This is a genomic window from Streptomyces poonensis (genome assembly GCF_014650915.1).
Lineage (GTDB): Bacteria > Actinomycetota > Actinomycetes > Streptomycetales > Streptomycetaceae > Streptomyces > Streptomyces poonensis.
The window spans coordinates 1-57671 of sequence record NZ_BMVW01000023.1 but is presented as its reverse complement, the minus strand read 5'-3'; the positions used below and the strand labels follow the sequence as shown (position 1 = coordinate 57671).

The window sequence follows — 57671 nt, the reverse complement described above, 5'->3', positions numbered from 1 at the left end:
GACGCCTGCGAGCAGACCGAGCGCTGGGCGATTGGGCCGGCTTGGTCGCCTCCGGACCGGATGACAGGTCAAGGAGCCGCCACCGGCCCATGTGGGCGGTCAGGACGGTGACGGCGCCGGCTTCCCGGCCGACCTCGATCGGGACGCGCCCCGTCGGCAGTCCGACGCGCTGTCACCGGAGTGTGGCTGCCTCGCGCACCGGTGCTTGTGCGCACGCAGCGCCGGCTCCGATCGGCCTCCGCAACCGCATGGTCCCTCCCGCTCCGCGGGAGCGGGCACAGACAACAATGTCGGGCGCCCGGCGTGGAATCGCATCGACCTGTCGGGAACTCGTCGGGAACACGAAGGAAAACGCGAGTACGGAGACTGCGCGACTACGCGTCTCCCATCTGCCTGCGCAAGCTGAGCGGACGCATGTCCGTCCAGACCTCCTGAATGTACGCCATGCACTCGTCCTTCGTCCCGGTCTTGCCCGCGCCCCTCCAGCCGAGCGGATCTTCCCTGTCCGCAGGCCAGATGCTGTACTGCTCCTCGCCATTGACCATGACTTTGTAGATGGTGCTGTCGCCGTTGCTCACGTGGGCCCCTCCTTCACGAAGTCTTCCGACACAACGTCAATCGAACCGACATCGAGATGTTCGAAGCGAGCACAGTAAGTGTGCATTGCCTTCGAGGTCGGCATCCAGGTGGCGAAGGCACATCCGGTCATGCGTCGACCGATCACTCTCTCCTCTTCCTATGCAGGCCAGCGCCTCAGAAGCGAGGGCGGTCGAGAACGGTTACATGCGCGGAAGCGTCCGACCATCGGTCCGTGAAATGCGGGAGCGTGCGCGGATATCACGCGCTATTGGCGACCGCGGCTGATTGACCGGAAGCCGCAGCCACCCGCACCGCGCCCCCGTCACGGTCCAGACCATGTCGATCCCGAACCGGGAGCCCTGCACCGCGCACAGAGCGCGGCCTCGATCTCGGCGGCCCGGCGACACAGCGTCCCGGACATCCGGGGGCCTGCCGCTCAGGAAGCGGCGACGGGGAGCCGCTTCCCGCGTATCCAGCCCGTGCACTCCCTGAAGTATGCAGCCGGGCGCGGCACTCTCATCCGCCCCGGCGCAGGCGGGGCAGGTGAGACATCGGGAGCGGAGGAACTGCTCAGTGCCGTATGGCCGGTTGCCATGGTGGACAGTTCCGGGGCCTCTGTTCATCCCGGTCTTCCGGAGCCGGCCCTTCGTACCGAGCCGCTGCGGTCCAGCAATACCAGGTCTTGCGGTGAAAGCCACTATGCCGACGAAGACCGGTCCGGGCTCCTCCGGCGGGCATCTGCAGGAATAGGTACCTCCATTTCCGGGGTGCGGGGAACTCAATACCATCGGTGTACAGAGCCGCCTCCAGCCGGAAACGAAGATTGCAATGCATTCCGATACGGTGGCCGAATCCACGGCCGCAGGAAGCGAAACCCTTTCCCCGCCTCCGGCCCTTTGCTAGTGTCCCGGCCTGCGCTATCCACATGCTTCAGCCAAGAAGGAGGTGCAGCATGCCGGTAACCAACGCGTCGTATGACGAACTGCGACTGCAGTTCTTGTTCCGGGAGTTCTGGGGTTTCGACAAACCACCGACGCCGTCGAATTTCGAGGTTTATGCCAAGGCCCTGCTGGTCATGGCGAACGCCGACGGAGAGCTGGCGGACGAGGAGCGCAACTACGTGCTCAGCCTGATCGCCGGCATGGGCGGCCAGCCTGCCCTGATCGAGGAACTGCGCAACTACCCGGCGACGGAGGACATCCAGAACCTGCTCAGCCGGGACAAGGACGTGCACGCGTCCGCCCGCGCGCTGGTCTTCGACGCGATCCGCGCCTGCTCCGCGGACGGCATTCTGCACCCGCGCGAGCTCGCCAAGATCTACGAGGTCGCACGCGATCTCTCCATCCCTCCCGAGGTCGTGGACGAACTCCAGGACCTCTACACCCGGATGCGGCGGAACGTGGGCCAGCTGTTCCAGCTCACCTACCCGGACCCCAAGAACCGTCCGTTCTGACCCGGAAGGGCCGCGGAGTGCTGCGGGGAGGAGGTGACAACTCCATGACTGCTGAGGACTTCCTCGCCTCTCGTGAGGCCGGCGAAGCGGCGACCAAGTGGTGACATCCGCGCCGCATGCCGCGAACGGTGTGCTCCGGGCTCTGCCTAAGAGCCCGGAGCACACCCTCGCGACGCCGGCGCGGGACGGACGACGGCAGACGGAGCGGGAAAGGCGGGACGGCGACGTGCTGGACGAGCTGGCCGATGAGAAAGTGCTGCAGGAACTGGACGACGGGGCGTACGCCGAGCGTCTGCGCCTGCTGGAGCGGGAGCTCGGGGCCCTGCCCGCCACGGACGCCACGGTCGCCCGGCTGTGCGCCTGGTCCGCCGGCCACGGCGACTGGAATGTCCGGCGGCTGAGCGTCACGGCCCTGGCCGATCGCTTCACCGGCGATCCGGCGGCCAGGGCGGCGCTGTGCGCGGCGACGCACGACGATGTCGACTGGGTGGCGTTCACGGCGATCCGGGCGGTAGGCGCCCATCGCATCCCGGAAGCCGCTCGCGACCTCATCCGGATCTCCGGCTGGCCGAGCAACTTCAGCCGCCCCGACCGGGCACGCAAGCCGGTCGGCTGCGGAGCCGCGTTCACCAAGAGGGCCCTGTGGGAGATCTTCGGCTCCCGGGACCCCGACGAGCTGCGACGGCTGGAGGACGAGCTGTTCGAGCCGCTGCGCGAGGAGGTCGAGGCCCGGCGGCGCCCGCCCGACCTCTCCGACGCGGTGCTGGTGCCGGGCGGGCCGTTCATCGCCGGAGCCGAGGCGACGGGCGACGGCCCCTTCCGGATGGACGACACCGACAACCCGCCCCGGGTGGTCACCCTGCCCGCCTTCCACATCGACCGCACGGCGGTGACCAACGAGCGCTACGCACGTTTCCTCGCGGACGTGGGCGACTCCGCGGAGTTCGGCCACCCCGACGAGCCGGAGGGCAAGGACCGCACTCCGGCCCACTCGCGCGATCCGCGCTTCAACGACCCCGCGCTCCCCGTCACCGGCATCGACTGGTACGACGCCTGGGCCTTCGCACGCTGGGCCGGAGGACGGCTGCCCTCGGAGGACGAATGGGAGAAGGCGGCCCGGGGCACGGACGGACGCCGCTACCCGTGGGGCGACGAGTGGGACGGCGACAGGGCCCACTGTGTGCTGTCCGCCTACGGCGCCGAAGAACCGGGAGATCTCGCCGAGCTGGAGGAGCTGCTGGTGCGGACCTCCCTCACCTGGCCCCCCGCACCCGTCCTGCCCGCCGACTCGATGCCGCGGGGCGCGAGCCCCTGCGGGGCCCTGCACATGGCGGGCAACGTCTGGGAGATGACCCGGACCAACTTCTTCACCCGGCAGGACCTCGACCCCTTCTTCAAGGGCCGCCGCCCGGCGGAGTTCATGAACCGTCCCGAGGCCTTCCATGTGCTGCGCGGCGGTACCTGGACCTCGCCGCCGGTCTGTCTCACCACGTACTACCGCGGCAAGGACCTGCTCACCGACCGGCACAACGAAGTCGGTTTCCGCTGCGTCTACGACGCCCGCTGACGACAGGAGTACGACGATGAGTGCCGACGAGGCCCGGGCCACCCGCCGACAGCAGCTGGTGGACGCGGTCCATCTGCTCGGCGCCCTCGGCTACGGCCAGGGCCTCGCCGGGTATGTGAGCGCCCGCGACCCGCACCGGGACGGCTGCTACTGGGTCAACCCGCTGGGCGTGGACTTCCGCCGGCTGCGCGGGGACGACCTGCTGCTGGTCGGCCCCGCGGGCACGGTGGTCGAGGGGCACGGCGAGCTCAACCCCTCCGTCGACCCGCTCCACGGTGAGCTGCACCGGGCCCGGCCCGATCTGGTGGCCTTCGCCCACACCCACTCGCCGCTGGGCAAGGCGTGGTCGGCCCTCGGCAGGCCGCTCGACCCCATCACCCAGGACTCCTGCGTGCTGTTCGAACGACACGCCGTCTACGAGGAGTTCGGCGGGCCGGTCACCGACCGGCAGGAGGGCAAGCGGATCGCCGCGGTGCTCGGTGACCGCATGGCCGTCATCCTCCGCAGCCACGGTTTCCTCACCGGGGGCCGCACCGTCGCCGAGGCCGCCTGGCTGCACGTGGTGATGGAGCGGGCCGCGGAGGTGCAGCTGCGCGCGGAGGCCGCGGGCGAGCCGCACGTGATTCCCGACCGCGTCGCCCGCGCGACCGCACGGATGCTGTCCGAGGTCGCCTACGCGGACACGCAGTTCTGGAACCTGTACACGAATGTCTGTACACGTCCCTGAGGCCTGCGGCGGCTGCGTGAGCACCCCGGACACGGAAAGGAGCGCGCCCCGATGAGGATCGGGCTGAACATCCTGCCCACCGTGGCCCCCGGCGAGCAGCCGGCCGACCGCTTCTACAGCGAGTGCCTGCGGCTGTGCGAGGCGGCGGAGGTCGTGGGCCTGTCGCACATCAAGGTGGTCGAGCACTATCTGCACGCCTGGGGCGGCTACAGCCCCGACCCGATCGCCCTGCTCTGCGCGGTGGCGGCCCGCACCAGCCGGGTGCGGCTGGTGACGGGCGCGGTCGTGCCCGCCTTCACCCATCCGGTGAAGCTGGCCGCGTCCCTGTCCGTACTGGACAACCTCTCCCGCGGGCGCCTGGACGCCGGCTTCGGACGGGCCTTCCTGCCCACCGAGTTCGCGGCGTTCGGCATCGACATGGCGGAGAGCCGGCCGCGGCTCAGCGAGGGCGTCACGGCGGTGCGGCGGCTGTGGACCGAGGAGCGGTTCCGCTGGGAGGGCACCTTCCACCGGTTCGGACCGCTGCCCGCGCTGCTGCCCCGGCCCGCCCAGCAGCCCCACCCCCCGGTGTTCATCGCCGCCACCGCGTCGCCCGAGACCTTCGCCTGGGCCGGGGAGAACGGCTACCACCTGATGGTCATCCCGGGCGTCGCCGGGCACGACCGGGTCACCGAGCTGCTGGAGGGCTACCGCGAAGCCCGCGCCGCCGCCGGGCACACCGGCCCGGGGAGGCTGCACATCAGTCTGCACGCCACGTTCGCGGAGGACCGGATCCGGGCGCGGGAGACGGCCGAGCGCGCCTTCGCGGACTACCGCCGCAAGCAGCTGGAGGCGTACGCCACCTGGCGCGGCGTCGACTCGGCCGCCTATCCGGGCTACGAGAAGATGGAGGCGGCCGCCCGCGACACCCGGCTCTCCGATCTGCTCGAGGCCGGTACCGCCGTCGTCGGGGACGCCACCGACGCCATCGAGGGCCTGCGCCGCATCGCCGCCCGGTACCCCGGCGCCGAGCCGAGCCTGCACCTGCGCTTCGGGGACGCCACCCACGAGGAGGCGATGCGCTCCCTGCTGCTGCTCGGCAGTGACGTACTGCCCAAGCTCACGGATCTGCGGTGAACAGCGCCGGGGCCGCCGGGTCCCTACGCGCGCGGCTGGCCGCCCGCACCCGCGGCCTCGGCCCCTCCCCCATCGGCGAGGCCTTCCGCACGGCCGGCGACCCGGGCGTCATCCCACTGGCCGCCGGGAGCCCGGCCCCCGAGGCGCTGCCCACGGCGGCCGTCACCCGTATCGCCGCCGAGCTCGCCCGGACGCACCCGCATGCCCTGCAGTACGGCGACACCTCCGGCCTGCCCGAGCTGCGCGAGCTGCTGGCGGCCCGGCACCGGCACGGCACCGGGCGGCCCACGGCGACCGGGCAGGTGGTCATCACGCACGGCGCCCAGCAGGGCCTCGACCTGATCTGCCAAGCCCTCGTCGACCCGGGTGACACGGTGGTGGTGGACCGCCCCGCCTACACCGGAGCGCTCCAGGTGCTGCGGCTGTACCGGGCCGACGTGGCCGCCGTACCGATCGCCGGGGACCCCGGGCTGGAACGGCTCACCGTCCTCGTACGGCGGCGGCCGGTCAAGGCCGTCCATCTGGTGCCCGACTTCGCCAACCCGAGCGGCCGCACCCTCACCTCCGGCCAGCGGGCCGCACTCGCCGCCCTCGCCGAGCGGTACGGCTTTCTGATCATCGAGGACAATCCGTACGGCGAGTTGTACTTCACCCCGCCCGCGCCCCGGCCGCCGCTGAGCGCCCTGTCCGGCCGGGTCATCACCCTGGGGTCCTTCTCCAAGGTGCTCTTCCCCGCCGCCCGCCTGGGTCACCTCACCGCGCCGAGCGAGCTCGCCACGGTGTTCCACACCCTCAAGCAGGCGGCCGACCTGGGCAATTCCGCGCTCCTCCAGCACCTGGTGCTCGCCCTGCTGCGGGAGCCCGGGCTGCTCCGCGGGCAGACGGCACGGGCCCGAGCCGTGTACCGGGAACGCCGCGATCTGCTCATGGACGCGCTCCGCGTCTTCGACGGTGCGCTGCGCTGGGAGCCGCCCGGCGGCGGCTTCTTCCTCTGGGCCCGCCTGCCGGAACACCTCGACGCCAGGGCGCTGCTGGCCGAGGCGCTCACCGAGAAGGTGTCCTTCGTCCCCGGAACCGCCTTCTACCCTTCCGCCCCCGACCACTCGGCGCTCCGGCTCTCCTATTCCTACGCCCCGCTCGACTCGCTGCGCGAGGCGGCCGGCCGGCTGCACCGGGCGTATCTGCGGCTGGCCGGGAGGACGCCGTGCTGACGACGGTACGGCGCGGCGGCACAGGGTTCGGGCCGCTGCCGGAGCTGCCCTTCGACCTGGCGGCGTTCCTCGCCGTGCCGCGCGTGGCACACCTGGCCACCCGGGGCCGGAACGGGCCCGCGGTCCGGCCGGTGTGGTTCCTGTGGGAGGACGAGGTCTTCTGGGTCATCACCGGCACCTGGTCGCGGCTCGGGCAGCAGCTCACCGCCGATCCGCGGTTCGCCCTGGTGGTGGACAGCTGCGACCTGGCCACCGGGGAGGTGCGCCAGGTCACCGCGTACGGGCACGGCACCGTGACCGCCTTCGGCACCGAGCGCGGACGGCGGAAGCTGCGCCGCTATCTCGGCGGCCGGGAGGAGGCGTGGGACCCCCGGTTCCGCCTGGACGGTGCGGAGGAACCGTCCCCGAACCGGTGGGCCCGGCTGGTGCCCGACACCCTCCGCATCGCGGACCTGTCCTTCCGGCCCGCGTCCGTGTCCGTATCCACCGTGCGAGGAGAACGATGACCTTCGACATCCGCGATCCGTCCGCGCTGTCGGCCGCCGACCGCGCCCATCTCATCCATCCCTTCCTGCCCGCCGCCGCCCCCGGCCGGGTGGTGATGACCGAGGGGCGCGGCTGCCGGCTGCGTGACGCCACCGGCCGGACGTATCTCGACGCGACCGCCGGCATGTGGCTGTGCCAGATCGGCCACGGCCGCCCCGAGCCCGCGCGGGCCGCGCAGGACCAGATGACCCGGCTGGAGTACTCCACCAACTTCTGGGACTTCGCCTGCGACCGCACCGTCGAACTGGCCGCGCGGCTCGCGGACCTGGCCCCTCCCGGGATCGACCACGTCTTCTTCACCACCGGGGGCTCGGAGGGTGTCGAGGCCGCGCTGCGGATGGCGCGCTATGTCCACCACCGGCGCGGGGAGCCGGACCGCACCTGGTTCCTGTCCCGCCTCGGCGGCTATCACGGCGTGGGGTACGGCAGCGGCAGTGTCTCCGGCTTCCCGGACTTCGCCGAGGGCTTCGGCCCGATGCTGCCCCATGTGCACCACCTGGCCGCGCCGTATCCGTACCGCAGCGGGGCGGCCGGTCCCGCCGAGGTCACCGACGCCTGTGTGCGGGAGCTGGAGGCCGCCGTCGCACGCATCGGGCCGCACCGGATCGCCGCGATGATCGGCGAGCCGGTGATGGCCCTGGGGGGTATGGTCGCGCCGCCCGACGACTACTGGCCGCGCGTGACCCAGGTCCTGCGCCGCCACGGGATCCTGCTGATCCTGGACGAGGTCGTCACCGCCTTCGGCCGTCTCGGCGACTGGTTCGCCGGCCGGCGGACAGGGGCACGGGCGGACATCATCGTCACCTCCAAGGGCCTCACCTCCGGCTACTTCCCGCTGGGCGCGGTACTCACCAGCGGGGCGGTCGCCGAGGTGCTGGGGCGGGACACGGGATTCCCCGTCGGGCACACCTACAACGGGCATCCCGTCGGCTGCGCGGTGGCCCTGGCCAATCTGGACATCATCGAGAGCGAGAAGCTCCTGGGCGCGGCCGACACCACGGGGGCGTATCTGGCCGACGCGCTGCGACCGCTGGAGCAGCTGGACGTCGTGGGCGAGGTCCGCCGCACGGGGCTGATGCTGGGCATCGAGCTGGTCGCGGACAAGACGGACCGGCGGCCGCTGCCCCATGGCACCTACTCGGTGGCCGACGCCGTACGGACGGAGACCGGTGTTCTCGTCCGCGGCGGTCCCCACGCGCTGACCCTTGCCCCGCCGCTGATCATGACCCGCGACGAAGCCGACGAGGCCGCCGAGGCGCTGCACACGGTCCTGGCCCGGCTCACCCCGGACGGCGAGCTCCGCTGACGGCCCGCCGCTGTCCACGCCCGCATCGCTCCGGCCGAACGGAGGCACCATGCCCGCCCCGCGCACCGAAGACGCCCTCCACCGCTTCCCGTTCCCCCGCGTTCCGGCCACCCGGCCGCCGTGCGCCTATGCCCGGTTCCGCGCCGACGAGCCGGTGGTGCGGGTGGCCATGCCCAGCGGCGACACCGCCTACTTCGTCACCCGTTACGAGGACGCGCGCTTCGTCCTCACCGATCCCCGTTTCTCCCGCGCCGTCGAACTCGCGGGACTCAAACTCGGTGACATCGGCATCGCCGAACACCTGCTGCTGTCCAACCTCGCCAACATGGACCGTCCCGAGCACACCCGGCTGCGGCGGCTGGTCTCCTCGGCGTTCAGCGAGTCCCACGTGGCCCGGCTCCGCCCGGAGATCGAGAAGGCGACCCGTACGCACCTCGACCGGCTGGCCCGCCGGGAACCCCCCGTCGACCTCATGGAGGAACTCTGCCGCCACCTGCCCGCCGGCGTGCTCCTGGACTACCTCGGCATCCCCTACACCGATCGCGACCGCCTGCTGGGCTGGACCGGCGTCCTCACCGATCTGGCGGGCCACACCCAGGAGGAGGTGGACGCCACCCGCGACGCGCTGCACGCCCACCTCAAGTCGGTCATCGCCGCCCGCCGCCAGGATCCCGGGGACGATGTGCTCACCCTTCTCTCCCGGCTCTGCTACGAAGAGCGCAGGATCAGTGAGTTCGAGCTCGAGGCCCTCGCGATGTTCCTGCTCATCGGCGGCCTCCACACCGTCGTCTACCAGCTCGGACTGTGTGTGGTCGCCCTGCTGGAGAACCCGGACCAGATCCGTCATCTGCTCACCGGGCCCGAAGCGGGCGATGCCGCCCTGGAGGAACTCCTCCGCTACACCAACGCCGTCGAGTCCAGCCTGCTGCGCACGGCCAGGGAGGACGTCACCGTCGGCGGCTGCCGCATCCCGGCCGGCAGCGCCGTCCTCGCGGCCATCCCCTCCGCCAACCACGACGAACGGTGCTTCCCCTCGCCCGACGAGCTCGACCTGCGGCGCCGCCCCGACCCGGCACACCTCACCTTCGGTCACGGCATGCACCGCTGCCTGGGCGCGCCGATCTCCCGGCTGATGCTCCGTATCGTCCTGCCCGCGCTCTTCCGGCGCTTCCCCACCCTCCGGCTGGCCGTCCCCCCGTCCGCCCTCGCCTGGAAACCCGACCGCCTGCTCACCGGGTACGACACGATTCCCGTCACCTGGAGCGGCACGCGGGCGCCGTGACGTGCCACCGGTGCCGGCACCGGCACAAGTTCCCGTAGCACGGCCGTCCACGCCACCCTCGACCGCTGACCTCGCCCGGCCGTCCGGCAGGGCTGCGCACTGGTTCGTCGCGGGTCCTGCTCCGCGTGCTCGGGAGCGGGCTACCGGAGTTCAACGGTGCCCGCGCCGGACACCGCACCCCGTCGTAGCCCGCCGCGCCGTAGAAGCCCCGCCGGAACACCCGGCGGGGCTTCGCCGTCTCACACGGACGCCCTATAGCAGGGGGCGAGCGCGTGTGGCCAGGTGGAGGACCTCTCGGACGACGAGGCATTCCAGGCACCGGACGCTCCAGGGACGTCATCACCGTCGCCGCGGTCACCGCCGAGCCGGGCACAGGTGCGGATCAGGACAGTCGAAACATCCGGCCGGCACCCCGCCCGCGCGTCCGGGCAGCGGCCCCGCCCTGCCTGCCGGGTGACTGGAACCCGCGCGCCCTGGCCACGTCCGGCAGCAACCGGCAGCTCGGAGAGGCCGCAGCGCGTGAGGCGTTGCCCCCTCACCTCTTGGCGTCACCTCATCACGTCACCTCATCGTGTGACGGGCTCGGACTCGGGTCAGCCTGTGTGTTCATCTGGGTTTTCTCCCTCGCGTGACCGACAAGCGGACGGGAGGGTTAGCTGCTTGTCTGCCCGGCGCCGCCCCGAAGAGGGAGTCGGCCGCACATGAACTGGGTGGGCGATCTCACTGATCCCAGAGCGGTCCGCCCCGGGACGGAACCTGCACAGAAGGGCAACCTCACGATGTTGAGGTAGATGGTCACCGTGGTCGGCTGCGCCGCTGCCGCGGTCATGCTGCTCGCCGGAACCGGTGCCGCACACCAGGGAGACGGCTCCAACGAGTCCCCGGACTACCGGAAGCAGACCATGCTGTCGATGTCGACGACCTCGGTCAGCCTGCTGCCGACACCGTCCGTGATGTTCCGGACGAAGCTGACCGAGGCACACACGGGCAAGCCGATCGTCGGCCGGCGGATCGACTTCTACGGCGGGGGCTACGCCATCTGTCAGGCCAGCACCGACCGGCAGGGCTGGGCGAGGTCAACGGGGCGGAGAACTATGGCCCCCAGACCCTCAAGGAGATCGCCGCGGGGTATGAGGCCGTGTTCACCGGCGACGGTGTCTATGCCCCCACCGCTCAGCACGCCCCGGCCACCATCGGCACCAACGCACCGCTCTAGGCCGAACCCCCTGCGCCTGCGGGCGGGGCAGAGGCCGGTCCGGGTGCCACCTTCCCGGGCCGGCCTCTGCCCCGGAGGGCGGAACCCGTACAGGGAAGGAACCTCATGATGAAGAAGACGCTCACTGTCGTGGGCTGCGCCGCTGCCGCGGTCATGCTGCTCGCCGGAACCGGTGCCGCGCACCAGGGAGATGACCGGAAAGAATCCCCGGATCACCAGAAGCAGACCATCCTGTGGATGTCGACCACATCGATCAGCCTGCTGCCGACTCCGTACGTCAGCCTGAAGGCGAAACTGACCGAGGCGGACACAGGCGAACCGGTCGTCGGCCGGCGGATCGACTTCTACGGCGGGGGCTACGCCCTGTGCCAAGCCGACACCGACCGGCACGGCTGGGCCAGGTGCAACGGGGCGGAGAACTACGGCCTCCAGACCCTCAAGGAGATCGCCGCGGGGTATGAGGCCGTGTTCACCGGCGACGGTGTCCATGCCCCCACCGCTCAGCACGCCCCGGCCACCATCGGCACCAACCTGACGTGACGGGAACGATGACGACCGGGGTGTCCTCCGGACCGTCCAGGCGGTACCGGAGGACGGGCGGCCGCGTCTCACCCACCGCCCCACCGCCTCGCGCCGTGGACAGCTCGCTCAGAAGTCGTCCGTCGCGCCCAGGCCCGTGAGGGCGCCCACCGGGTCCGGGTCGGGGGTGCCGCGGGGCCACCAGTCGTCGCGGTCCGGCTCCGACTCGTAGGGGTACCACAGGCCGTCGCGGCCCAGGCGGAGCTGGACATGGCCGTGGGGGTGGGTGAGGCGGTTGCGCCAGGGGCGGAAAGCGGGGAGGTCGGCGGCCCGGAGGAGCGGCCGCGCGCGGTCGAAGCGGCCCGCCGGCGGGTCCCAGGGCTCTTCGAGGACCGCGAGCCCGTCCGGCCCGCCCTGACGCCACGCGGCCACCGCGCGGGCCAGGTCGGCCGGGGCGCGGCCGGTGGCGGAGGCGAGGGAGGAGTAGAGGGCGCGGGTGGCTGCGGTGAGTCCGGAACCGGGGCGGGCGGCGGCGAGCCGTACCGCGTCCTGCCAGAGCGTGAGGTCGGCGACCGGGTCACGGCCGGTGGTGAGCAGCGCGTGCGCGCGGGCGGCCGCGTCGGTGGCCAGCTGGTCCAGGGCGAACGGGTCGGGGCCGCCCGGCGCGCCCGGGTATACCGGGGGCTGTTCCGGGTGCGGGGGCGGGGGCAGCGGTGCCGGCAGCGGCGGGAGCGGGCGCTTGGCCAGGGCGTCGCGGGCCCGTACGCCGGGCAGGGGCGCCGGATCCTCGTCCTGGGCGGCGCGTGCCGCACGGGCGGCGCTCCGCCGGGACAGCGCGTCGAGCAGTTCGCGCTCGCCGCGGCCGCGCAGGAGGAGCAGGACGAAGGGGTCCTCGTCCAGCAGCCGGGCCGTCTGGTAGCACAGCGCGGCCGCGTGCTTGCAGGGGTGGCCGCGGTCGGGGCAGCTGCAGCTCGGTTCCAGGTCGCCGGGGCCGGGCAGCAGCCGTACCCCGCACTCGGCGAGGGAGTGGGGCATCTCCTTGTCGAGCAGCGCGGCGATGTGACCGGGCCGTTCGGCCGCCGCGTCCAGGAAGCGCTCCCAGTCGGCGTCGGAGAGCGTCCGCAGCCGGACCTGGGTGCGGTACGGCCGTGCCCTGCTGCCCTGCACATAGCCGAGGACGAGGCCGGGGGTGACCGTGATCGCGTCCACGTGCCCCTGCCGGGCGTACGTCCGTCCGCGCCCGAGCCGCGCCGCGTCGAGGGCGCCCTCCTCCAGGGCCTCCACCCAAGCGTTGCCCCACCAGGTCTCCGCGAACCGCTCCGTGTGTCCGGGACGCGGCGGGAAGGCGGCGAAGGTGCGCCGCAGGTCGCCGTCGCGGGCGGGCGCGGCCATGGAGCGGGGTACACGGCTTGAGCCCGTCGCACCGGATTCGGGCGCCTGACCGGCAGAAGTACCGGTCGCCACGTGTCGTTCCGCATCGTGCTCCGGGGCGTCGCCCGCGAGCGTCTCCCGTCCGTCGTCCCGTCCCTCGTCCCGTCCGTCGGCGGCAGGCAGCTCGAAGGCTCCCGCGAGCAGGGCCCGTAGGTCCTCGGCCCGGTTCCCCGGTGTCTCGCGCCGGGTGCCGCGGCCCCCGGCAGGACGGGCCGTCGCGGAATCGGCAGAACGGGACGTCGCGGAGGCCCTTGCCGGGCGCGCCCGCCCGGTTCCGTCCCCCTCCTGCTCCGTCCGTGCCTCCCGGGCCACCTCGCGCGCCGCCCGCAGGGCCTGCCGTGCCACGTCGCCCGGACGCGCCTCCTGCCGCGCCGACTCGACGTCGGGCGCCTCCACGCCCATGCCGCGCGCCGCCCGCAACGCCTCCCGCGCCACGTCCCCCGGACGCGCTTTCCCGTGCACCGGCTTCTGGGACACCGGCTTCCCGCCCACCGGCTCCTCGGGCACCGGCTCCTTGTACACCGTCCCGTCGCTGTCCGGCTCGGACGCGGCAGGAGGGGCGACCGGCGTGACGGGCCGGTCCGCGGGCGGCTGTGTCTCCTCCGCGTCCCGCTCCCTGGCGGCCCGCTCCCGCGCGTCCCGCAGCGCCCGGCGGGCGACGTCGGCCGGGCGGCCCGCACTGGCCGGACGGTCCGCATCGGCCATGCGCTCCGCGCCGCCGCGCGGCTTCTCCGTCCCGTTCACGCCGGCCTCCGCAACGACACCAGATCGGTCAGCTCCCGGTCCGTCAGCTCGGTGAGGGCCGACTCGCCGGAGCCCAGGATCGCGTCGGCCAGGGCCCGCTTGGACTCGAGCATCTCCGCGATGCGGTCCTCGACCGTGCCCTCGGTGATGAGGCGGTGGACCTGGACCGGCTGGGTCTGGCCGATGCGGTAGGCGCGGTCCGTGGCCTGCTCCTCCACGGCCGGGTTCCACCAGCGGTCGAAGTGGATGACATGGCCGGCACGGGTGAGGTTGAGACCCGTGCCCGCGGCCTTCAGGGAGAGGACCAGGATCGGGGTCGCGCCGTCCTGGAAGCGGTCGACCATCCGCTCGCGCTCCTTGACCGGGGTGCCCCCGTGCAGCATCTCCACGGGGATCGCGCGGGCAGCGAGGTGCTCGGTGATCAGGCGGGCCATGCCGACGTACTGGGTGAAGACCAGCGCCGAGCCGTCCTCGGCGAGGAGGGTGTCCACGAGCTCGTCCAGCAGGGCGAGCTTCCCGGAGCGCGCCGCGAGCCCGTCGCCCGCGCCGTTTCCCGCCTTCGTGTCCCCGTCCTTCAGGTACAGCGCCGGATGGTCGCAGATCTGCTTGAGCGCGCCCAGCAGCTTCAGCACCAGGCCCCGGCGGGCCATGCCCTCGGCCGTCTCGATGGCGAGCATCGACTCGCGCACCACCGCCTCGTACAGCGCTGCCTGCTCGCGGGTGAGCGGCACCGGGCGGTCCGTCTCCGTCTTGGGCGGCAGCTCGGGGACGATGCCCGGGTCGGACTTCTTGCGGCGCAGCAGGAAGGGGCGGACGAGGCGGGCCAGGCGGTCGGCCGCCTCCTGGTCCTCGCCGGTCTCCACCGCGCGTGCGTGGCGGGCGCGGAAGGACTTCAGCGGGCCGAGGAGTCCGGGGGTGGTCCAGTCGAGCAGGGCCCACAGCTCGGAGAGGTTGTTCTCCACGGGGGTGCCGGTGAGGGCCACGCGCGCGGGTGCCGGGATGGTCCGCAGGGCCTTCGCGGTCGCCGAGTACGGGTTCTTGACGTGCTGTGCCTCGTCCGCGACGACCATGCCCCAGGGCTGGGCGGCCAGCAGGGGCGCGGCCGTGCGCATGGTGCCGTACGTGGTGAGCACGAAGCCGCCGTCCAGGTCGCCCAGGGTGCGCTCGGCCCCGTGGTAGCGGCGGACCGGTACGCCGGGCGCGAAGCGGGTGATCTCCCGCTGCCAGTTGCCGAGCAGGGACGCGGGGCAGACGACGAGGGTGGGCTCGCGGCGGGCGCGGCGCACGTGCAGCGCGATGACCGTGACGGTCTTGCCGAGGCCCATGTCGTCGGCGAGGCAGCCGCCGAGGCCGAGGGAGGTCATGAGGTCCAGCCAGGCGAGGCCCCGCAGCTGGTAGTCGCGCAGCCGGGCGGCCAGCCCCGGCGGCGGCTCCACGGTGCCCACGCCCGCCGTCAGCCGGTCCCGCAGCGCCGCCAGCGCGCCCGTCGGCACGGCCGCCACCGTCTCTCCGTCCACCTCCGCGCTGCCGGTGAGGGCGACGGAGAGCGCGTCGACGGGGTCGAGCAGGCCGAGCTCGCGCTTGCGGGCCTTGCGGACGAGGGCGGGGTCGACGAGCACCCACTGGTCCCGCAGCCGGACGACCGGACGGTGCGCCTCGGCGAGGGCGTCCATCTCGGCGTCGGTGAGGGGATCGCCGCCGAGCGCCAGCTGCCAGCGGAACTGCAGCAGGTCCTCGCTGTCGAAGAAGCCCGTGCCGTCGGTGGCCGAGCCGGGCGCGGGGCGGACCACGGCCGTGGCGCTCAGGTCGCGGGCGAGGTCACGGGGCCAGTGCACGGCGACCCCGGCCGCGCCGAGCCGGGTCGCGGCGACACCGAGCAGGTCGTTCAGCTCCTCCTCGGACAGCGCGAGGACGTCGGGCACGTCCTGCTCGCACAGCCGGTACAGCGGAGGCCACACGCGGGCCGCGCGGCGGACGGCCAGGGCGGCGTCCACACGCGCGCGGGGCCCGAAGGCCATTTCCGCGTCCCCTGCCCACAGGGCGGCGGCGTCCGCTACGAGCGTGGGGTCGGCGAGGCTGTGCACCTGGACGACGGCCGCGCCGGCCCGCCGGGCGTCCTCGGTGTCGTCGAAGAGGGCGTGCGCCGACAGGTCGAGCCGCAGCGAGATCCGCACCCCCGCGTCCATGCCCGCGGCGACCTCCGCCGCCCAGTCCCGCGCACGGGGCAGCCGCTGCGCTCCGGCCGCCGCGAACGGCCTGCCGGAGACGTGCGGCGCGGCCGGGGTACGCGGCAGCGTGTCGGCGACCGCGTCGAGGAAGGCCCGCATCAGCGCCTCGGGCTCGGGCAGCCGGAGCGGGCCCCTGCCGGGGAGCGGGACGGCGTGGCCTTCGTACGGGAGGGCCGCGGCCACCGCCCTCAGGTGGGCGATGTCGTCCTGGTCGAGGGGTCCGGCGCGCCACGCGTCGTAGCCCTGGGCGGTGAGACCGGGCAGCAGCCGGCCACGGGCGACGAGCCGCAGGGCGTGCAGCGCGGCCGCGCCCCAGCAGGCCGTGGCGGGGTGCGCGGCGGGGTCGCGGCGGGCCCGGACGAGCAGCGGCAGCGCCTCGCCGAGCGGCAGCGACACGGCGGGGACCGCGGCCCTGCGGACCTGGCTGCCGTGCGGGCGTACGACCGTGATCCCGGACACCTCGGGGGCCGGCCGGACGGCCTCCTGGGCCCCGCTTTCCGGTGCGGGTCCCGCCGTGTCGTCCTCCGGTCCCGCGAAGCCGCCCTCCGGGTCCCAGAAGGCCATCCGCCCCTGCCGCGGCAGGGGCGCGGGCAGGAAGACGGCGGCGAGCCGCACGGACACGTCCGTGGCGCCCGCCGCGGACGCGGTGTGCTCACCGCTCACGGCCGTCCGCACAGCCACAGCCCCGTCCCTCATACGCCCGGTCACCTCCCGCCCGGCAAGTCGGATCAGACGTCTTCGACTCTACGGGCGGGGTCTGACAATCGGTCCCGGACCCCGGGGCCGGTGCGGCACCGCGTCAGGGCGTCGTCCGCGACACCACGTACACCATCGGGTGCTTGGGGTTCGACCGGTTGACGACGACGGTGTGCGTCGGCGCCGGGTTCTCCTGCTCGTGGACGAGCCCGAACCAGGGGCCCTCGCCGGAGAAGTCCCAGCGGACGGTCTTCCGGTCGCGGGCGCTGATGGCGATCTCGTCCTCCTCCAGTGCGTCGGTGCTCGTACCGATGTTCCTGAGGAACCGGTCCAGGCCCTCGTTGCTGGTGAGGAACTGCACGTACAGGCGGCTGGTCTTCCAGTTGTTCGTCTCGTAGTAGGCGACGTCGGCCGAGTACCCGGGGACGGGCACCTGGTAGAGGCGGCGCTGGAGGCGGGAGGGCCAGCCGGCGGTGAGACCGGTCGCCGAGTACTTCTCCTCCTTGTCCCGGCCGCTGTCGCGGCTCTGGTTGGCGGAGATCACCAGGTAGCCGGCGGGCACGCCGATCAGCAGGACGATGATCAGCAGGGTCAGCGCCCGCCGCCGGATCCGGTGGCGCCGGTCCTCCGGCGGGCGGGACGGCTCCTCCGGCGACGACGGCTGGCGCGGCAGGGTGGGCGTCGTGGGGGTCATGCGGAGTCCTGGGTGGTACGGCGGGTCTCCGCGTACCGCGCGTAGCGTTCGTAGCGCTCCACGCGGCGGCGGTTGGCGCGGCGGAAGCGGCGGGCGACGAGCCGGGCCAGGTCAGCGGCACCGACCATGCCGGCCTCCGGGCCGAGCTGGGCGCGCGCGATCCGGGCCTCCGGGCGGTAGCCGCGGCCGGTCAGATGGCGCCGGAAGGCGTCCCGGGCGGGGGCGATGAGCAGGTCGTCGGCCGCCGAGACACCGCCGCCGATCACGAAGCAGGACGGGTCGAGGGCCGCGGCCAGGTTGGCGATGCCGACGCCGAGCCACTGGCCGATGTCCTGGAGCAGCTCGATGCACATGGCGTCGCCCTCGCGGGCCAGCTCGGTGATCATCGGGCCGCTGATCTCGGAGATGTTGCCCTTGACGTGCTCGATGATCCCGTACGCCACCGGCGAGTCGGCGGCGGCCAGCTCCCTGGCCTCGCGGACCAGCGCGTTGCCGGAGCTGTACTGCTCCCAGCAGCCGCGGTTGCCGCACGGGCAACGGTGGCCGCCGGGCACGACCTGCATATGGCCGAACTCGCCCGCGACGCCGAACTTGCCCCGCTTGACCTGCCCGTCCTCCAGGATGGCGCCGCCGATGCCGGTGCCGAGCGTGATCATGACGAGGTGGTCCTCGCCGCGGCCGGCGCCGAAGCGCCATTCGGCCCAGGCGGCGGCGTTGGCGTCGTTGTCGACGAGGACGGGGACGGCGAGACGGCCGGCGAGGCGGTCGCGCAGGGGCTCGTTGCGCCAGGACAGGTGGGGGGCGAACAGGACGCGGTTGCGGTCGGCGTCGACCCAGCCGGCCGCGCCGATGCCGACGGCGTGCACGTCGTGCCGGTCGGAGAGGTCCAGGACCAGCTCGACGATGGTGTCCTCGACGACCTGGGGGCTCTTGGACTTGTCGGGCGTCTCCGTACGGAGCTTCTCCAGGATGTTGCCGTCGGCGTCTACGACGCCCGCCATCACCTTCGTACCGCCGATGTCGATGCCGACCGTGGGCACGCGGGGCGCGGACAGGTGCGAACGGCGCTCGCGCGTGCCCACGGTCCGCAGGACGGTGGCCCGGGCGGAGCCGCGGTGTGTGAAGTCGCGGTAGGTGCTCATCGCGCCGATTCTGCCCTACGCCCTCACGAGGCGCGCCGTGGGGCGCCCGCGACGTCACCGACACGCACGCACGCGCGCGGGAGCCTCATCGGGAGCACACCGAGGTCAGGAGCACGCCATCAGGAGCGCACCGAGGTCAGGAGCGCACCGGTGAGTCCCGTCACGAGCGGACGAGGAGCTGGAACTCGAACGAGTAGCGCGAGGCGCGGTACGTGTGCGTGCCGTACTCCACGGCGCGGCCCGTGTCGTCGTACGTGATGCGCTGCATGGTGAGCAGGGGCGCGCCCGCGGGCTCGCCGAGCCGCTCGGCCTCGGCGGGGGTGGCGGCGCGGGCACCGACGGTCTGCCGGGCGCTGTGCAGGGTGATACCCGCGGCGCGCATCAGCCGGTAGAGGCCGGTCGCCTCGAGCTGCCCGGTCTCCAGCTCGAGCAGGCCGGTGGGCAGGAAGTTGCACAGGTACGCCATCGGCTCGCCGTGGGCCAGCCGCAGCCGCTCCACGCACCGCACCTCGCTGCCCTCGCCCACACCGAGCCTGGCCGCGACCTCGGCGGTGGCGGGCACGTGGGTGTGCGCGAGCACCTGGGTCGCGGGGCGCTGGCCGGCCGCCTCCAGGTCGTCGTACAGGCTGCTGAGCTCCAGCGGGCGCTTGACCTGGCTGTGCACGACCTGGGTGCCGACCCCGCGGCGGCGGACCAGCAGGCCCTTGTCGACGAGGGACTGGATGGCCTGACGGACGGTCGGCCGGGACAGGCCGAGGCGGCCCGCGAGCTCGATCTCGTTGCCCAGGAGGCTGCCCGGGGTCAGCACGCCGTGCTCGATCGCGGCCTCCAGCTGCTGGGACAGCTGGAAGTACAGCGGGACCGGGCTGTTGCGGTCGACGCTGAGCTGGAGCGGGACGGTCTGGTCCACTTCTGGTTTCGGCACGGCCCGAGCGTAGCTCCGGTGCTGGTTGACGGGAAGCTGTGCAGTCACATTGTCCGGACAAACAAGGGAGGGCTGGGCGAGCAAAGGGCGCCCGGACGAACAAGGGGTTGCGTGGACGAACGAAGCGCCCGGACGGCTGCCGTGCGTCCGTCCCCCGGTCACCGACCGTCTCACCAGCGCACCGGCAGGCTCCGCACCCCCCGTATCAGCGTCCCCGGCAGCCAGTCCCCGGGCCGCCCGTCCAGCGCCAGGTCCGGGCAGCGCTCCAGCAGGGCACGCAGGGCGATCCGGGCCTCCAGCCGGGCCAGCGGCGCGCCCAGGCAGTAGTGGAGGCCGTGGCCGAAGGCGAGGTGGCCCTGGGGTGCGCGGCGGATGTCGAACCGGTCGGGGGCCGGGAAGCGGGTGCCGTCGCGGTCGGCGGCCGTGAGGCCGATCATCACCGGGTCGCCCGCCGCGATGGCGGTGCCGGCGATGTCGAGCGGCTCGGCGGCATAGCGGAACGTGGCGTTCTCCACCGGTCCCTCGTAGCGCAGGATCTCCTCCACCGCGCCGTCGAGCAGGGTCATGTCGGCGCGCAGCGCGGCGAGCTGGCCGGGGTGGGCGAGCAGTGCGTGCACGCCGTTCGCGATGAGGTTGACCGTCGTCTCGTGGCCCGCTAACAGCAGGACGTAGGCCATGCCGCGCAGCTCTCGCGCCGACAGCCGGTCGCCGTCCTCGTCCGTCGTGCGGATCAGGTCGCTCAGCAGGTCGTCCGCGGGCGGGGAGCACCGCTTGTCCTCGATCAGCTCGTCCAGGTAGGCGGCGAGCCGGACGATCGCGTCGTGCTCGCTCTCCGCGCTCGTCGGCGCCACCGTCTCCGTCGACAGCGCGCGGAACAGCTTCCGGTCGAGCTCGGGTACGCCCAGCAGCTCACAGATGACGGTGATGGGCAGGGGGAACGCGAACGACTCCACGAGGTCGGCGCGGCCCTGCGGCAGCATGGCGTCGAGCAGTGAGCCGGTGATCTCCCGCACCCGCGGCCGCAGCCGCTCCACGCGCCGCCCGGTGAACTCGCGCGCGATCAGCCGCCGTAGCCGCGTGTGCTGCGGCGGATCCGCGACCAGCAGGTACTTGCCGATGAGTTCCTCGTCGAGCGGCGTGAAGCCGGTCTTCGAGACGTCCTTCGCCAGCCGGCCGTCGGCGAGCGCCGCCCGCGCCTCCTCGTACCCGACGACCAGCCACGTCTCGTGGTGCGCCATCGGCGGCGGCAGCCGCACACGGTGCACCGGGCCGCGGGCGCGCAGCTCCGCGTACACCGGATGCGGGTCCTCGGTGAACCTCGTCCCGTACTCCCCCAGTTCGACGATCTCCCCCATGCGTCTCCCCCTTCGCCACCGACGGCACGCGCTTCCCGCAGCACGCCTCCATGCCGTCCAACGGCCGGGACGCCCCGCTAGTGCCCGTCCTCCTCCAGCAGCCCCGCGTCGTACGTCAGCAGCGCGATCTGCACCCGGTTGTTGAGGCCGAGCTTGGCGAGGATGCGGGAGACGTGCGTCTTGACGGTGGCGACGCTCATGAACAGGGCGGCGGCGATCTCGGCGTTGGAGGCGCCGCGGCCCACGGCGACGGCGACCTCGCGCTCACGGTCGTTGAGGAGGGTGATCCGCGCGCGTGCGCCCGCGCGGCGGGTCACGGGTCCGCTCCCGGCGGCGTGCTCCATCAGCTGGCGGGTGACCGTGGGCGAGAGCACGGGGTCGCCGGCCGCGATCCGGCGCACGGCGTCGACGAGTTCCGCGGGCGGGGTGTCCTTCAGGAGGAACCCGGCCGCCCCCGCACGGAGCGCCCGCAGTACCTGCTCGTCGGCGTGGAAGGTGGTGAGGACGACGACCTGGGGAGCGTCGGCGCGGCCGCGGAGCCGTTCGGTGGCCGTGAGCCCGTCGACCGTGGGCATCCGGATGTCCATGAGGACGACATCCGGGCGGGTGCGGTCGACGAGTGCCTCGACCTCGGCGCCGTCGGCGGCCTCACCGACGATGTCGATGTCGTCGGCGCCGCCCAGCATGAAGGTCAGGCCGGCTCTCACCAAGGGGTCGTCGTCCACCAGGAGCAGTCGGATCGCAGTCATGCGGCCTACCGTAATGACGCGCGCGTGACAGGGGGTTCGGTATGCCGGCACGTCAACGGCGTCAGCCCCACGGCAGCCACGCCCGCACCTCGAAGCCCCCGTCCGCGGTCGCCCCGTGCTCCAGCCGGCCGCCCGCCAGCGTGGCGCGTTCGGTCAGGCCGATGAGTCCCTGACCGGAGCCGGGGACGGACGGGACCTCGCCGGGCGGCGCCGGGTTGCGCACCGCGACGGTGAGGCCGTCGCCCGGGGCGCCCGCGACGGACACGGTGACCTCCGCGCCGGGCGCGTGCTTGCGGGCGTTGGTCAGGCCTTCCTGCACGATGCGGTACGCGGTGCGGCCGACGGAGGCGGGCACGGCGGCCGGGTCGGTGACACGGTGGTCGAGGACGACCTTCGTACCGGCCTCGCGTGACTCGGTGACCAGCGTTCCGAGGGCGGCGAGCGTCGGCTGGGGGCGTCCGGCGTCGTCGGGGTCGCCCGCGCGCAGCACGCCGATGATCTCCCGCAGGTCCTGCAGCGCCTCGTGCGCGCTCTCCCTGATCACGCCGGCCGCCCGGGCGACCTCCTCGCGGGGCGCGTCGGGCCGGAACTCCAGGGCGCCCGCGTGCACGCTGAGCAGGGTGAGACGGTGCGCGAGCACGTCGTGCATCTCGCGCGCGATGGCCTCCCGCGCGAGCCGCTGCGCCTGCTCGGCCCGGAGCGCGGCCTCCGTCTCGGCGCGCCGGGCCCGGTCCCGCAGACTCAGCATGAGCTGTCGCTTGGAGCGGACGAACAGGCCCCAGCCGAAGAGCGCGAGGCTGATCACCGTCCACAGGAACACGGCCGCCGGGAAGGGGAGCCCCGGTTCGGGGCGCCACCAGAAGTAGAGCGGGACGAGGGCGAGGGAGACGCCCCCGATCCAGGCGGTGTACCGGAACGGACGGTGCACGGCGAGCGAGAAGAACGCGATCAGCGTCGCGCCGCCCCCGGTGTCCGATACCACGCTGACCGGCAGCATCGCCAGGGCCAGTCCCACCGGCCAGCGCCGGCGCAGCCAGACCGCGGCACAGGCGAGGGCACCGATCAGCTGGTCCGCGACGGCCAGGGCGTGGGGCACGCCGGAGTTCCGGGACAACTCCTCGGCGGCGGTGATACCGATGGCGACGGCCAGGAAGAAGGCGGTGAAGTCGACGGCCCAGTCCCGTACGGTGCGCCGGGGCCGGCCCGAGCGCCGGAAGGTCCCGGGCCGCTCCGGGTCGAGCGCGGCGGCGAGGGCCGACGGCAGCAGCCAGCGCGGCCCGGTCGGCACGCGCGCGGACGACACCGGGACCTGCGGTACGAACGTCGGACGGTCACCCTTCACAGTCGACGAATCTACGCACGCACGGCTCCCGGCACCCCCTCTCCACCCCTGCGCACCACCGATCGGCGACCAAAGTCGCGCTCGTGCAGACTTTCGACGACCGGCTCCGCCACGACCGGGGACTTCCGTCGGGCACACCTCGCCCCGCGGCCGATGACGTGGGGGGGTCCGCGGGGCGAGGATCTCGGACATGAGGAAGTTGCTGGGATTTCTCGGGTTCATCGCCCTGGTGCAGGGGCTCGGCGGTCTGGTCGGTGCGCTCACGGACCGGCTGCGCTGGGGCTTCGTACACCGGTGGAGCGCCTTCGACGGCTACGAGATCTATGTGAGTGTCGTGCTGCTCGTACTGGCCGTCGCCCTGTTCGCCGCGGCCGAGAGCCGTGGGACCGGCTGACCGCGGCGGAACGGGCGGCGTCAGCAGCCGTGGTCGACCAGGTCGAACGACGCGTAGTGGTCCGCGGTGTAGTAGTCCTCCTGGTACGCCTGACCCGTGACGATGCGGCGGGCGCCGCGCGTGGCGGAGCCGGGGGTCTTCACCGTGTACTCGTGGTAGTAGCCGGTGGAGTGGCTGGGCAGGATGCCTTCCCGGTTCTGGAAGACGGCGCCGTCCTGCGAGTAGGGGAAGGGTCCGCCCGACTCGATCAGGTCGAGGGTGTCGTGCGCCTGGGACGGAAGGTCGCTGTAGCAGATGTCGCCGACCGCGGCGGCGGACGTGCTCGCGGCGGTCGCCGGGCCGGCGGCGGTGACGGTGCCGCCGATCAGCAGAGCGGACAGGAGCGCGGCGGTGGCGCCGAAGCGAGTGGTACGCGGGGGGAATGTCATGACCTCATGATGACGCGCGTAGAGCATGGCATGTCAATGACAACAACCCTGACTTCCCGGGCTGGTCCCGAGCGCTTTCCGAGGAGTTCACCCTCGCCGGATGCCGCCCTCGCCGGACACCCGGACCACCCGGCCCGGATCCGCCCGAGGTCGTCGTCCGTTCACCGCCAGCACGGACGGTGCCGGACCGCTGGGATGAGGGGCATGACTTCACTACTTCCTCTGCAGGACAAGGTGGCCCTGGTGACCGGCGGAAGCCGGGGTATCGGGGCGGCGACGGCACTGCGGCTCGCCCGGGAGGGCGCCGACGTGGCGATCACGTACGTACGGGACAAGGACGCGGCCGAGGACGTCGTACGGCGCGTCGAGGCACTGGGGCGGCGCGGGCTCGCGCTGCGCGCGGACGCCGCGGACGCCACGGAGGCGCCCGGGGCGGTGGGCCGCACCGTGGACGCGTTCGGCCGGCTCGACGTCCTGGTCAACAACGCCGGCGCCGGACTCCTCGGGCCCCTGGACACGCTGTCCCCGGCGGACGTCGACCGCCTCCTCCACGTGAACGTCCGCGGGACGTTCCTGGCCTCCCAGGCGGCGGCCGCCCGGCTGGGCCACGGCGGCCGGATCATCACGATCGGCTCGTGCATGACCCAGCGGGTGCCCGGCCCGGGCGGGACGCTCTACGCCACCGGCAAGTCGGCGCTGACCGGCCTGACGAAGGCGCTGGCGCGGGAGCTGGGCGACCGGGGGATCACCGCCAACATCGTGCATCCGGGCCCGATCGACACGGACATGAACCCGGCGGACGGCCCGTACGCCGCGGACCAGGCCGCCCTCACGGCCGCGGGCCGCTTCGGCACGGCCGACGAGGTGGCGTCGATGGTCGCGTACCTCGCGGGCGCCGAGGCGGCGTACGTCACCGGGGCGGAGTTCGCGGTGGACGGCGGCCACGCGGCCTGAGGGGCGCCGCCCGGCGGGCGGCACGGGTGAGACGGGCGGGGCGCAGGACCACAACACCGCGCCCCGCCCGGCACTTCAGCCCCCCAGCTCCCGGTGCTTCAGCCGCCCAGCTCCCGGTACCGCGCTTCGAGCCGGGCCGTACCCTCCGGCGTCAGCGAGCCGTGCAGGCGCAGCCGGGAGATGCCGCCGTCCGGGTAGATGTCGACGCGGGCGTGGGTGCCGGCGGCCGGCGTGTCCAGGACGAAGCGGTGGTTGGTGTCGGGCTGGAGGCGGGTGCGCGGAAGGACCTCACGCCACTCCCCGTCCTCACCCTCCTTGACCGACACCGACGCCCAGCCCGCCGCGTTGCCCTTCAGATACGCCGTGTCGATCTCGATCGCCCGGATCTCGGACTGTTCCACCAGCCGGTAGCGGATCCAGTCGTTGCCCTGGTCGCGGCGGCGGCGCGTCTCCCAGCCGTCGTCCATCTTGCGGGAGCGGCCCGGCTGGATGGTGTTGGTGGCGGGCGAGTAGAACAGGTTCGAGGCGTCCTCGACCTGGCCGCCGTTCTCCAGGGCGACCACGTCGAAGGTGCCGAGCGCGCCGAGCCAGGCCGGGTCGGGCGCGACCTCGCCGTACACCCGCAGACGCGCGATGCCGCCGTCGGGGTGCTGGCTGACGCGCAGGTGCGTGAAGCGCTGCTCCGAGGAGACGGCGAAGCCGTTGGCGGCGTGGCCGCCGACCGGGGTGCGCGGGACGAGCGTCGTCCACTTCACGTCGTCCGCGAGGAGCTCCTCGGGCGACGGCGAGCCGGGTACGGACACCCCCTCGACGGACACCGCCTGCGGGTAGTTGCCGCGGAAGTGGGCCGTGTCGACGACGATGCCGTGGATCACTCCGGGCGCGCCGAGGCGGACGATCGCCCAGTCGTGGTCGTCGGCCGTCGGCCACGGGTGATCGGCGGAGACGCCCCGGCGCCGTCGGGTCTCCCAGCCGTCCATGATCTTCCCCTTGTGCCCGAAGTGCTCGGGGTCGAACTCGGCACGCTCGGGCACCAGGAGGTTCTCGCGCTGGGCGAAGAACTCGTCGTTGGCGGCGACGACTCCGGCGCCGAGACGGCGGTCGGCGAGGTTCGCGTACCGGGTGAAGGGGAAGTCGGCGGTGCGGTAGTCCGCGTACGGGTCGCCGCCTCCGTAAGGGTTCGCGTCGCCGGTGAAGCCGGGAAGTACCGTCACGATGATCAGGTCCGCCTTTCGGTCTTTCGGTGGTCGGTCGCTCGTGTCGCGGGAACGGATCACGGAGTCCTGGTGAGGATCGGACAGTCCTGGTGAGGATCAGACGGTCCTGGTGAGCAGCGCCCCCTTCGGTTCGGTGAACTCACCGTCCGCGACGATGCGTTCGCCGCGCAGCCAGGTGGACTTCACGACGCCGTACAGGGTCCGGCCCGCGTACGCGGTGACACGGTTGCGGTGCTGGAGGGCGGCCGGGTCGACGGTGAACGTCTCGTCGGGGGCGAGCACGGCGAAGTCGGCGTCGCGGCCGGCCTCGATGGCGCCCTTGCGGTCATCGAGGCCGACGAGCTCCGCCGTACGCGACGACATCCAGCGCACCACGTCCTCCAGACCGTGCCCCCGCCCGCGGGCCTCCGTCCAGACCGCCGGCAGGCTGAGCTGGAGTCCGGAGATGCCGCCCCACGCGGTCGCGAAGTCGTCGGTCTTCAGGTCCGCCGTGGACGGCGAGTGGTCGGTGACCACGCAGTCGATGGTGCCGTCGGCCAGCGCCTGCCACAGCAGGTCCTGGTTCGCGGCCTCACGGATCGGCGGGCAGCACTTGAACTCGCTCGCCCCGTCCGGTACTTCCTCCGCGGTCAGCGTGAGGTAGTGCGGGCAGGTCTCGACGGTGAGGCGCACGCCCGCGCGCCGGGCCTCGGCGATCAGCGGCAGCGCGTCGCTGGACGACAGGTGCAGGACGTGCACACGGGCGTCCAGCCGCCGGGCCTCCGCGATGAGGTGGGCGATGGCCGTGTCCTCGGCGTCGCGCGGACGCGAGGCGAGGAAGTCGGCGTACCGGGGGCCGCCCTGCTGCGGGGCCGCGGCGAGGTGGTGCGGGTCCTCGGCGTGGACGATCAGCAGCCCGCCGAAGGAGGCGATCTCGCCCATGGAGCGGGCGAGTCGCTCCCGGTCCAGCTCGGGGAACTCGTCCACCCCCGACGGCGACAGGAACGCCTTGAAGCCGAAGACGCCCGCGTCGTGCAGCGGCCGCAGGTCCTTGACGTTGTCCGGCAGCGCGCCGCCCCAGAAGCCCACGTCGACGTGGGCCTTGGCCTCGGCCACCGCCTGCTTCGTCCGCAGGTGGCCGACCGTGGTGGTCGGCGGCAGGGAGTTGAGGGGCATGTCGACGAGGGTGGTGATGCCCCCGGCCGCCGCGGCGCGCGTGGCGGTCCAGAAGCCCTCCCACTCGGTGCGGCCCGGGTCGTTGACGTGCACGTGGGTGTCGACGAGGCCGGGCAGCAGGACGTCGTCGCCGAAGTCCTCCAGCCGGGCCCCGGCGGGTACGTCGGCGTCGTACGGCAGTACGGCCGCGATCCGGCCCCCGGAGACCGCGACGGAGGCGGCGCGCATCCCTTCGGGGGTGACGACGCGCGTCGAACGCAGCACCAGTTCGGCTCCGGCCGATCCGTCGTCGGGCACGGGTATGGACACGGACACGCGGACCCCTCTCTCCCACCGTCCACCACCGGATTTCAACGTTCTGTTGAATCTCCGCCGAACGGAGTCTTCACTCCCCTCCGCCACCCGTCAAGAGCCACCTCGCCCGCTGTGCACCCCGATCGCCCCCTCTGTACGTTTTCACAAAGCGGAATTAACATTCCAGCAAGCAGAACGTAGCTTCGCACCAGCAGGGCGGCGACCGGCTCGGCGGTAGGCTGCTGCCTTGCCTGCCAGCCGAAAGGAACGCGCCGTGCCGACGTCCAGCGCCAGCACCACCGACAAGCCGTCCACCGCCAGCGGTGGCGTCCAGTCACTGGAGCGCGCCTTCGACCTGCTGGAGCGCATGGCGGACGCCGGCGGCGAGGTCGGTCTGAGCGAGCTCTCGGCCAGCAGCGGGCTGCCGCTCCCCACCATCCACCGACTGATGCGCACCCTCGTGGCCTGCGGTTACGTACGCCAGCAGCCCAACCGACGGTACGCCCTCGGCCCCCGCCTCATCCGCCTCGGCGAGTCCGCGTCCCGGCTGCTGGGCACCTGGGCCCGCCCCTACCTCGCCCGGCTGGTCGAGGAGACCGGCGAGACCGCGAACATGGCGCTGCTCGACGGTGACGAGATCGTGTACGTGGCGCAGGTGCCGTCCAAGCACTCGATGCGGATGTTCACCGAGGTGGGCCGCCGGGTGCTGCCGCACTCCACGGGCGTCGGCAAGGCACTGCTCGCGGACTTCCCGCCGGAGGAGGTGCGCGCCCTGCTCGGCCGCACCGGCATGCCCGCCGCCACGGAGAAGACGATCACGACACCCGACGGCTTCCTGGCCGCCCTGGAGGACGTACGCCGGCTCGGGTACGCCGTGGACGACAACGAGCAGGAGATCGGGGTGCGGTGCCTCGCCGTTCCCGTGCCCGGCTCCCCCACCGCGGCCGCGATCTCCATCTCCGGTCCCGCGGGCCGGGTGACGGAGGAGGCGACGGAGCGCATCGTGCCGGTGCTCCAGCAGGTCGCGGCGGAACTGTCGCAGGCGCTGGCGAGTTCGGGCGCCGGGGCCTGAGCGGCGGCCACCGGCCTGAGCGGCACCCCCGGCCGTCACAACGGCTCAGCGTCGCGGTGCCGACTCCCCGAACAGCTCCACCGCTCTGCGCACATCGGCGAGGCTTCTCGTGAGGGCGCTGACCGAGCCGATGGCCCCGGCCACCAGGAGCAGGGAGCGGTGCAGCCGGGACACCTCGGGGATCCCGGCCATGGTCATGGCCGCGAGCGCGGCGAGTTCGTCCTCGGCTATGGAGCGGTCGGGGAAATCGGCGGGCAGTACAGCGAGTTCACGGCGTAACCGGGAGACGGCCGACCGCAGTCCGGCCACCCTCGGGTCCTCGCCGCTGCCGGTCACCGGCCTCTGCCCCAAGCTCCGCAACACAGCTCTCCCCCCTCGCACGCCAGTGCGCGATACGCCTTCGTAACGTCTTCGTACGGAGCCCGGCGGTTCCCGCATACCGGCCGGGCTGTCAGGGATGCGGGCCAGTAAACGCCACCGGCGCCGCCCGCGCCACCTCGCGGGCCGAATTCCAGCCCCCCGCAAGCCCCCACGCGCCCCCGGAATCCCACCGGTTGCCGTACGGCCCGCCGCGGGACGCACGGCACGCTCACCCCGGGTCGGGTATGCGTCGGGTATGCAGGGGAGCATGACGGACACCTACGGGAACCGGGACGAGAGCCCGAACGGGAACCAGGACGGGAACCGGAACAGGAACCAGGACGAGAACCGGAACAGGACCCAGCATGGGACCCAGAACCGGATCCAGACCGACGACGAGGTGGTCGGCCTGCTGCTGGCCGCCGGTGGCGGGCGGCGCCTCGGGGGCCGTCCCAAGGCCCTGCTGACCCACCGGGGGCGCCCCCTCGTCGAGCACGCGGTCGCGGTGCTGCGCGAGGGCGGCTGCGCACGGGTGCACGTGGTCCTGGGCGCGCGGGCGGAGACCGTACGCGCGCGTGCGGAGCTGCCCGGCTGTGTGCTCGTGGACAACCCGGAGTGGGCGCGGGGCATGGGGTCCTCCCTGCGGGCCGGCCTGGCCTCACTGGCGGATACGGGTGCCCGTGCGGCACTGGTGATGCTGGTGGACCAGCCGGGGATCGGGGCGGAGGCGGTGGCGCGCGTACGGTCCGCGTACCGGTCGCCCGACTCGCTCGTGGCGGCCGCGTACGGCGGTGAGCGGGGCCACCCGGTGCTGTTCGGCGCCGCGCACTGGGCGGGCGTCGCCGCGGCGGCGACCGGGGACCGGGGGGCACGCGGCTATCTGGCGGCCCGCGCGGACGAGGTGGTTCTCGTGGAGTGCGGTGACGTGGCGCGGCCGTACGACATCGACACGGAGGGAGATCTGGTCCATCTCGAGTAGGCACCGCGCGCCAACTTGGCTCGAACCGGAGAATCTCGACATCAACAAATCATTGAACTTCCACCATGAGGAAACTACTATCCACTGATCAGAAGCGCCCCGTCCCCTGCGGGGGCGTTTCCTCTCCATACCCGGGAAGACTGGCACCGGGTGCCACGCTCGCTGAAGCACGCTCGCTGAAGGAAGTGACAGCTCATGTCCGCACCAGCGCCGTCCCCGCTGGCCATCGTCGACGCCGAGCCCCTGCCCCGGCAGGAGGAGGTCCTCACCGACGCCGCCCTCGCCTTCGTGGCCGAGCTGCACCGGCTGTTCACGCCCCGGCGTGACGAGCTCCTCGCCCGCCGCGCGGAGCGCCGCGCCGAGATCGCCCGCACCTCCACGCTCGACTTCCTCCCCGAGACCGCGTCGATCCGCGCGGACGACTCCTGGAAGGTGGCCCCGGCCCCCGCGGCCCTGAACGACCGCCGGGTGGAGATCACCGGCCCCACCGACCGCAAGATGACCATCAACGCCCTCAACTCGGGCGCGAAGGTGTGGCTCGCCGACTTCGAGGACGCCTCCGCGCCCACCTGGGAGAACGTCGTCCTCGGCCAGCTCAGCCTGTCCGACGCGTACACCCGGAACATCGACTTCACCGACGAGCGCACCGGCAAGTCGTACGCCCTGCGCCCGAACGAGGAGCTCGCCACGGTCGTCATGCGCCCCCGCGGCTGGCACCTGGACGAGCGCCACCTCGTCGACGCCGACGGCCGTGCCGTCCCGGGCGCCCTCGTCGACTTCGGCCTGTACTTCTTCCACAACGCCCAGCGCCTGCTCGACCTCGGCAAGGGCCCGTACTTCTACCTCCCGAAGACGGAGTCGCACCTGGAGGCCCGCCTCTGGAACGACGTGTTCGTCTTCGCGCAGGACCAGCTCGGCATCCCGCAGGGCACCGTCCGCGCCACCGTCCTCATCGAGACGATCACGGCCGCGTACGAGATGGAGGAGATCCTCTACGAGCTCCGCGACCACGCCTCCGGCCTGAACGCGGGCCGTTGGGACTACCTCTTCTCCATCGTCAAGAACTTCCGTGACGGCGGGGCGAAGTTCGTCCTCCCGGACCGCAACGCGGTCACGATGACGGCCCCGTTCATGCGCGCGTACACCGAACTCCTCGTCCGCACCTGCCACAAGCGCGGCGCGCACGCGATCGGCGGCATGGCGGCCTTCATCCCGTCCCGGCGCGACGCCGAGGTCAACAAGGTCGCCTTCGAGAAGGTCCGCGCCGACAAGGACCGCGAGGCCGGGGACGGCTTCGACGGCTCCTGGGTCGCCCACCCCGACCTGGTCCCGATCGCCATGGAGTCCTTCGACAAGGTGCTGGGCGACAAGCCCAACCAGAAGGACCGCCTCCGCGAGGACGTCGACGTCAAGGCCGCCGACCTGATCGCGATCGACTCCCTGGACGCCAGGCCCACGTACGCGGGCCTCGTCAACGCCGTGCAGGTCGGCATCCGCTACATCGAGGCCTGGCTGCGCGGCCTCGGCGCCGTCGCCATCTTCAACCTGATGGAGGACGCGGCGACCGCCGAGATCTCCCGCTCCCAGATCTGGCAGTGGATCAACGCGGGCGTCGAGTTCGAGCACGCCGGGGAGACCGTGAAGGCCACCCCCGAGCTCGCCCGCAAGGTGGCCGCCGAGGAGCTCGCCGCCATCCGCGCCGAACTCGGCGACGAGGCCTTCGCGGCCGGCAACTGGCAGCAGGCCCACGACCTGCTGCTCAAGGTCTCCCTCGACGAGGACTACGCGGACTTCCTGACGCTGCCGGCGTACGAGCAGCTGAAGGGCTGACCGTCGGATCAAGGTCCGAGCAAGGTCCGGAGCAAGATCGAACCAAGCTCGGATCAAGGGCTGCCGATCGCCCGCACGCTCACCCGTCCGAGTGGCCCAGGGACTTCCCCGGGGCCACTCGGTCGCGTACGGCCCTCTTCACGGCCGTCGGCTCCGGGAAGCCCTGTGCGCGGCGGTCCCACACCACCTCGTCGTTCACGCGGACGACGAAGACGCCGCCGGTGCCGGGTTTCAGGGACAGTTCCGTCAGCTCGGTCTCGAAGGTGGTCAGCAGTTCCTGCGCCAGCCAGGCGGCCCGCGGCAGCCAGCGGCACTGGGTGCAGTACTCGATCTGGACCGCCTGCGGGCCCTCGTGCGCGTCCGTCATCCGAGGTGCACCGACCAATCCTGTTCCGCCGCCGGCTTGCCGTGCAGATCGGGGACCCGTTTGAGCCAGTCCGGGCGGCCCTGCTGCGTACGCGCCGTCCGGGCGGCCTCCTCGGCGGCGCGTTCCTCCGGGGAGGGGAAGTCGGTGGGGAGCCAGGACGCGGAGGCCCGCACACGCGCGTGGAGGTAGTCGACGTACGCGCGCCTGACGTCGTCCGGCGTCGCGAAACCCGCCTCGCCCGCGAGCCAGGCGTCGGGGACCTCCGCCACGACCTCGCGCAGCAGCTCCTCGGTCACCCGGGGGGCCAGTTCCCGGTCCGCGGCGCGGACGTCGGGTCCGTAGTGGCCGAGGGCGTGGTGCCGGAAGTCGTACGCCTTCTCGGGGTCGGCGCCGTCCCAGCGGTGGTGGAAGACGAGCGCGGCACCATGGTCGATCAGCCACAGGCGCGGGGGTACCGTGCCGAGGGTCGGCCAGACCATCAGGTTGGAGCTGTGGACGGTGCGGTCGACGTTCGCGGTCAGGGCGTCGAGCCAGACGATCCTCCCCGCCTCCAGCGGATCGACCCGGAACGTCTTCGCGACCTCGGGCGTGAAGTCCCGCGCGCCCGGCAGATAGTCCATACCGAGGTTCACCCCCGCGCTGGCCGCGTGCAGTTCCCGCACCTCCTGGTGGGGCTCCTGCTCGGCGATCGCCGGGTCGAACCGCACGAGGACCAGCTCCGGGAAGCGCAGTCCCAGGGCGCGGGCCAGCTCGCCGACGATCACCTCGGCGACCAGCGCCTTGCGGCCCTGCGCGGAGCCCGTGAACTTCACGACGTAGGTGCCGAGGTCGTCGGCCTCGACGACGCCGGGGACGGAGCCGCCGGAGTGCAAGGGTGCGACATAGCGGGTCGCAGCGACTTCTCTCAACGCCTTCGAAGGCCCCGTCACGCTTCCACCTTACTTTCCACGGCCGCCTCCGCAGTGCCACGACCCAGCGAAACGCCCACGATCACCCTTGAAGAGAATCTGGGGAGTTTCGACCGGCACGCTCGTCTTCCCTTCTCCCCAGCAGTCCGTCGAGGGCGGTGCGGCCCTCGCTGCCGGCCTCCGGCATGAAGTGAGCATAGTAACCAAGCGTGACAGCCGGAGAGGAGTGCCCGGGCCGACGCGCCAGCGTCACCACGGACTCCCCCGCCTCCAGCATGATCGAGGCGTAGGTGTGCCGCAGCACGTGGAAACCGTCCTTCGGCGCTGCCTCCCACTGCCACTTCTTCGCTTCCCCGGAGCGAGGCGGACCCGGCCGACGGCGCTGCGCGCCGGGCACGCACGCTGATCCGGCCGGGCTCCGTGCACCGGTCCGCGCGGGGCAGGCCCTTTCTCACGCCCCGACGGCCGCCTGCAGCTGCGTGGCCATGAGGCGAACGACCGCCGCCTGATGGTGCGCCAGGAAGAAGTGGCCGCCGGGGTAGACCTTCAGTACGAAGGGGCCGTCGGTGTGCTCGGACCAGGCCTCGGCCTCCGCCACGGTGACCTTGGGATCGTCGTCGCCGACGAGGACGGTCACGGGGCAGCGCAGGGGCGGCCCGGGGGTCCAGGCGTAGGTCTCGGCCGCGCGGTAGTCCGACCTGATGGCCGGAAGGATCATGCGCAGCACTTCCTCGTCGCCCAGCAGGTGGGGGTTGGTGCCGCTGAGGGCGCGCATCTCGGAGACGAGGCCGTCGTCGTCGCGCAGATGGACCGTCTCGGTGCGGTGCCGGGACGGGGCACGGCGGCCGGAGGCGAAGAGGGCGGCGAGCGCGGTGCCCTGCTCCTGTTCCATCCGGCGGGCGACCTCGTAGCCGAGAGAGGCACCCATGCTGTGGCCGAACAGGGCGAGGGGTCGGTCGGTCCAGGGCAGAAGAGCCTGGTAGACCTTGTCGGCCAGCGCCGCCACGGTGTCCAGAAGCGGTTCGCCGCGGCGGTCCTGGCGGCCCGGGTACTGCACGCAGAGCACCTCGACGTCCTCGGGCATGGAGCGGGAGACCGGGAAGTAGAAACTGGCGGAGCCGCCCGCGTGGGGCAGGCAGACCAGCCGGACCGGGGCGTCCGGGCGCGGGTGGAATCTGCGGATCCACAGGCCGTTGTCCTCGATGAGCGGAGCATCCATGGGGTCGTTTCCTTTTCGATTCCGGCTCGGCCACCCACCGTGGCGGGGTGGCCGTCATCGGGCGGAGAAGCGGGCGGGGCGGCGGAGGCCCCGCCCGCCGCTCGTCAGGAGCCCGTGATGTCCTCCTCGATGATGCGCTCGACGTTCCGCTCCGCCAGCGCCGTAATGGTCACGAACGGGTTGACACCGATGCTGCCGCTTATGAGCGAGCCGTCGGTCACATAAAGGTTCCTGTATCCGTCGACACGGCCGTAGTTGTCGGTGGCCTTGCCCAGGACGCAGCCGCCGAGCGGGTGGTAGCAGAAGTCGTCGGCGAAGGCCTTGATCTGCGCGCCGAAGAGGTCGTAGCGGTAGATGGTGCCGTTCGCCGCGTTGATGCGGTCGAACAGCGCCTTCGTGGCCGCGACCGCGGGCGCGTTCTGCTCCCGGGTCCAGCGCAGGTCGGCCCGGTCCTTGGCGGCGTCGTAGACGAAGGTGCCCCGCTCCGGGTTCTTGGTGATGGCCAGGTAGAGGCTGACCCAGGTCTCGAGGCCGGCCGGCATGGGGGCGATCTCGGCGAAGACAGGGCTCTCCGGGTTGTCCCAGTCGTCGATGCCGAGGGCGGGAATCGAGGACTGCTTGCTGCCCGTGGTGTTCCACACGTGGTTGGCGCGGGCCGTCATGATGTTGCCGTTGGGCCCCCAGCCGCCGCCGATCTCGGAGCTGAGGTCCGGGAGCGTCCCGGTCTCCCGGGCGCGCAGCAGCAGTTCGGTCGAGCCGAGGCTGCCGGCGCCGAGGAAGAGATGACGGCAGGAGATCTCCTTGGTCGCCAGCAGCTTGCCGTCGGCGTCCTTCTGCTCGACGGTCAGCAGGTACGTGCCGTCGTTCCGCTGCCGGATCGTCTTGACCTGGTGCAGGGTCTCGATGACGACGTTGCCGGTGCCCAGGGCGGCCGCCAGATAGCTCTTGTCGAGGGAGACCTTGCCGTGGTTGTTGCCGTAGATGACCTCGGCGGCCAGCGCGGACTTGGGGACCGTGCCGTCGGCCTCACGGCGCATGTAGTCCCAGTCGTAGACGTTGGGCACGAAGGTGGTGCCAAGGCCCGCGTTCGCGGCCTGCTCACGCCCGACGCGCGCGTATCTGTACCAGTCGGTCTGCTCGAACCAGCCCTCGTCGATGTTTTTCACCCGCAGGCCGGCGTTGGCGCGCGGGAAGTAGGTGCTGTACATCTCGTCGGCGTCGACCTGGGGCAGTACCTCCTCGAAGTACGAGCGCCGGGGCGTGACGGCCATGCCGCCGTTGACGAGCGAGCCGCCGCCGACCCCGCGTCCCACGTACACGGACATCTGCTCGAAGTTGACCCGGTCCAGCACACCCGCGTAGGGCTCGATGTCCCGGTTGGCGAGATCGAGCCAGAGGAAGGAGCCCAGCGGGGCCTCGGTGCGGGTCTTGAACCAGCTGGAGCGCTTGTCGGGCGCGAGCGTCCCGGTGAACACCTTGCCGTCGGGACCGGGCTGGTTCCACAGCTGTCCCATCTCCAGCATCACGGTGGAGACCCCTGCCTCGCCGAGGCGCAAGGCGGAGACGGCCGCGCCGTATCCGGTGCCGATCACGACGGCAGGAACGAACGCGCCGTCGGAGACACCGGCCGCGGTGGCGGCGGCCGCCCGGGGCGCCGCGGCGATCGTGGTGTGCCCTGCGAGTGCGGCGGCACCCAAGGCCGTGAGGCCGAGCATGCGGCGGCGCGACAGAGTCTGGTGGGCGTTCACACTGAGCTCCTGAACGTATGGGGGCGTTGGAAGAAGGGAAGAGGGATCGCGAGGCCGGCCGAGCGACCGGTCCGGGGCCGCCCGGCGCCCGCGCGGACCGGGGCGGGCAGGGGTGAGGGGCTCGGCGCGGGCCCCGTGTCCGTTCACTTCACGAAGTCTTCGACGACCTCGGGCGGCCAGGCGCCGGCCTTGAGCGCGCCCATGGAGTAGGCGCGGGAGACCAGAGCGGTGCGGTTGGGGACCTTCAACTTCCGCAGCAGGCAGGTGACGTGGTACTCGACGCCCTGCCGACTGAGGTAGAGGCTCGCCGCCAGGGGGACGGTGGCGACGCCGGCGGCGATGCCTTCGAGAATGCGGGCGTCCATCGCGGAGAGGATCTTCTCGCGCTTGGCCACCACACGCGTCTCCTCGCCGTCCCCGGCCGTGGGCATCATGACCAGTATCGCGGTCGAGTCGGGCGGGCCGCCACGCACCGCGACCGCGGTGAGGGGGACGGTGAAGGCGGACTCCTCACCGTGTCCCAGGGCGAGGACGGGTGTGACGAACCGCTGGTGCCTGCCTTCCAGCAGTTCGGAGAATTGACGCACCAATGGCTGCTGCACGCTCGGGTGCACCACGTCGCGGAAATTACGGCCGCATATGTCCTCGGACGAGCCGTTGAATTGCCGGAAGAACTCATGGTTCGCCTGCTGGATGGTCAGCGTGTCATCGAGGCTCGCCATGCACAGGCCTGGAGCTGCAAGTGCCGGACTCAGCAAGAGGGGGCTCCCTGTCGGAAATGTGAGCGCAAGACCGATTCGGAGGCTGGTGACCGGCCGTCAGGACCGCCGGCAGGGGCGTCATCGGCCCTGGACCAAAATATCTCCGGACTCTCGGAACATCCTGCGTCACAGGCCTTGCAACATCTTGTTCGAGTCGCTGGCGACCTCTTTCCGCCACCCGTAGTCGCTTTCCGGCCCTTCTGGGGAAACCTTGCCCGCTGCCTGCCGAATTCTTGCCGGTTGGAAACACCCTGCCCGTAAGAGGCTCCTCCGGCGCCGAAACCCGCAGGGAACGGCCTCCGGGCAGCCGCCGCAGGTCCTTCGTGGGCCTTTCGAGGCACGCCGTGCGGCCGGTCCCGGGCGGCCCAGGCGTACAGGACGGTGAAGAATGGCCGCGGCGCGACTTCTCTCCTGCTTCCCGGTTTGCACGGCACTTCCCCGACGGCAGGAAACAGAGACTTAACCGGGAGTTCACCCGTGTTCCCGGCCGTTCGGTAAGCGGGCCCGAACAACCGGAGCTGCTCTTCGGACAGCCGGTCCCACTGCCTTGCATACGGGCTGCGACCCCGAGCCCCCAACTCCTCGACCGGCGCCCCGTCGCCACCCCGCCTCGGCGGTATCGACGATCCGGCGTCCACGGCACGCACAAGGGCCATCTTTTACGGCACCGGGAACAGGATTACGGTGCCATCGTAATCAGTCCCGCACCGCTGCTCCAACCGCTGCTTATCTCCTGCGACAGGACTCGATCTCCGAAATTGGGGGCATTGCCATGCCGCACCTCCGACTGCCGGCGGGTCGCCCATGACCAGCGTCCCGGCCAGCCCCTTCCTGAGCGTCCTGGGACCCATGTCGGCGCGGCTCGACGGGCACGACCTCCCGCTCGGTCCACCACGCCGGCGGACGCTGCTCGCCCTGCTGCTCATCCGCCTCGGCCGCGTGGTCCCCACCGAGCTGCTCATCGAGGAGCTGTGGGGCGACGCAGCGCCCCGCCACGCCGTCGCCACCCTGCAGAGCCTTGTCTCCCATCTACGCCGGGCCCTGCACACCGCGGCAGGGACGGGCAAGCACTCGGTGCTGCGGCACAGGACGCCCGGCTACGTCCTCGATCTGGACCCCGAGCACGTCGACGCCGTCCGCTTCGAACTCCTGGTCACCGACGGACGGCGGCTGCTGGAGCAGAGCGATCCGCACACCGCGCTGGCCCGGCTCACCGAGGCGCTCGGACTGTGGCGCGGCACCCCGTACGCGGAATTCGACGGCCACCCGCCGCTCAGCGACGAGAGCGCCCGCCTGGAGCAGATCCGGCTCACCGCCGTGGAGTCCTGCGCCGAGGCGAGGCTGACCCTCGGAGCGGCCGAGGACGTCGCCACCGATCTGGACGGGGAGGTGCGCCGCCACCCCACGCGGGAGCGGCTGGTCGGCCATCTGATGACGGCGCTCTCCCGGCTAGGCCGGCAGGCCGAGGCCTTGGAGGTGTACGAGCGGACACGCAGCCATCTTGTCGAGGAGTTCGGTGTGGACACCGCGGCCGAGCTGCGCCGGGTCAGGGACGCGATCATGCGTCAGGAGCCGGGCGCGGGCGCTGCTTCCGAGATGCTGCCGCCGGTACCGCGCGCGTCCGCCGCTGCACCGCCCGCAACGCCCGTCCCACCCGTGCGGGACGGAACCGGGGTCGGCGTGACGCTCGTCACGGCGCGCGGGAACGGCGAGGCGGGGGCGGCCGCCGGAGGGGACGGGGCCACGGGGAACGGCACGCGCCCGGAGGTGCGGCCCGACATGCCGCCGGAAGCGTGGGCGGATGTCGTCGGGACGCCGGACGGGACCGGCCGGTGGCGGGCGCCGGCCTGGCCGGCACACGGACGGGCGGACGGTGCGGAAGCCGGCGCACACCCGGAGCCCGGGCAGGGGTGGGCGGCGGCCCCTTCGCCGTTCACCGGCCGCGGCCCAGAACTGGACCGCCTGACGGCCGCCGCCGCCGGCGCGGTCGTGGGCAACGGCCATGTGGCCGGCGTCCTCGGTCCTCCGGGGATCGGGAAGACGCGCCTGCTCCTCGAACTCGCCGCACGCCTGAAAGGCATGGAGGCGCGGGAGAAGACTGCCGGGCCGGAGGCCGTATGGAGCCACTGCTTCGCCGGCGAGGGCGTCCCCGCCTACTGGCTGTGGACCCAGATCCTGCGGCGGCTGGCCGCCACCCGGCCCGATGCCTTCCGCGCGGCGGCACAGCCGTACGGCGACCTTCTCGCCCCGCTCATGCCCGAGCGGTCTGCGGCCCGGGCCACCGACGAAGGCGCCCTCCCGGCCCCGTCCCGGGCCCTCTTCCTCACCCATGACGCGGTCTGCGAGGTACTGCTCGAACTTGCCGCGCAGCACCCGCTCGTGCTGCTCCTGGAGGACCTGCAGTGGGCGGACACCGCCTCCCTGGACCTGCTCAGGATGGTGAGCACCCGGTGCCAGGGCAGTCCGCTCGGCATCGTGTTCACGGTCCGGACGTTCGGGGCCGATGCGCATGCGACGCTGCACCGCAAGGTCGCCGACGTCCTGCGCGGCCCCAGGGCCGAGACCCTGCGGCTGTGCGGTCTCTCCGCGGACGCCGTCGGCGCTCTGGTCGAGGCGCACGCGGGGCCCGGTGTGGCCCCGGAGGTCGTCGAGGTGCTGCACCGGCGCAGCGAGGGCAACCCGTACTTCGTGATGCAGTTGCTCTCCCTCTTCGGCGATGCGCGTAAACTCCACCACCCGGACGCGGTCGACGCGCTCCTGACCCACATTCCTCCCGGCGTACGTGAGGCACTGCACCAGCAGTTCGCCGAGCTGCCCGAGCCGGTGCTGCGCGTGCTCCGGCTGTGTGCCGCCATCGGCGCCGAGGTGGACACCGACCTGCTGCACCGGACCGCCGCACCCGGCGAACCCGTCGCCGCCGGACTGCAGTCGGCCGTCCGGGCCGGGCTGCTCGAGGAGGACCCGCACCACCCGGGGCAGCTGCACTTCGTCCACGCCATGGCTCAGGAGACGCTGCTGGACCAAGTGCCCACGGCCGACCGCCAGCGCCTGCACGCCAGGATCGCCGACGCGCTGCGCTCACGCCGGCGCGGGCAGGTGGGCGACGAGGAGATCGCGTCCCTGGCGCACCACAGCTGGCACGCCAAGGACGCGCTGCCCCCGGCCCAGGTGCTGCCCCGGCTGCTGCGCGCCGCGGAGCACGCCGAGCAGTCGCCCGCGTACGAGCAGGCGGAGCTGTGGCTGCGCCGCGCGCAGCACCTGATCGCCTTCCTGCCGCCGGACGACCCCGCCACGCTGCGGCTGGAGCAGAAGCTGCACATCGAGCTCGGCCAGGTGCTCGCCACCACGCGCGGCTACGGCCACCGCGAGGCCGAGACGGTGCTGACGCGCGGCCGCGCCCTCGGCAGCGCCGCGCAGGCTCCCGAGGATCCGGCGGTCCTCTGGGCGCTGTTCGCGGCACACCTGGTCACCGGTCGCTACGACACCGCACGGCAGCTCTCCGGCCTGCTGCGGGACATCGCGCTGCGGACCGGGGACCCCGTGGCGGTGCTCGGCGCGGCGTACGGTGAGGGGACCGTGCTCCATGTCCGCGGGATGCTGCCGCAGGCGCTCGCCGAACTCGGGCGCGGCGTCGCGGTGGCGGACCGCCTGGCCGACGAGGGACAGGCGCCGACGCCCACCGCCTTCCAGCACGACCCGCGTGTCTCCATCCGCTCCTACGACGCCCTGACCCACTGGCTCGCGGGGAACCGGCGGGCCGCCGACGCACGCAGGCGCGAGCTGCTGGGACTGACCGAATTCGGGCACAGACCCTCCGACCGCGCTCTCGCGCTGTACGTGGACGGGCTCGTGGCGGCCTGGGAGGGCGACACGCGCACCGCGCTCGCCTCGGGCGACGAGGGACTGCGCATCACAGGCGAACACGGACTGCACTACTGGAGGGCGATGCTGGGCATCGTGAGGGGGTGGGGCCTGGTGCACGCGGGGGACCACGACGACGGCCTCGCCCTCATGCGCACCTCCCTGGCCGGGCTGCGGCAGTCCGGCACGTCCTTACGCCGCCCCGTCCATCTGGGGCTGCTGGGCCAGGCGCAGCACCACAGCGGGCGCACAAGGGAGGCCAGGGCCACCTTCCGCTCGATGCTGGCCGCTGTCGAACAGCATCAGGAGCGGGCGTACCTCGGCCCCGAACTGCCGGCGACGCGGCTGCTCGAGGAACTGCTGGGCCAGGGCGACGGCGACCGGCCCGGTCCGCCTGCCTCCCCGTCCCCGTGAGGCGCCGCCGCGGAGTCCCGGCGAGCGGTGGCCCCGGCCGCCTGGTACCGGCGGAGCCACCGCTCGCACGGTCGTGCGCGCCACGCCTCACGGCGGGGCCGCTCAGTCCTCGTGGATCTCGACCGCCTGTACCGGGCAGGCCATGGGGACGTCGTGGACGCGCGGGTCCTCCGTTCCCTCCTCGTATCCCGGAACCAGGGTGACCAGCGCGTCGTCGTCCTGCGTGAAGACGCCGGGTGCGGTCATGGCGCACTGGCCGGAGCCGATGCACCGGTCTCGGTCGATGGTGATGCGCATGGCGTGACCCGCCTTCCTATCCGTCCGTTCCGTTGCTGCTGCCCGTCCGGGTCCTCACCAGGTGACGGGGAGCTCGACCGGGCCCTGGGCGTCGTGCCCGGCCTTGATGGGCACCTCGTCCAGGGGGACGGCCGGCCGCAGGCCGGGGATGCGGGTGAAGAGCGTGCTCAGGGCGATCTCCAGCTCGGCGCGGGCGAGGTTCTGCCCCAGGCACTGGTGGATGCCGTGGCCGAAGCCGACGTGGTGGCGGGCGTGGCGCCGGGCGTCGAAGACGTCGGGGTCCTCGTAGGCCTTGGCGTCGCGGTTCATCAGGGTGATGGAGACGACGACCGCGTCCCCGGCCTTGATCGTCGTGCCGCCGACCTCGATGTCCTCCTTGGCCATCCGGACCATGTAGTCGGAGACGGAGGTGAACCGCAGCAGCTCGTCGACCACGCGCGACACCGCGCCGGGGTCCTCCAGCAGCACCTCGATCTGCTCGGGGTGCTGCATGAGCGCGAGGGCCCCGAGGGAGATCGCGTTGACGGTGGTCTCGTGGCCGGCCACCAGGAGGACGAACGCGATCATGACCACCTCGTTGTGGTCCAGCCCGCCCTCCTCCAGCTGGCGCGCGATCAGGTCGTCCAGCAGGCCGTCCTGCGGCTCGGCCTGCTTCTTGACGACCAGGCCGTGCAGGTACTTGTACAGCTCGGCGAAGGCCGCGTCGGCCTCGGCCGAGGTCGCGGCGCCCACGAAGTTGCGGGAGGACTCCTCGAAGAAGTCGTGGTCGTCGTAGGGGACGCCGAGGAGTTCGCAGATCGCCATGGAGGGCACGGGCAGAGCGAAGGCGGACACCAGGTCCGCGACCGGTCCCTTGGCGAGCATGTCGTCCACGAGCCGGTCGACCAGGCTCTGCAGGCGGGGCCGGATGGCGTTCATCCGCTTGACGCCGAAGCTGGGGATCAGCATGCGCCGCTGCCTGGCGTGCAGCGGGTCGTCGACGCCGATCAGCGGGAACGCCAGGCCGGCGCGGTCCTCGGTGCGCCGGACGACGACGGGGAAGGCCGGGTGCCCCCAGTCGGAGGAGAGCCGGGGGTCGGCGAGCAGCGCCCGCCCTTCGGCGTGCCCGGTGATCAGCCAGGCCGGCCGGCCGTCGAACAGGGTGACCTGCGTCAGTGGGGCGTCGCCCCGCCACTCCGTGTAGGCCTTCGGCGGCTGGTAGGGGCAGGTCCGGTCCTGGGGGAAGGAGGGGACCGGCTCGCCGGGACGGCGGATCTCGGTCTTGGTCATGTCATGCCTTTCGGGCCATCGGGGCGGCGGCTGCCCGGCGGTACGGGAACGGCTGCGGGCGGGGCGTCACCAGGTGACGGCCAGCTCGTGCACGCCGTAGAAGACCATGTCGTGGCGGAAGCGGAGCTCCTCGACGGGCTTGGCCAGCCGCAGGGTCGGGAAACGGCGGAACAGGGTCTCGAAGGCGATCTGCAGCTCGATCCGGGCGAGCTGCTGGCCGATGCACTGATGGGCACCGAAGCCGAAGGCCAGGTGGGGGGCGGGCCGGCGGGTGATGTCGAAGCGTTCCGGGTCCTCGACGAAGGCGGGGTCGAAGTCGGCGGCGAGGACGTGTGTGACGACCTGCTCGCCCGCGGCGATACGCACGCCGCCCAGCTCCACGTCCCGGGTGGCGACGCGCTCGCCGCCGAACTGGCCGATGGTCAGGTACCGCAGCAGTTCCTCGACCGCGTTGCCGATCAGCGAGGGGTCCTCGCGCAGCAGGGCCAGCTGGTCGGGGCGGTCCAGGAGGAGGGCCGCCCCGAGGCCGAGCATGCAGGCGGTCGTGTCGTGGGCGGCTATCAGCAGGGTGCCGGCCGCGTTCATCAGGAACATGTCGTCGATGACGCCGTCGGGGTCATCGGTGGTGGTCAGCGCCGAGATCAGGTCGTCCCCGGGGCTGGCCCGGCGCTCCTGGACGAGTTGGTAGAGCAGCCCGCCCAGACGCATGCCGGCGGCCTCCGTGGCGGCGACGTCCTGGTCGACCCGCATCATCGCCTCGGCGATCTCCTGGAACTCCGGCCGGCGCTCGACCGGGACACCGAACAGGTCGGAGATCACCATGGAGGGCACCGGGTTGGCGAAGGTCTTCACCAGGTCGACCGGGCCGCCCTGCGCCTCGATGGCGTCGAGGTGCTCGTCGACGATGCGCTGGATGTTCGGCCGCAGCGCCTGCATGCGCCGGACGGTGAACTCCTTGGCGAGCAGCTTGCGGTCCATGGTGTGCTCCGGCTCGTCCTGCCAGAGCAGGCTGCCGCGGCCGGGCTTCTGGGTGACGACGCCGTCCTGGGTGTGCAGCGCGTGCGGCACCTGGACGCTGAACGAGGGGTCGCGCAGCGCGGCACGTACCTGCTCGTAGCCGGTCACCAGCCAGGCTTCGTGGCCGCTGGTGAAGGTGGCCCGGGTCACCGGGGCGGTGGCCCGGATGTCGGCCAGGCCGTCCGGCGGCAGGAACGGGCAGCTGCGGGCCTTGGGAACGGCGGGCGCGGCGGTGGGCTCGGGCATGACTCTCCTTGCGTTGATGGTTCGTTGTACGGAGGTGGAAGGGGTGGAGGGTGGTTCGGCGGGGCCGGTCAGGCGGCGGGCAGGGCGAGGGTGGTCTCGCCGCGCCGGGTCGCGTTGACGAGGGCGGCCATGTTCCCGGACGGGTGCACGTTGTCGTGCATCATCTGGTGCATCCGCCCGATGTCCCGGAAGCTCTCGCAGGCGGACAGGCAGGGATCGAGCATTCCGGCCCCGACCAGCTCGATGACTTCGCGGCACTCACGGGTGCCGGCGTAGTGCGAGCCCTGGAGGCGCTTGGATCGCATCCACAGGTGGCGCAGGTCGATGTCCCCGTTGTAGCCGGAGGTGCCACCGCAGATGACCACCATGCCGGCGTTGTCGCACAGGTACATCGAGGTGGGCAGGGTGTCCTGGCCGCTGTGCTCCAGCACGATCCGCGGGGATTTGCGCTCGCCGAGGATCTCCCAGATCTTCTTGCCGACCCCGCGGGCGCCTTGCAGGAACCGTTTGGAGCCCTCGACGTCCGTGGAGTCCGGCAGCCGGCCCCAGTGGTCGAAGTCGCGGCGGTTGATGGTGCCGGCCGCACCGAGGCTGCGGCAGTACTCGGCGCGGTCCTCGCTGGAGACCACGGCGATCGGGACGCCGCCGGCGAGCTTGACGAGCTGGATGGCCATCGAGCCGAGGCCGCCCGCACCGCCCCAGATGAGCACGGGGTCACCGGGGCGGACGGTGTTGCCCTGCCAGCCGAACAGTTGCCGGTAGGCGGTGGGCCCGGTGAGCAGGAAGGCCGCGGACTCCTCCCAGGACAGGTGGGCGGGCTTGGGGTGGCACTGGTACTCGTCGACGCGGCAGAACTGGGCGAAGGAGCCGAAGTTGGTCTCGTACCCCCAGGCCTTGATGCTCTCCGAGGTCAGCGGGTCGGCGCCCATCCGGATGTCCTCGGCGGTCTCGTCCCACTGGCCGCTGGTGAGCAGCACGTGGTCGCCCACCTTGACGTTGCGGACGCCGTCGCCGACGGCCCACACCACGCCGGAGGCCTCCGAGCCGCCGATGTGGAAGTCCTCGGCCGCGCCCTGCCGCTGCCGCATCCCGATGACATCGACGGGTCGGCCCAGCGAGGACCACACGTTGTTGTAGTTGATGCCGGCGGCCATCACGTAGACCAGCACCTGGCCCCGGCCGACCTGCGGGGTGTCGACGACCTCGGTGCGGAACGCCTGCTTCGGCTCACCGTAGCGGTCCTGGCGGATCACCGCGGCGTACATCTGCGCGGGTACCTCGCCGAGCGGCGGAAGCTCGCCTATCTCGTACAGGGTCTTCGTCATGTTCTCTCCTACCTGTGTTCTGTCGGTGTCCGGGGGCCCGCGGTGGCCGCCGGCCGGTCAAGCTGTCGTTGCGTCCTCGGGTGCGGCGCCGGCCGGGCCGGTGAGGGTCCTGGCCAGCCAGGTGTCCACCGCGGCCGCGGTGGTGCCGGCGTGGTCCTCGAGCATCGAGTAGTGGTTGCCGGCCACTTCGACGACCGTGTCCACGTGCTCGGGCGGTGCCGCGCGCCCGTCGCCGTCGCCGCCGGCGGCGGCCGGCACGGGCTCACCCGCCCGTACGAGCAGGGTCGGTGCGGCGGTCTCCGGCGCGGCCCAGTCGTCGAACAGGCGCAGGTAGCGGCCCATCGCGGTGAGCTGCTCGCCGCCGGACCTCATGTACTCCAGGCGCTGTGCCTGCGCCTGCGCCATCGCGTTGAGCACCTGGTGGTCGAAGGGGACCTTCCGGCTGAAGCTGTCGACCATCACCACGGCCGCGGGCCCCTCGCCCATGGCCTCCAGGTGTGCCGCGACCCCGACGGCGATCCAGCCGCCCGAGGAGTAGCCGAGCAGGACGACCGGCTTGCCGCCGGCGCACTCCCGCACGGTGCGGGCGTGCAGGCGGAGCACCGCGTCCGGGTCGGAGGGGACCGGCTCGTCCTTCTCGTAGCCGGGGTTGACCAGCGCCCACATGTCCAGCCGGTCGCGGAAGGGCGCGGCGAACCGCGCGTACTGGTGCGCCCCGGCCGGTACGACGTACGGCGAGAAACACATCACCGCGAAGGGGCCGTCCCCCTGCGACAGCCGTACCGGTGCGGGGCTCCGGGTCAGTTCCTCGGGCCGCTCGAAGGAGGGCCGGAAGCGGGCTGCCTCCATGAGCATCCCCATGGCCTCGGCGGCCTTCCCGTTCTCGCTCGCGTGCCGGTAGAGCTGCACCAGCATGTCGGCGGACCGCTCCGGTGCCGCGCCCCGGTCCGCGCCCTGCAGCTGCGTCAGCAGGTGCCTGGCGAGCTTGGCGGGCGTGGGATGGTCGAAGGCCAGTCCGGCGGGCAGCCGCAGGCCGGTGGCCGCCGACAGGCGCCGGCGCAGGTCGATCGCGGTGAGCGAGTCGAAGCCGAGCTCCAGGAAGTGCGCGGTGGGCAGGACGTCCTCGGCCGACGCGTGCCCGAGGACCACGGCGCTCTGCGAGCGGATGTGCTCCACCAGCCGCTCCTCCCGCTCGGCCGGCTCCAGCCGGGCCAGTTCGGCGGCCAGCTCCGCACCGCCGGGCTCCTCGGCGCCGGACTCCCCGCTCTCCTCGGCCGCCAGGAGCCTCTGCACGTCGGGCAGTTCGGCCAGCAGCGGGCTGGGCCGCCCCACGGTGAAGGCGGGCAGGAACTTCTCCCAGTCGATCGGGGCGACGACGAGAGCCGCCTCGCCGTGCTCGACGGCCTGGCGCAGCGCGGAGATCGCGAGCTGGGGGTCCATGACGCCCAGGCCGCGCCGCTCGCCGCGCTCCTGGACCGTGTCGTCGACCATGCCGCCGCCCGCCCAGCCGCCCCAGGCGACCGAGGTCGCCGTCAGGCCGCGGGCCCGCCGCCGCAGTGCCAGGGCGTCGAGGAAGGCGTTGGCACTGGCGTAGGAGGCCTGGCCGCCGCTGCCCCAGACGCCCGCTCCGGAGGCGAACAGCACGAACGCGTCGAGCTCGCGGTCCCCGAGCAGCTCGTCGAGGTGGACGGCGCCGGTGGCCTTGGCGGCCGCGGCCTCGGCGAACTCCTCCAGGGTCGAGTCGGCCAGCACGGAGGAGCGTGCCGAGCCGGCGGCGTGCAGCACCGCGGTCAGCGGGTACCGGGACTCGATGCCGGAGAGCAGCCCGGCGACCGCGTCGCGGTCGGCCATGTCGCAGGCGACGATGGTCACCTCGGCGCCCAGGGCGGTCAGTTCCGCCCGCAGTTCCTCCGCGCCGGGAGCATCGGGGCCGCTCCTGCTGGTGAGCACCAGGTGCTGCGCGCCCGTGCCGGCCAGCCAGCGGGCGAGGTGCCGGCCCACGCCGCCGGTGCCCCCGGTGACGAGGACGGTGCCGCGGGGCTGCCACGGTGCGGCGGGCTCGCCTTCGGCGGGCCGTGCCCTCACCATGCGCCGGCCGTACACGCCGTCGGCCCGTACGGCGAGCTGGTCCTCCGCGCGCTGGGCCAGCGCTCCGACCAGGTGGCGCAGCGCGTGCTCGTCCAGCTTCTCGGGCAGGTCGACGAGACCACCCCAGCGCCGGGGCAGTTCGAGGGCGGCGACGAGACCCAGTCCCCACAGTTGTGCCTGGCCGGCGTCGCGCAGCGGGTCGTCGGCTCCGGTGGAGACGGCTCCGCGGGTCGCGCACCACAGCGGTGCCTGGATGTCCGCGTCACCCAGCGCCTGCACCAGCGTGACGGTCGCGGCGAGACCCGCGGACAGCGTCGGGTGGGCCGGGTGGCTGCCGGGTGCCAGGCCGAGCATGGAGAGGACACCCGTGGGCTGTTCGCCGTCGAGCTCCTCGGAGAGCAGCTGCGCGGCCCGCGCGCTGTCGCAGTCGACGGGGAGTTCGACCACGCGCACCTTGGCGCCGTGCGCGCCGAGCACGCCGGCGACGCAGGGCGCCCACTGCTCGTCGGCCAGCCCGGCGGGGAGGACGGCGAGCCACTGGCCGTCCAGTCCGGGGGCCGGCTGCTCGGTCAGCCGCCGGAAGGAGACGCGGTAGCGCCAGCCGTCCACCGTGGACCGCTCGCGGCCGCGCCGGCGCCACGCGGACAGCACGGGCAGCGCCGGGCCGACGAGGGCGGCGCCGTCCGCCCCGAACCGGTCGGCGAGACCGGCCGGGTCCGTGTTCTCCACCAGCTCCCAGAACCCGGCCTCGGCCGGATCGGCGCCCGCAGGCACCGGATCGGCGGTCTCCAGCCAGTACCGGCGCCGCTGGAACGCGTACGTCGGCAGGTCCACGCGCCGCACCGGGTGCCCCGCGAAGGGCACCGTCAGGTCCACGGGGACGCCGCTGACGTGCAGTTCGGCCACGGAGCGCAGGAAGCGGTCCATGCCTCCCTGGTCCCGGCGGAGCGAGGCACCGGTCACGGCGTCGACGCCGGCCTCCTCGGCGATCGTCTGCACCGCGTCGGTCAGCAGCGGGTGCGGGCTGCACTCGACCAGCACCCCGTACCCGTCCGCGAGCAGCGCGCCCACGGTCCGCTCGAACTCCACGGTGTGCCGGGCGTTGCGGTACCAGTACTCGGCGTCCAGGGCGGTGGTGTCGAGCACCGCGCCGGTCACCGTGGAGTAGAAGGGCACGGCGGCCGGGCCGGGCGCGACCGGGGCCAGCAGCTCCAGCAGTTCCGGGCGCAGGCTCTCGACCTGGGCGGAGTGCCCGGCGCCGGTGGCGCCGCGCACCTTGCGCACGCGCACGCCTTCGGCCTTGAGCTCCGCCAGCAGGTCGTCGACCGCGCCGGGTTCCCCGGAGACGGTCAGGGCGGCGGGCCCGTTGACAGCGGCGACGGACAGCCGGTCGCCGTACTTCTCCAGGCGCGCGCGGACCCGCTGGGCGGGCATGGCGACCGCCAGCATGGCGCCCTTGCCGATGAGCCGGCTCAGCGAGCGGCTGCGCAGGACCACGATCCTGGCCGCGTCGTCCAGCGTCAGCGCGCCTGCGACGTAGGCGGCGGCGACCTCACCCTGCGAGTGGCCGACGACCGCGGCGGGTGTCACACCGTGGGAGCGCCACAGGGCCGCCAGCGACACCATCACGGTGAACAGCGCGGGCTGGGCGACCTCCACCTCGGTCAGGTCCGGTGCGCCCGGTACGGCGTGCAAGACGTCCAGTAGCGGCCAGTCGAGGTACGGGGCGAACGCCTCGGCGCAGGCCGCGGCCTGCTCGGCGAAGATGGGGGCGCATTCCAGCAGTTCGCGGGCCATCGCCGGCCACTGCGAGCCGTGGCCGGGGAAGACGAAGGCGACCTTGCCGGACGCCGCCGCGGTGCCCTGGACCACGGTCTCCGCGGGGGTGCCGCCGGCGAGCGCCGCGAGCCCGGCCCGCATCTCCTGCCGGTCCCGGCCGACGACCACGGCCCGCTGCTCGAGCCGGGTGCGGGTGGTGGCCAGGGCGCGGCCGACGTCGGGCAGGGAGAGCCCGTCGTCGCCTTCGAGGTGCTCCAGCAGCCGGCGGGCCTGCTCGCGCAGGGAGCGGGCGGTCTTCGCGGACAGCGTCCAGGGGAGGGCGTCCAGGGGCGGGCCGGCGGGTGCGTCCTGCGCCGTGGGGGCCGCCTCGTCGCCGGCCGCGGTCCCGGCGGCGGGCGTCTCCTGCGGGGCCTGCTCGATGACGGTGTGCACGTTGGTTCCGCTCAGCCCGAAGGAGGAGACGGCCGCGCGCCGCGGCCTGCCCCGCTCGGGCCAGGCTGTCCGCTCGGTGAGCAGGCGCACGGTGCCGCCGGACCAGTCGACGTCCGGCGTCGGCTCGTCCACGTGCAGCGTCTGCGGGAGGACGCCGTGGCGGATGGCCATCACCATTTTGATGACGCCGCCGATGCCCGCGGCCGCCTGCGCGTGGCCGATGTTGGACTTCAGCGAGCCCAGCCACAGCGGTTGCCCGTCCGGCCGCTCCCGGCCGTACGTGGCCAGCAGCGCCTGTGCCTCGATCGGGTCGCCGAGCCGGGTCCCGGTGCCGTGGGCCTCCACGGCGTCCACCTCGTCCGGGGTGAGCCGGGCGTTGGCCAGTGCCTGCCGGATGACCTGCTGCTGGGCCTTGCCGCTGGGCGCGGTCAGGCCGTTGGAGGCACCGTCCTGGTTGACGGCGCTGCCGCGTACGACGGCCAGCACCTCGTGCCCGTTGCGGCGGGCGTCGGACAGCCGCTCCACCAGGATCAGGCCCACGCCCTCGGCGAAGCCGGTGCCGTCGGCGGACGCGGAGAACGCCTTGCAGCGGCCGTCGGCGGAGAGAGCGCGCTGCCGGCTCGACATCGTGAACGCGGAGGGTCCGGCCATCACCATCACGCCGCCGGCCAGTGCCATGGAGCATTCGCCGCCGCGCAGCGCCTGTACGGCGAGGTGGAGGGCGGTCAGCGAGGAGGAGCAGGCGGTGTCGACGGTGACCGAGGGCCCCTGGAGGCCGAAGGTGTAGGAGAGCCGGCCGGAGATCACACTGGCCGCGGTGCCGCTGGGGAGGTAGCCCTCCACGCCCTCGGGCACCTTCAGCGGCCGCCCGGTGTAGTCCTGGTAGCCGGAGCCGACGAAGACGCCCGTGGGGGTGGAGCGCATCGTGTCGGGGGCGATCCCGGCCCGCTCGAACGCCTCCCAGGCGGTCTCCAGCAGCAGCCGCTGCTGCGGGTCCATGGCGACGGCCTCCCGGGGGCTGATGCCGAAGAGCCCGGGGTCGAACTCGTCCGCGTCGTGCAGGAACCCGCCCTGGGTGGTGTACGTGGTTCCGGGGTGGTCGGGGTCCGGGTGATAGAGCGCCTCGACGTCCCAGCCGCGGTTGTCGGGGAACCGGGAGATCGCGTCGCGGCCGGAGGCGACCAGCTCCCACAGGTCCTCGGGCGAGTTGACGCCGCCGGGGTAGCGGCAGGCCATCGCGACGATGGCGATCGGCTCGTCCAGTACGGCGGCGGCCGCCGCGGTGGTGATGTCCGCGGACGGGGCGCCGGTGAGTTCGGCGAGCAGGTGCCCGGCGAGGTCATCGGCCGTGGGGTGGTCGAAGACGAGCGTGGTGGGCAGGGTGAGGCCGGTGGCCTCGTTGAGCCGGTTGCGCAGCTCCACCGCGGTCAGGGAGTCGAAGCCGAGGTCCCGGAAGGGCCGGTCGGCCTCGACGGCGCCCGCGGTGCGGTGGCCCAGGACGGCGGCGGCGTGCGTGCGGACGAGGTCCACGACCGCGCGGGCGCGGTCCTCGGGCGACAGCGCGGCCAGGCTCTCGGCGAGGGCGCCCGAGCCGCGGCCCGCCTCGGGGGCCTCCTCCGTGAGCGTCGCGCGCACCTCGGGAAGGTCGCCGAGCAGCGGGCTGGGCCGGCCGAGGGTGAACGGCACGATGAAGCGGGGCCAGTCGACGTCGGCCACGGTCAGCAGGGTCTCGTCGCGGTCGAGCGCGCGCTGCAGCGCGGTGACCGCCACTGCCGGGGTCATCGCGCGCAGGCCGCGGCGTCGCAGCCGCTCCTCGTCGTCGCCGTCCTCGACCATGCCGCCGTCGGCCCAGGGGCCCCAGGAGACGGCGGTCGCGGTGCGGCCGCGGTCGCGGCGCTGCCGGGCGAGGGCGTCGAGGAAGGCGTTGGCGGCGGCGTAGGCGGCCTGGCCTCCGCTGCCCCAGACACCGGAGATGGAGGAGAAGAGGACGAAGGCGTCCAGCTCCTGGTCGCCCAGCAGCTCGTCCAGGTGCGCCGCGCCGCCGGCCTTGGCGGCGAGAGCTGCGGCGAAGGCGGCCGGGGTGGTGTCGTCCACCAGGCCGGCGTCGGCGACCCCGGCCGCGTGGACGACGGCGGTGAAGGTGTGCTCGGCGAGCAGGGCCGCCACCGCGTCGCGGTCGGCCACGTCGCAGGCGGTGACGGTCACGGCGGTGCCCGTCTCCTCCAGTTCGGCCTTGAGGGCGGCGGCGCCGGGGGCGTCGACGCCACGCCGGCTGGTGAGCACCAGATGCTCCGCACCGGCTCCGGCGAGCCACCGGGCCACATGCCCGCCCAGCGCACCCGTACCGCCGGTGATCAGGACGGTGCCGCGGGGCCGCCACGAGCGGGTCGCGGCCCGTGCCGGTGCGTGCTCCAGCCGCCGGGTGAAGACGCCGGAGGCGCGGACGGCGAGCTGGTCCTCCTCCCAGCGCCCCGCCAGGGCCTGCGCGAGGACGCCGGCCACGTGACCGGCGGCCTGGTCGTCGAAGGTCTCCGGCAGGTCGATGAGGCCGCCCCAGCGCCGGGGCTGCTCCAGGGCGACGGTGCGGCCCATCCCCCAGACCTGGGCGTGCCGGGCGTCACGTACGGCGTCGGAGCCGCTGACGGCCACCGCGCCCGAGGTGAGGCACCACAGCGGGGCGTCGAGGCCCGCGTCTCCCAGGGCTTGGACGAGGAGCAGGGTGGGCAGCACCGGGTCCCCGGTGAGGAGCAGGGAGAGCACGCCCTGGACCGGGCCCGCCTCGGCCAGTTCGCTGGTGAGAGCGGTGCGCTCGGTCGTCGCACCGACGGCCACCGTCCTCAGCGTCGCGCCGCGGGCGCGGAGCGCGGCGAGGACCGCGGCCGTCCGCTCGTCCTCCTCCTGGTCCACGGCCACCAGCCAGGTGCCGCCGGTGGCGGCCGGGGCTGGCCCGCCCAGGCGCTGCCATGTCTCGCGGTAGCGCCAGCTGTCGACGGCCGACTCTTCCTGACGCCGGCGGCGCCAGGAGGACAGGCGGGGCAGCACGTCGCCGAACGTGTCCTCCGCCGCGATGTCCAGGGTCTCGGTGAGCGCTCGGAGATCCTCGCGCTCCACGGTCCGCCAGAACTCCGCGTCCACCGGATCCACCACCGCGGCGGCGGCCCGCGGGGCGTCCACCCAGTACCGCTCGTGCTGGAAGGCGTACGTCGGCAGATCAGTCCTGCGCGCACCGGCGAAGAAGACACCCCAGTCCACGGGGACGCCGACGGTGTGCAGCCGGGCCAGGGCCGTCACCAGCGCCTGCCGCTCGGGCCGGTCACCACGCAGCACCGGCACGGCGACCGGCTCCTCCAGGCACTCCTGCGCCATACCGCTCAGGACACCACCCGGGCCGATCTCCACGAACGTGCTCACACCCAACTCGTGCAGCGTCCGCACCCCGTCCGCGAACCGCACCGCCTCACGGACGTGCCGCACCCAGTACTCCGGCGTGTAGGCCTCCACGGGCTGCCCCGTGAGGTTGGAGACGACCGGGATGCGCGGCTCGTCGAAGGACAGCCCGGCGACGACCTCGCCGAACTCCGCCAGCATCGGCTCCATCAGCGGCGAGTGGAACGCATGGCTCACCTTCAGCCGCGACGTCTTGCGCCCCTGCTCGCGGAAGACCTCCGCGACCGCCAGGACCGCCGCCTCGTCGCCGGACAGCACCACCGACGAGGGCCCGTTGACGGCGGCGATGCTCACACCGTCGGTGAGGTGGGGCAGGACGTCCTCCTCGGTGGCCTGGACGGCGACCATCGCCCCGCCCTCCGGCAGCGCCTGCATCAACCGCGCCCGCGCCGACACCAGCTTCGCCGCGTCCTCCAGCGACAGCACCCCCGCCACATGCGCCGCCGCGATCTCACCCACGGAGTGGCCCATGACGTAGTCGGGCCGCACCCCCCACGACTCCAGCAGCCGGAAGAGCGCGACCTCGACCGCGAAGAGCGCGGGCTGCGTGCACCCGGTGCGGTGCAGCGTCTCGGCGTCGACGTCGACCGGCGCGTCGAGACGGGCGCACACCTCGTCCCAGGCCGCGGCGAAGACGGGGAACACCTCGTACAGCTCACGCCCCATCCCCACCCGCTGCGACCCCTGACCCGAGAACAGGAAACCGACCTTGCCACCGACCGGGCGCCCCAGCAGCACCTGGGAGGCCGGGGTCCCGGCGGCCAGGTCCGCCAGCCCTTGGAGCAGTTCCTCGTGGTCCTCCCCCACGACCGCGGCCCGGTGGCGCATGGCCGCGCGGGTCGTGGCCAGCGACAGCCCGATGTCCTGCGGCCGGGCCCCGCCGCGTGCGAAGGGCAGCAGCCGGGCCGCCTGGGCCCGCAGCGCCTCGTCGCTCCTCGCCGAGAGCACCCAGGCCAGCGGGCCGCCGGCGTGGCCCTGCGCGGGCTCCTCGTCCTCGGCCGGTGCCTGTTCGATGACGGTGTGGGCGTTGGTGCCGCTGACGCCGAAGGAGGAGACGGCGGCCCGGCGCGGATGACCGGTCTCCGGCCAGTCGACGGCCTCCGTCAGCAGCCGCACGTCACCCGCCGACCAGTCCACGTGCGGCGTCGGCTCCTCGGCGTGCAGCGTCCGCGGCAGCACGCCGTGCCGCATCGCCATCACCATCTTGATCACGCCGCCGACACCCGCGGCCGCCTGCGCATGACCGATGTTCGACTTCAGCGAACCCAGCCACAACGGCCGGCCCTCCGGCCGCTCCCGCCCGTACGTGGTGAGCAGCGCCTGCGCCTCGATCGGGTCGCCCAGTGCCGTGCCCGTACCGTGCGCCTCCACGACGTCGATCTGGGCAGGAGACAGACCGGCCGAGGCCAGGGCCTGCCGGATGACCCGCTGCTGCGCGGGGCCGTTGGGCGCGGTCAGGCCGTTGGAGGCGCCGTCCTGGTTGACGGCGCTGCCCCGTACGACCGCCAGGACCTCGTGGCCGTTGCGGCGGGCGTCGGAGAGCCGCTCCACCAGGAGCATGCCGACACCCTCCGCCCAGCCGGTGCCGTCCGCGTCCGCCCCGAACGCCTTGCACCGCCCGTCAGGGGCCAGCCCGCGCTGCCGGCTGAACTCCACGAAGGCGGTGGGCGTGGTCATCACCATCACGCCGCCGGCCAGCGCCATGGAGGACTCGCCACTACGCAGCGACTGGATCGCCCAGTGCAGGGCCACCAGCGACGAGGAGCACGCCGTGTCCACGGTGACCGCCGGGCCCTCCAGCCCGAAGGTGTAGGCGATGCGGCCGGACATCACACTGGCGGAGTTGCCGGTCCCGAGATGGCCGTCGGACTCGCCGCCCACCCCGACCAGGAGGTTGACGTAGTCCTGGTAGCCGGAGCCGACGAAGACCCCGGTACGGCTGCCGCGCACCGACTCCGCGTCGATACCGGCCCGCTCGAACGTCTCCCACGTGGTCTCCAGCAGCAGCCGCTGCTGCGGATCCATCGCCACGGCCTCCCGCGGACTGATCCCGAAGAACCCGGCGTCGAACTCCCCCGCCTCGTACAGGAAACCGCCGTGCCGCGCATACGTCTTCCCCGCCGCCAGCGGGTCCGGGTCGTAGATACCCTCCACGTCCCAGCCGCGGTCCGCCGGGAACTCCCCGACCGCGTCCGTACCCGACGCCACCAGCCGCCACAGATCCTCGGGCGAACGCACCCCGCCCGGATAACGGCACGCCATACCGACGATGGCTATGGGTTCCTGGTCCTTCTCCTCGATCTCACGAAGGCGCTCCCGGGCCTGGCGAAGGTCCCCGGTGACGCGCTTGAGATATTCGAGAAGCCTGTCTTCGTTGCTGCTCATCCGCCTCATCCGTCCTCGGCTGTCGTCTTGGGTGGAGCGCCAAGAACTAGATGTCCTCTAGATCTTGATCGATCAGATCGAAGATGTCGTCGACCGTCGCGTCCTGGAGCTCTCGCTGTGCGTCGGCCGATACCGTGCTCGGCTCGCCGGCGGAACTGACCAGGGTCAGCAGCTCCTGCAACCGCCTGCGCACCCCTGATCTGACCGTCTCCTCTGCGGCTGCGGTCGTGACCACCGACTCCAGCCGGTCGAGCTCGCTGAAGACCGACAGCTCGCCCGGGCCCGTGCCGCCGACGAGTTCGCTCTCCAGGTACCGGGCGACCGCCTCCGGCGTCGGGTGGTCGAAGACCAGCGTCGCGGGGAGGGTCAGACCGGTGTCGTCGGTGAGCAGGTTGCGCAGCTCCACCGCGGTCAGGGAGTCGACGCCCAGGTCCCGGAAGGCCAGGTCCGGTTCGACCGCCGCGGTGCCGCTGTGACCGAGTACGGCCGCGGCGTGCGCGCGGACCGTGTCCACGAGCAGGCGCTGCCGTTCGGCCGGGGAGAGCGCGACCAGTTTCTTCTTCAGCGCGGACGGCTCGGCGGACTGCTCACGAGGCGTCGCCGCGAGAGCCTTCTCGACCTCGGGCAGATCACTCAGCAGCGCGCTCGGCCTGCTGACGGTGAACGGGACGATGAACCGCTCCCAGTCCACGTCCGCCACGGTGACCGCGCCGTCCCCGCCGCTCAGCGCACCGTGCAGTGCGGAGATCGCCCGGTCCGGCCGCAGCGTGGTCAGGCCTCGCTGCCGCAGCCGTTCCTCGTCCCCGGTGTCGGCGACCATCCCGCCCTCGGCCCAGGGACCGTAGGCGACCGCGGTCACGGCGAGGCCGCGGGCCCGCCGGTGCTGCGCCAGCCCGTCGAGGAAGGCGTTCGCCGCCGAATAGGCGGCCTGGCCTCCGCTGCCCCACACGCCGGAGATGGAGGAGAAGAGGACGAAGGCGTCCAGTTCCCGGTCGCCCAGCAGCTCGTCGAGGTGCATCGCGCCGAGGGCCTTGGCGGCGACCGTCTCCGCGAAGGCGTCGAGGCTTGTCTCGGCGAGCATGCCCGCCTCGGCGGAGCCGGCCGCGTGGACGACGGCGGTGAAGGTGTGCTCGGCGAGCAGGGCGGCCACCGCATCGCGGTCGGCCACGTCACAGGCTGTGACGGTCACGGCCGTGCCCGTCTCCTCCAGCTCGGCCCGGAGCGCGGCGGCGCCGGGAGCGTCGAGACCGCGACGGCTGGTGAGCACCAGGTGCTCCGCACCCGCCCCGGCGAGCCAGCGGGCCACGTGCCCGCCCAGCGCACCCGTACCACCCGTGATCAGCACCGTCCCGCGCGGCGACCACGAGCGGTCACGACGGGCGGCGGGCAGATGCGACAGGCGCCGTGCGAACACTCCGCGGTCGCGGATCGCGACCTGGTCCTCGTCCCGCTGGCCGAGCACCGCGACGAGTCGGCCGACGGCCCGGTCGTCCGCCGCGCCGGGCAGGTCCACCAGACCGCCCCAGCGCTGCGACTGCTCCAGCGCGGCGACCCGGCCCAGGCCCCAGACCTGGGTCTGGTACGGGTCCGCCGGCTCGTCGGCGGGGCTCACGCCCACCGCCTTCCGGGTCGCGCACCACAGTGGGGCGCCGATGCCCGCGTCGCCCAGGGCCTGCACGAGCAGAAGGGACAGCGCGACACCGTTGGTCAGTGCGGGGGCCGCCGGGGCGGCCTCGCCGTCGACGGCGAGCAGCGACAGGACGCCCGTCACGCTGCGGCCGTCGGCCGCCCGGGCGAGCTGGGCCGCCAGTTCCTCACGGCCGGTGGCCGGATCGACCGGTACCGGCAGCGTGGTCAGGCCCCGCTCGGCGAGCCCGCGCAGCCACGCGGCGCTCCACTCGTCGTCGGGCAGCCCGGCGCTGACCGGTACCAGCCATACGCCGCTGCTTGTCGAGTCCTGCGGGGCGAGGTCGGCCATCGCCTTCCAGGTGATCCCGTAGCGCCAGCTGTCGACGGTCGACTCCTCGTGGCGCCGACGCCGCCAGGAGGACAGGCGCGGCAGTACGTCACCGAACGTGTCCTGCGCCGAGATGTCCAGGGTGTCGGTCAGCGCCTGGAGGTCCTCACGCTCCACCGTCCGCCAGAACTCCGCGTCCACCGGGTCCACCGCCGTGGCGGCGGCCTGCGGGGCGTCGACCCAGTACCGCTCGCGCTGGAAGGCGTACGTCGGCAGATCGGTCCGCCCCGCACCGGCGAAGAAGACACCCCAGTCCACGAAGGCCCCGACCGTGTGCAGCCGGGCCAGAGCCGTCACCAACGCCTGCCGCTCGGACCGGTCACCGCGCAGCACCGGCACGGCCACCGACTCGCCCGCACACTCCTGCGCCAAACCGCTCAGCACACCGCCCGGGCCGACCTCCACGAACGTGGTCACACCCAGCTCGTGCAGCGTCGCGATGCCGTCGGCGAACCGCACAGCCTCCCGGACGTGCTCCACCCAGTACTCCGGCGTGTACGCCTCCACCAGCCGCCCCGTCAGGTTGGACACCACCGGAATCCGCGGCTGCTCGAACGACAGACCGGCGACCACCTCACCG

39 protein-coding genes are annotated in these 57671 nt (G+C 72.9%); 15 read left to right on the top strand and 24 right to left on the bottom strand.

Going from position 1 to position 57671, the window contains the following annotated elements; translation table 11 throughout:
* Nucleotides 1–374: 374 nt before the first annotated feature.
* A complete protein-coding gene (locus tag IE242_RS34585) occupies nt 375–578 on the bottom strand; it encodes an MbtH family protein (RefSeq protein WP_268249531.1) in 204 nt (67 codons plus the stop codon).
* A gap of 953 nt (nt 579–1531) precedes the next feature.
* On the opposite strand from IE242_RS34585, the gene IE242_RS34580 reads away from it, so the two are divergent.
* The 9 genes from IE242_RS34580 to IE242_RS34540 all read left to right on the top strand — a co-directional run bounded on the left by IE242_RS34580 (nt 1532) and on the right by IE242_RS34540 (nt 11543).
* Entirely contained in the window at nt 1532–2032 is a 501-nt protein-coding gene (locus tag IE242_RS34580; RefSeq protein ID WP_189866572.1) for a TerB family tellurite resistance protein, read from the top strand.
* A 226-nt stretch (nt 2033–2258) separates the two neighbouring features.
* Entirely contained in the window at nt 2259–3599 is a 1341-nt protein-coding gene (locus tag IE242_RS34575) for a formylglycine-generating enzyme family protein (RefSeq protein WP_229859829.1), read from the top strand.
* A gap of 16 nt (nt 3600–3615) precedes the next feature.
* Nucleotides 3616–4326: a class II aldolase/adducin family protein gene (locus tag IE242_RS34570; RefSeq protein ID WP_189866571.1), complete on the top strand. Its 711-nt coding sequence runs from the start codon at nt 3616–3618 to the stop codon at nt 4324–4326.
* Nucleotides 4327–4377: 51 nt separating this feature from the next.
* Nucleotides 4378–5442 carry an LLM class flavin-dependent oxidoreductase gene (locus IE242_RS34565; protein WP_189866569.1) on the top strand — a complete coding sequence of 355 codons (1065 nt, stop codon included), beginning with the start codon at nt 4378–4380 and terminating at the stop codon, nt 5440–5442.
* A complete protein-coding gene (locus IE242_RS34560) occupies nt 5439–6653 on the top strand; it encodes an aminotransferase-like domain-containing protein (RefSeq protein WP_189866567.1) in 1215 nt (404 codons plus the stop codon). The genes IE242_RS34565 and IE242_RS34560 overlap by 4 nt, the downstream gene beginning before the upstream one ends.
* Nucleotides 6647–7159: a pyridoxamine 5'-phosphate oxidase family protein gene (locus IE242_RS34555; RefSeq protein WP_308436805.1), complete on the top strand. Its 513-nt coding sequence runs from the start codon at nt 6647–6649 to the stop codon at nt 7157–7159. Before IE242_RS34560 ends, IE242_RS34555 begins: the two co-directional genes overlap by 7 nt.
* A complete protein-coding gene (locus IE242_RS34550) occupies nt 7156–8505 on the top strand; it encodes an aminotransferase family protein (protein WP_189866566.1) in 1350 nt (449 codons plus the stop codon). The genes IE242_RS34555 and IE242_RS34550 overlap by 4 nt, the downstream gene beginning before the upstream one ends.
* Nucleotides 8506–8554: 49 nt before the next feature.
* Entirely contained in the window at nt 8555–9787 is a 1233-nt protein-coding gene (locus IE242_RS34545) for a cytochrome P450 (RefSeq protein ID WP_189866564.1), read from the top strand.
* 1321 nt (nt 9788–11108) lie between these two features.
* A complete protein-coding gene (locus tag IE242_RS34540) occupies nt 11109–11543 on the top strand; it encodes a hypothetical protein (protein ID WP_189866562.1) in 435 nt (144 codons plus the stop codon).
* 108 nt (nt 11544–11651) lie between these two features.
* On the opposite strand, the gene IE242_RS34535 is transcribed toward IE242_RS34540, so the two are convergent.
* From IE242_RS34535 to IE242_RS34500, 8 genes are all read right to left on the bottom strand, one after another.
* Nucleotides 11652–13658 (bottom strand): SWIM zinc finger family protein, encoded by a 2007-nt coding sequence (locus IE242_RS34535; RefSeq protein WP_189866618.1) that lies wholly within the window; start codon nt 13656–13658, stop codon nt 11652–11654.
* Between the two features lie 35 nt (nt 13659–13693).
* A complete protein-coding gene (locus IE242_RS34530; RefSeq protein ID WP_373299666.1) occupies nt 13694–16489 on the bottom strand; it encodes an SCO1167/SCO6262 family helicase in 2796 nt (931 codons plus the stop codon).
* A gap of 235 nt (nt 16490–16724) precedes the next feature.
* Nucleotides 16725–17315: a sugar kinase gene (locus IE242_RS34525; RefSeq protein ID WP_189866558.1), complete on the bottom strand. Its 591-nt coding sequence runs from the start codon at nt 17313–17315 to the stop codon at nt 16725–16727.
* A complete protein-coding gene (locus IE242_RS34520; RefSeq protein WP_189866556.1) occupies nt 17312–18457 on the bottom strand; it encodes an ROK family glucokinase in 1146 nt (381 codons plus the stop codon). The genes IE242_RS34525 and IE242_RS34520 overlap by 4 nt, the downstream gene beginning before the upstream one ends.
* A 160-nt stretch (nt 18458–18617) precedes the next feature.
* Nucleotides 18618–19367, bottom strand: a complete 750-nt coding sequence (locus IE242_RS34515; RefSeq protein ID WP_189866616.1) for a GntR family transcriptional regulator — start codon at nt 19365–19367, stop codon at nt 18618–18620.
* A 185-nt stretch (nt 19368–19552) separates the two neighbouring features.
* Complete coding sequence (locus IE242_RS34510) at nt 19553–20737, bottom strand: cytochrome P450 family protein (protein WP_189866554.1); 1185 nt, start codon at nt 20735–20737, stop codon at nt 19553–19555.
* Nucleotides 20738–20814: 77 nt separating this feature from the next.
* On the bottom strand, nt 20815–21486 hold the full coding sequence (locus IE242_RS34505) for a response regulator (RefSeq protein WP_189866551.1): 672 nt from the start codon (nt 21484–21486) through the stop codon (nt 20815–20817).
* 61 nt (nt 21487–21547) lie between these two features.
* Nucleotides 21548–22828 (bottom strand): sensor histidine kinase, encoded by a 1281-nt coding sequence (locus tag IE242_RS34500; RefSeq protein WP_373299661.1) that lies wholly within the window; start codon nt 22826–22828, stop codon nt 21548–21550.
* Nucleotides 22829–23018: 190 nt separating this feature from the next.
* Between IE242_RS34500 and IE242_RS34495 the strand changes: the two genes are divergently transcribed.
* Nucleotides 23019–23222: a hypothetical protein gene (locus IE242_RS34495; RefSeq protein ID WP_189866547.1), complete on the top strand. Its 204-nt coding sequence runs from the start codon at nt 23019–23021 to the stop codon at nt 23220–23222.
* Between the two features lie 20 nt (nt 23223–23242).
* Here the strand turns inward: IE242_RS34495 and IE242_RS34490 are convergent, their stop codons facing one another.
* Nucleotides 23243–23650 (bottom strand): ribonuclease domain-containing protein, encoded by a 408-nt coding sequence (locus IE242_RS34490; protein ID WP_189866545.1) that lies wholly within the window; start codon nt 23648–23650, stop codon nt 23243–23245.
* Between the two features lie 204 nt (nt 23651–23854).
* Between IE242_RS34490 and IE242_RS34485 the strand changes: the two genes are divergently transcribed.
* On the top strand, nt 23855–24604 hold the full coding sequence (locus IE242_RS34485; protein WP_229859823.1) for an SDR family NAD(P)-dependent oxidoreductase: 750 nt from the start codon (nt 23855–23857) through the stop codon (nt 24602–24604).
* A gap of 98 nt (nt 24605–24702) precedes the next feature.
* On the opposite strand, the gene alc is transcribed toward IE242_RS34485, so the two are convergent.
* Entirely contained in the window at nt 24703–25818 is a 1116-nt protein-coding gene (gene alc / locus IE242_RS34480; RefSeq protein ID WP_189866541.1) for an allantoicase, read from the bottom strand.
* Nucleotides 25819–25917: 99 nt separating this feature from the next.
* A complete protein-coding gene (gene allB, locus IE242_RS34475; RefSeq protein ID WP_506417259.1) occupies nt 25918–27291 on the bottom strand; it encodes an allantoinase AllB in 1374 nt (457 codons plus the stop codon).
* A gap of 253 nt (nt 27292–27544) precedes the next feature.
* Here allB and IE242_RS34470 point away from each other — a divergent pair, with 253 nt between their 5' ends.
* Nucleotides 27545–28342 (top strand): IclR family transcriptional regulator, encoded by a 798-nt coding sequence (locus tag IE242_RS34470; protein ID WP_189866539.1) that lies wholly within the window; start codon nt 27545–27547, stop codon nt 28340–28342.
* A 45-nt stretch (nt 28343–28387) separates the two neighbouring features.
* Here IE242_RS34470 and IE242_RS34465 read toward each other — a convergent pair whose 3' ends face one another.
* Entirely contained in the window at nt 28388–28705 is a 318-nt protein-coding gene (locus IE242_RS34465; RefSeq protein WP_189866537.1) for a DUF5955 family protein, read from the bottom strand.
* A gap of 265 nt (nt 28706–28970) precedes the next feature.
* On the opposite strand from IE242_RS34465, the gene IE242_RS34460 reads away from it, so the two are divergent.
* On the top strand, nt 28971–29681 hold the full coding sequence (locus tag IE242_RS34460; RefSeq protein ID WP_189866535.1) for a nucleotidyltransferase family protein: 711 nt from the start codon (nt 28971–28973) through the stop codon (nt 29679–29681).
* Between the two features lie 195 nt (nt 29682–29876).
* A complete protein-coding gene (gene aceB, locus IE242_RS34455; protein WP_189866533.1) occupies nt 29877–31511 on the top strand; it encodes a malate synthase A in 1635 nt (544 codons plus the stop codon).
* Between the two features lie 79 nt (nt 31512–31590).
* On the opposite strand, the gene IE242_RS34450 is transcribed toward aceB, so the two are convergent.
* The 5 genes from IE242_RS34450 to IE242_RS34425 form a co-directional block, all read right to left on the bottom strand.
* The gene (locus tag IE242_RS34450) at nt 31591–31878 is read right to left on the bottom strand and encodes an Rdx family protein (RefSeq protein ID WP_189866531.1); all 288 of its coding nucleotides are present in this window, start codon (nt 31876–31878) and stop codon (nt 31591–31593) included.
* Nucleotides 31875–32807 (bottom strand): HipA family kinase, encoded by a 933-nt coding sequence (locus IE242_RS34445; RefSeq protein WP_229859822.1) that lies wholly within the window; start codon nt 32805–32807, stop codon nt 31875–31877. Before IE242_RS34445 ends, IE242_RS34450 begins: the two co-directional genes overlap by 4 nt.
* Nucleotides 32808–33237: 430 nt before the next feature.
* Nucleotides 33238–34005: a thioesterase II family protein gene (locus IE242_RS34435; RefSeq protein WP_189866527.1), complete on the bottom strand. Its 768-nt coding sequence runs from the start codon at nt 34003–34005 to the stop codon at nt 33238–33240.
* A 104-nt stretch (nt 34006–34109) separates the two neighbouring features.
* Nucleotides 34110–35720 (bottom strand): GMC oxidoreductase, encoded by a 1611-nt coding sequence (locus IE242_RS34430; protein WP_189866610.1) that lies wholly within the window; start codon nt 35718–35720, stop codon nt 34110–34112.
* 176 nt (nt 35721–35896) lie between these two features.
* Nucleotides 35897–36475: a LuxR C-terminal-related transcriptional regulator gene (locus IE242_RS34425; RefSeq protein ID WP_189866525.1), complete on the bottom strand. Its 579-nt coding sequence runs from the start codon at nt 36473–36475 to the stop codon at nt 35897–35899.
* 843 nt (nt 36476–37318) lie between these two features.
* On the opposite strand from IE242_RS34425, the gene IE242_RS34420 reads away from it, so the two are divergent.
* Nucleotides 37319–40789 carry an ATP-binding protein gene (locus tag IE242_RS34420; protein WP_189866523.1) on the top strand — a complete coding sequence of 1157 codons (3471 nt, stop codon included), beginning with the start codon at nt 37319–37321 and terminating at the stop codon, nt 40787–40789.
* Between the two features lie 102 nt (nt 40790–40891).
* Here the strand turns inward: IE242_RS34420 and IE242_RS34415 are convergent, their stop codons facing one another.
* The 6 genes from IE242_RS34415 to IE242_RS34390 form a co-directional block, all read right to left on the bottom strand.
* Nucleotides 40892–41086 (bottom strand): ferredoxin, encoded by a 195-nt coding sequence (locus IE242_RS34415; protein ID WP_189866521.1) that lies wholly within the window; start codon nt 41084–41086, stop codon nt 40892–40894.
* Between the two features lie 54 nt (nt 41087–41140).
* Nucleotides 41141–42355, bottom strand: a complete 1215-nt coding sequence (locus tag IE242_RS34410; protein WP_189866519.1) for a cytochrome P450 — start codon at nt 42353–42355, stop codon at nt 41141–41143.
* Between the two features lie 66 nt (nt 42356–42421).
* Nucleotides 42422–43618, bottom strand: coding sequence for a cytochrome P450 (locus tag IE242_RS34405; RefSeq protein ID WP_189866517.1), 1197 nt, complete (start codon nt 43616–43618; stop codon nt 42422–42424).
* Nucleotides 43619–43686: 68 nt separating this feature from the next.
* Complete coding sequence (gene ccrA, locus IE242_RS34400; protein ID WP_189866515.1) at nt 43687–44943, bottom strand: crotonyl-CoA carboxylase/reductase; 1257 nt, start codon at nt 44941–44943, stop codon at nt 43687–43689.
* Nucleotides 44944–45000: 57 nt separating this feature from the next.
* Entirely contained in the window at nt 45001–55074 is a 10074-nt protein-coding gene (locus IE242_RS34395; RefSeq protein WP_189866513.1) for a type I polyketide synthase, read from the bottom strand.
* A 46-nt stretch (nt 55075–55120) separates the two neighbouring features.
* On the bottom strand, nt 55121–57671 hold a 2551-nt coding region (locus tag IE242_RS34390; protein ID WP_189866511.1), incomplete at its 5' end, for an SDR family NAD(P)-dependent oxidoreductase.

What these genes read in the sequence shown, in the direction of transcription:
- IE242_RS34485 (WP_229859823.1), top strand. Translation starts at nt 23,855, where the DNA reads ATGACTTCACTACTTCCTCTGCAGGACAAGGTGGCCCTGGTGACCGGC.
- IE242_RS34580 (WP_189866572.1), top strand. Translation starts at nt 1,532, where the DNA reads ATGCCGGTAACCAACGCGTCGTATGACGAACTGCGACTGCAGTTCTTG.
- IE242_RS34570 (WP_189866571.1), top strand. Translation starts at nt 3,616, where the DNA reads ATGAGTGCCGACGAGGCCCGGGCCACCCGCCGACAGCAGCTGGTGGAC.
- IE242_RS34490 (WP_189866545.1), bottom strand. Translation starts at nt 23,650, where the DNA reads ATGACATTCCCCCCGCGTACCACTCGCTTCGGCGCCACCGCCGCGCTC.
- IE242_RS34525 (WP_189866558.1), bottom strand. Translation starts at nt 17,315, where the DNA reads ATGACCCCCACGACGCCCACCCTGCCGCGCCAGCCGTCGTCGCCGGAG.
- ccrA (WP_189866515.1), bottom strand. Translation starts at nt 44,943, where the DNA reads ATGACGAAGACCCTGTACGAGATAGGCGAGCTTCCGCCGCTCGGCGAG.
- IE242_RS34505 (WP_189866551.1), bottom strand. Translation starts at nt 21,486, where the DNA reads ATGACTGCGATCCGACTGCTCCTGGTGGACGACGACCCCTTGGTGAGA.
- IE242_RS34540 (WP_189866562.1), top strand. Translation starts at nt 11,109, where the DNA reads ATGATGAAGAAGACGCTCACTGTCGTGGGCTGCGCCGCTGCCGCGGTC.
- IE242_RS34420 (WP_189866523.1), top strand. Translation starts at nt 37,319, where the DNA reads ATGACCAGCGTCCCGGCCAGCCCCTTCCTGAGCGTCCTGGGACCCATG.
- IE242_RS34495 (WP_189866547.1), top strand. Translation starts at nt 23,019, where the DNA reads ATGAGGAAGTTGCTGGGATTTCTCGGGTTCATCGCCCTGGTGCAGGGG.
- IE242_RS34435 (WP_189866527.1), bottom strand. Translation starts at nt 34,005, where the DNA reads ATGGATGCTCCGCTCATCGAGGACAACGGCCTGTGGATCCGCAGATTC.
- IE242_RS34510 (WP_189866554.1), bottom strand. Translation starts at nt 20,737, where the DNA reads ATGGGGGAGATCGTCGAACTGGGGGAGTACGGGACGAGGTTCACCGAG.
- IE242_RS34520 (WP_189866556.1), bottom strand. Translation starts at nt 18,457, where the DNA reads ATGAGCACCTACCGCGACTTCACACACCGCGGCTCCGCCCGGGCCACC.
- IE242_RS34410 (WP_189866519.1), bottom strand. Translation starts at nt 42,355, where the DNA reads ATGACCAAGACCGAGATCCGCCGTCCCGGCGAGCCGGTCCCCTCCTTC.
- IE242_RS34425 (WP_189866525.1), bottom strand. Translation starts at nt 36,475, where the DNA reads ATGGCGAGCCTCGATGACACGCTGACCATCCAGCAGGCGAACCATGAG.
- IE242_RS34395 (WP_189866513.1), bottom strand. Translation starts at nt 55,074, where the DNA reads ATGAGCAGCAACGAAGACAGGCTTCTCGAATATCTCAAGCGCGTCACC.
- aceB (WP_189866533.1), top strand. Translation starts at nt 29,877, where the DNA reads ATGTCCGCACCAGCGCCGTCCCCGCTGGCCATCGTCGACGCCGAGCCC.
- IE242_RS34415 (WP_189866521.1), bottom strand. Translation starts at nt 41,086, where the DNA reads ATGCGCATCACCATCGACCGAGACCGGTGCATCGGCTCCGGCCAGTGC.
- IE242_RS34565 (WP_189866569.1), top strand. Translation starts at nt 4,378, where the DNA reads ATGAGGATCGGGCTGAACATCCTGCCCACCGTGGCCCCCGGCGAGCAG.
- IE242_RS34545 (WP_189866564.1), top strand. Translation starts at nt 8,555, where the DNA reads ATGCCCGCCCCGCGCACCGAAGACGCCCTCCACCGCTTCCCGTTCCCC.
- IE242_RS34450 (WP_189866531.1), bottom strand. Translation starts at nt 31,878, where the DNA reads ATGACGGACGCGCACGAGGGCCCGCAGGCGGTCCAGATCGAGTACTGC.
- IE242_RS34550 (WP_189866566.1), top strand. Translation starts at nt 7,156, where the DNA reads ATGACCTTCGACATCCGCGATCCGTCCGCGCTGTCGGCCGCCGACCGC.
- IE242_RS34405 (WP_189866517.1), bottom strand. Translation starts at nt 43,618, where the DNA reads ATGCCCGAGCCCACCGCCGCGCCCGCCGTTCCCAAGGCCCGCAGCTGC.
- IE242_RS34535 (WP_189866618.1), bottom strand. Translation starts at nt 13,658, where the DNA reads ATGGCCGATGCGGACCGTCCGGCCAGTGCGGGCCGCCCGGCCGACGTC.
- IE242_RS34530 (WP_373299666.1), bottom strand. Translation starts at nt 16,489, where the DNA reads ATGGCCTTCTGGGACCCGGAGGGCGGCTTCGCGGGACCGGAGGACGAC.
- IE242_RS34460 (WP_189866535.1), top strand. Translation starts at nt 28,971, where the DNA reads ATGACGGACACCTACGGGAACCGGGACGAGAGCCCGAACGGGAACCAG.
- IE242_RS34430 (WP_189866610.1), bottom strand. Translation starts at nt 35,720, where the DNA reads ATGCTCGGCCTCACGGCCTTGGGTGCCGCCGCACTCGCAGGGCACACC.